At 34.9% G+C, this 57,671-nt stretch carries 49 protein-coding genes, 7 tRNA genes and 1 pseudogene (2 of these 57 running past the window's edge); 20 read left to right on the top strand and 37 right to left on the bottom strand.

The genetic code is table 11. The features are described from left to right. The 14 genes from PSA_RS09520 to dnaQ all read right to left on the bottom strand — a co-directional run. Nucleotides 1-433 carry the 5' end (the start) of a lipocalin-like domain-containing protein gene (locus tag PSA_RS09520; protein ID WP_042144821.1) on the bottom strand. 638 nt of this gene lie to the left of the window's left edge, so only the first 433 of its 1,071 coding nucleotides appear in the window; the start codon lies at nt 431-433; its stop codon lies beyond the left edge, outside the window. After that, the gene (locus PSA_RS09515) at nt 430-2,826 is read right to left on the bottom strand and encodes an FtsX-like permease family protein (RefSeq protein WP_042144819.1); all 2,397 of its coding nucleotides are present in this window, start codon (nt 2,824-2,826) and stop codon (nt 430-432) included. Before PSA_RS09515 ends, PSA_RS09520 begins: the two co-directional genes overlap by 4 nt. A gap of 4 nt (nt 2,827-2,830) precedes the next feature. After that, nucleotides 2,831-3,514, bottom strand: coding sequence for an ABC transporter ATP-binding protein (locus PSA_RS09510; RefSeq protein ID WP_042144817.1), 684 nt, complete (start codon nt 3,512-3,514; stop codon nt 2,831-2,833). Nucleotides 3,515-3,570: 56 nt separating this feature from the next. Beyond that, on the bottom strand, nt 3,571-3,783 hold the full coding sequence (locus tag PSA_RS09505) for a helix-turn-helix transcriptional regulator (protein WP_042144815.1): 213 nt from the start codon (nt 3,781-3,783) through the stop codon (nt 3,571-3,573). Nucleotides 3,784-3,856: 73 nt separating this feature from the next. After that, nucleotides 3,857-4,192 carry a hypothetical protein gene (locus PSA_RS09500; protein WP_042144813.1) on the bottom strand — a complete coding sequence of 112 codons (336 nt, stop codon included), beginning with the start codon at nt 4,190-4,192 and terminating at the stop codon, nt 3,857-3,859. A gap of 347 nt (nt 4,193-4,539) precedes the next feature. Then, nucleotides 4,540-4,616, bottom strand: a tRNA-Asp gene (locus tag PSA_RS09495). Nucleotides 4,617-4,649: 33 nt separating this feature from the next. Further along, nucleotides 4,650-4,726 (bottom strand) — tRNA-Asp (locus PSA_RS09490). 39 nt (nt 4,727-4,765) lie between these two features. Then, nucleotides 4,766-4,842, bottom strand: a tRNA-Asp gene (locus PSA_RS09485). A gap of 115 nt (nt 4,843-4,957) precedes the next feature. Then, nucleotides 4,958-5,034, bottom strand: a tRNA-Asp gene (locus PSA_RS09480). Nucleotides 5,035-5,072: 38 nt separating this feature from the next. Continuing rightward, nucleotides 5,073-5,149: transfer RNA gene (locus tag PSA_RS09475), tRNA-Asp, on the bottom strand. Between the two features lie 46 nt (nt 5,150-5,195). Beyond that, nucleotides 5,196-5,272 (bottom strand) — tRNA-Asp (locus tag PSA_RS09470). A 32-nt stretch (nt 5,273-5,304) separates the two neighbouring features. Further along, nucleotides 5,305-5,381: transfer RNA gene (locus PSA_RS09465), tRNA-Asp, on the bottom strand. A 99-nt stretch (nt 5,382-5,480) separates the two neighbouring features. Continuing rightward, nucleotides 5,481-6,866 carry a TIGR03503 family protein gene (locus PSA_RS09460; protein WP_082305689.1) on the bottom strand — a complete coding sequence of 462 codons (1,386 nt, stop codon included), beginning with the start codon at nt 6,864-6,866 and terminating at the stop codon, nt 5,481-5,483. A 119-nt stretch (nt 6,867-6,985) separates the two neighbouring features. Next, nucleotides 6,986-7,681 (bottom strand): DNA polymerase III subunit epsilon, encoded by a 696-nt coding sequence (gene dnaQ / locus PSA_RS09455; RefSeq protein ID WP_042144797.1) that lies wholly within the window; start codon nt 7,679-7,681, stop codon nt 6,986-6,988. Between the two features lie 124 nt (nt 7,682-7,805). Here dnaQ and rnhA point away from each other — a divergent pair, with 124 nt between their 5' ends. Together rnhA and PSA_RS09445 are read left to right on the top strand one after the other, a co-directional pair. Beyond that, nucleotides 7,806-8,273 (top strand): ribonuclease HI, encoded by a 468-nt coding sequence (gene rnhA, locus PSA_RS09450; RefSeq protein WP_042144795.1) that lies wholly within the window; start codon nt 7,806-7,808, stop codon nt 8,271-8,273. Nucleotides 8,274-8,396: 123 nt separating this feature from the next. Then, nucleotides 8,397-9,035 (top strand): MBL fold metallo-hydrolase, encoded by a 639-nt coding sequence (locus PSA_RS09445; RefSeq protein ID WP_231665240.1) that lies wholly within the window; start codon nt 8,397-8,399, stop codon nt 9,033-9,035. Here PSA_RS09445 and PSA_RS09440 read toward each other — a convergent pair. Both PSA_RS09440 and truC read right to left on the bottom strand, forming a co-directional pair. Next, nucleotides 9,032-9,475 (bottom strand): flavodoxin domain-containing protein, encoded by a 444-nt coding sequence (locus PSA_RS09440; protein ID WP_042144792.1) that lies wholly within the window; start codon nt 9,473-9,475, stop codon nt 9,032-9,034. The genes PSA_RS09445 and PSA_RS09440 overlap by 4 nt on opposite strands. Before the next feature lie 15 nt (nt 9,476-9,490). Beyond that, nucleotides 9,491-10,282, bottom strand: a complete 792-nt coding sequence (truC, locus tag PSA_RS09435) for a tRNA pseudouridine(65) synthase TruC (protein ID WP_042144790.1) — start codon at nt 10,280-10,282, stop codon at nt 9,491-9,493. A 115-nt stretch (nt 10,283-10,397) separates the two neighbouring features. Between truC and PSA_RS09430 the strand changes: the two genes are divergently transcribed. Together PSA_RS09430 and PSA_RS09425 are read left to right on the top strand one after the other, a co-directional pair. Then, a complete protein-coding gene (locus PSA_RS09430; RefSeq protein WP_042144788.1) occupies nt 10,398-11,426 on the top strand; it encodes a DUF3549 family protein in 1,029 nt (342 codons plus the stop codon). Between the two features lie 21 nt (nt 11,427-11,447). Then, nucleotides 11,448-11,747, top strand: a complete 300-nt coding sequence (locus PSA_RS09425) for a DUF3301 domain-containing protein (protein WP_042144785.1) — start codon at nt 11,448-11,450, stop codon at nt 11,745-11,747. Nucleotides 11,748-12,645: 898 nt separating this feature from the next. Here the strand turns inward: PSA_RS09425 and PSA_RS09420 are convergent. Further along, complete coding sequence (locus tag PSA_RS09420) at nt 12,646-13,296, bottom strand: GNAT family N-acetyltransferase (protein ID WP_042144784.1); 651 nt, start codon at nt 13,294-13,296, stop codon at nt 12,646-12,648. 136 nt (nt 13,297-13,432) lie between these two features. On the opposite strand from PSA_RS09420, the gene PSA_RS24505 reads away from it, so the two are divergent. Then, complete coding sequence (locus PSA_RS24505; RefSeq protein WP_371257853.1) at nt 13,433-13,594, top strand: DUF2789 family protein; 162 nt, start codon at nt 13,433-13,435, stop codon at nt 13,592-13,594. Nucleotides 13,595-13,651: 57 nt separating this feature from the next. On the opposite strand, the gene PSA_RS09415 is transcribed toward PSA_RS24505, so the two are convergent. Then, on the bottom strand, nt 13,652-14,020 hold the full coding sequence (locus tag PSA_RS09415) for a DUF3192 domain-containing protein (protein ID WP_042144781.1): 369 nt from the start codon (nt 14,018-14,020) through the stop codon (nt 13,652-13,654). A 177-nt stretch (nt 14,021-14,197) separates the two neighbouring features. Here PSA_RS09415 and PSA_RS09410 point away from each other — a divergent pair, with 177 nt between their 5' ends. Together PSA_RS09410 and PSA_RS09405 are read left to right on the top strand one after the other, a co-directional pair. Continuing rightward, nucleotides 14,198-14,485 (top strand): hypothetical protein, encoded by a 288-nt coding sequence (locus PSA_RS09410; RefSeq protein WP_042144778.1) that lies wholly within the window; start codon nt 14,198-14,200, stop codon nt 14,483-14,485. Beyond that, complete coding sequence (locus tag PSA_RS09405; protein ID WP_042144776.1) at nt 14,486-15,259, top strand: Zn-ribbon-containing protein; 774 nt, start codon at nt 14,486-14,488, stop codon at nt 15,257-15,259. It abuts the gene before it with no gap. Between the two features lie 49 nt (nt 15,260-15,308). Here PSA_RS09405 and PSA_RS09400 read toward each other — a convergent pair whose 3' ends face one another. After that, on the bottom strand, nt 15,309-15,650 hold the full coding sequence (locus PSA_RS09400; protein WP_042144774.1) for an Hpt domain-containing protein: 342 nt from the start codon (nt 15,648-15,650) through the stop codon (nt 15,309-15,311). 163 nt (nt 15,651-15,813) lie between these two features. On the opposite strand from PSA_RS09400, the gene PSA_RS09395 reads away from it, so the two are divergent. After that, the gene (locus PSA_RS09395; RefSeq protein ID WP_042144772.1) at nt 15,814-16,371 is read left to right on the top strand and encodes a tRNA-uridine aminocarboxypropyltransferase; all 558 of its coding nucleotides are present in this window, start codon (nt 15,814-15,816) and stop codon (nt 16,369-16,371) included. On the opposite strand, the gene PSA_RS09390 is transcribed toward PSA_RS09395, so the two are convergent. The 3 genes from PSA_RS09390 to apbC all read right to left on the bottom strand — a co-directional run bounded on the left by PSA_RS09390 (nt 16,361) and on the right by apbC (nt 20,387). Then, a complete protein-coding gene (locus PSA_RS09390) occupies nt 16,361-18,484 on the bottom strand; it encodes an EAL domain-containing protein (RefSeq protein WP_042144770.1) in 2,124 nt (707 codons plus the stop codon). The genes PSA_RS09395 and PSA_RS09390 overlap by 11 nt on opposite strands. 127 nt (nt 18,485-18,611) lie before the next feature. Next, a complete protein-coding gene (gene dcd, locus PSA_RS09385) occupies nt 18,612-19,199 on the bottom strand; it encodes a dCTP deaminase (RefSeq protein ID WP_042144768.1) in 588 nt (195 codons plus the stop codon). Nucleotides 19,200-19,256: 57 nt separating this feature from the next. Further along, on the bottom strand, nt 19,257-20,387 hold the full coding sequence (apbC, locus tag PSA_RS09380) for an iron-sulfur cluster carrier protein ApbC (protein WP_042144766.1): 1,131 nt from the start codon (nt 20,385-20,387) through the stop codon (nt 19,257-19,259). 143 nt (nt 20,388-20,530) lie between these two features. Between apbC and metG the strand changes: the two genes are divergently transcribed. Both metG and PSA_RS09370 read left to right on the top strand, forming a co-directional pair. Beyond that, the gene (gene metG / locus PSA_RS09375; RefSeq protein ID WP_042144764.1) at nt 20,531-22,558 is read left to right on the top strand and encodes a methionine--tRNA ligase; all 2,028 of its coding nucleotides are present in this window, start codon (nt 20,531-20,533) and stop codon (nt 22,556-22,558) included. A gap of 321 nt (nt 22,559-22,879) precedes the next feature. Beyond that, nucleotides 22,880-24,556: a hypothetical protein gene (locus tag PSA_RS09370; protein ID WP_042144762.1), complete on the top strand. Its 1,677-nt coding sequence runs from the start codon at nt 22,880-22,882 to the stop codon at nt 24,554-24,556. Here the strand turns inward: PSA_RS09370 and PSA_RS09365 are convergent. The 6 genes from PSA_RS09365 to PSA_RS09340 all read right to left on the bottom strand — a co-directional run bounded on the left by PSA_RS09365 (nt 24,553) and on the right by PSA_RS09340 (nt 30,769). After that, the gene (locus PSA_RS09365) at nt 24,553-25,071 is read right to left on the bottom strand and encodes a sugar O-acetyltransferase (protein ID WP_042144761.1); all 519 of its coding nucleotides are present in this window, start codon (nt 25,069-25,071) and stop codon (nt 24,553-24,555) included. The genes PSA_RS09370 and PSA_RS09365 overlap by 4 nt on opposite strands. A gap of 206 nt (nt 25,072-25,277) precedes the next feature. Then, the gene (locus PSA_RS09360; RefSeq protein WP_042144759.1) at nt 25,278-25,553 is read right to left on the bottom strand and encodes an HU family DNA-binding protein; all 276 of its coding nucleotides are present in this window, start codon (nt 25,551-25,553) and stop codon (nt 25,278-25,280) included. Nucleotides 25,554-25,705: 152 nt separating this feature from the next. After that, entirely contained in the window at nt 25,706-26,455 is a 750-nt protein-coding gene (locus PSA_RS09355) for a sugar-binding protein (protein WP_042144757.1), read from the bottom strand. Next, nucleotides 26,436-26,981, bottom strand: a complete 546-nt coding sequence (locus PSA_RS09350) for a gluconokinase (RefSeq protein ID WP_052379945.1) — start codon at nt 26,979-26,981, stop codon at nt 26,436-26,438. Before PSA_RS09350 ends, PSA_RS09355 begins: the two co-directional genes overlap by 20 nt. Beyond that, entirely contained in the window at nt 26,974-29,394 is a 2,421-nt protein-coding gene (locus PSA_RS09345) for a GH36-type glycosyl hydrolase domain-containing protein (RefSeq protein ID WP_197276818.1), read from the bottom strand. The genes PSA_RS09350 and PSA_RS09345 overlap by 8 nt, the downstream gene beginning before the upstream one ends. Further along, entirely contained in the window at nt 29,381-30,769 is a 1,389-nt protein-coding gene (locus PSA_RS09340; protein WP_042144755.1) for an MFS transporter, read from the bottom strand. Before PSA_RS09340 ends, PSA_RS09345 begins: the two co-directional genes overlap by 14 nt. Nucleotides 30,770-31,176: 407 nt before the next feature. Between PSA_RS09340 and PSA_RS09335 the strand changes: the two genes are divergently transcribed. The 4 genes from PSA_RS09335 (at nt 31,177) to PSA_RS09320 (ending at nt 39,623) form a co-directional block, all read left to right on the top strand. Then, nucleotides 31,177-34,167, top strand: coding sequence for a TonB-dependent receptor (locus PSA_RS09335; RefSeq protein WP_042144753.1), 2,991 nt, complete (start codon nt 31,177-31,179; stop codon nt 34,165-34,167). A gap of 87 nt (nt 34,168-34,254) precedes the next feature. After that, nucleotides 34,255-35,817 carry a tryptophan halogenase family protein gene (locus tag PSA_RS09330; protein ID WP_042144751.1) on the top strand — a complete coding sequence of 521 codons (1,563 nt, stop codon included), beginning with the start codon at nt 34,255-34,257 and terminating at the stop codon, nt 35,815-35,817. A gap of 42 nt (nt 35,818-35,859) precedes the next feature. Further along, nucleotides 35,860-37,359 carry a tryptophan halogenase family protein gene (locus tag PSA_RS09325; protein WP_042144749.1) on the top strand — a complete coding sequence of 500 codons (1,500 nt, stop codon included), beginning with the start codon at nt 35,860-35,862 and terminating at the stop codon, nt 37,357-37,359. Between the two features lie 158 nt (nt 37,360-37,517). Then, nucleotides 37,518-39,623, top strand: coding sequence for an alpha-amylase family glycosyl hydrolase (locus PSA_RS09320; RefSeq protein ID WP_042144746.1), 2,106 nt, complete (start codon nt 37,518-37,520; stop codon nt 39,621-39,623). Nucleotides 39,624-39,722: 99 nt separating this feature from the next. On the opposite strand, the pseudogene PSA_RS09315 reads toward PSA_RS09320, so the two are convergent. Further along, nucleotides 39,723-40,073, bottom strand: a pseudogene (locus PSA_RS09315) (nuclear transport factor 2 family protein); the annotation flags it as partial. A gap of 612 nt (nt 40,074-40,685) precedes the next feature. On the opposite strand from PSA_RS09315, the gene PSA_RS09310 reads away from it, so the two are divergent. Continuing rightward, nucleotides 40,686-41,099: a hypothetical protein gene (locus PSA_RS09310; RefSeq protein ID WP_082305687.1), complete on the top strand. Its 414-nt coding sequence runs from the start codon at nt 40,686-40,688 to the stop codon at nt 41,097-41,099. A gap of 108 nt (nt 41,100-41,207) precedes the next feature. Here PSA_RS09310 and PSA_RS09305 read toward each other — a convergent pair whose 3' ends face one another. The 5 genes from PSA_RS09305 to PSA_RS09285 form a co-directional block, all read right to left on the bottom strand. Further along, nucleotides 41,208-43,739 (bottom strand): glycoside hydrolase family 3 C-terminal domain-containing protein, encoded by a 2,532-nt coding sequence (locus PSA_RS09305; protein ID WP_082305686.1) that lies wholly within the window; start codon nt 43,737-43,739, stop codon nt 41,208-41,210. Nucleotides 43,740-43,767: 28 nt separating this feature from the next. Then, a complete protein-coding gene (locus PSA_RS09300; RefSeq protein WP_042144734.1) occupies nt 43,768-45,249 on the bottom strand; it encodes a methyl-accepting chemotaxis protein in 1,482 nt (493 codons plus the stop codon). Nucleotide 45,250: 1 nt separating this feature from the next. Next, nucleotides 45,251-46,102: a transporter substrate-binding domain-containing protein gene (locus tag PSA_RS09295; RefSeq protein ID WP_042144731.1), complete on the bottom strand. Its 852-nt coding sequence runs from the start codon at nt 46,100-46,102 to the stop codon at nt 45,251-45,253. Nucleotides 46,103-46,181: 79 nt separating this feature from the next. Continuing rightward, nucleotides 46,182-48,743, bottom strand: coding sequence for an exo 1,3/1,4-beta-D-glucan glucohydrolase (locus tag PSA_RS09290; RefSeq protein ID WP_052379944.1), 2,562 nt, complete (start codon nt 48,741-48,743; stop codon nt 46,182-46,184). After that, nucleotides 48,743-49,999 (bottom strand): sugar MFS transporter, encoded by a 1,257-nt coding sequence (locus tag PSA_RS09285; protein ID WP_042144729.1) that lies wholly within the window; start codon nt 49,997-49,999, stop codon nt 48,743-48,745. The genes PSA_RS09290 and PSA_RS09285 overlap by 1 nt, the downstream gene beginning before the upstream one ends. Nucleotides 50,000-50,313: 314 nt before the next feature. Here PSA_RS09285 and PSA_RS09280 point away from each other — a divergent pair, with 314 nt between their 5' ends. From PSA_RS09280 to PSA_RS25175, 5 genes are all read left to right on the top strand, one after another. Continuing rightward, nucleotides 50,314-51,645 carry a GH1 family beta-glucosidase gene (locus PSA_RS09280; protein ID WP_042144728.1) on the top strand — a complete coding sequence of 444 codons (1,332 nt, stop codon included), beginning with the start codon at nt 50,314-50,316 and terminating at the stop codon, nt 51,643-51,645. A 14-nt stretch (nt 51,646-51,659) separates the two neighbouring features. Further along, the gene (locus PSA_RS09275; protein WP_042144725.1) at nt 51,660-52,988 is read left to right on the top strand and encodes a glycoside-pentoside-hexuronide (GPH):cation symporter; all 1,329 of its coding nucleotides are present in this window, start codon (nt 51,660-51,662) and stop codon (nt 52,986-52,988) included. A 54-nt stretch (nt 52,989-53,042) separates the two neighbouring features. Next, nucleotides 53,043-54,074, top strand: a complete 1,032-nt coding sequence (locus PSA_RS09270; RefSeq protein ID WP_042144723.1) for a LacI family DNA-binding transcriptional regulator — start codon at nt 53,043-53,045, stop codon at nt 54,072-54,074. A 163-nt stretch (nt 54,075-54,237) separates the two neighbouring features. Then, nucleotides 54,238-54,567: a GNAT family N-acetyltransferase gene (locus PSA_RS09265; RefSeq protein ID WP_052379943.1), complete on the top strand. Its 330-nt coding sequence runs from the start codon at nt 54,238-54,240 to the stop codon at nt 54,565-54,567. After that, nucleotides 54,567-54,743 (top strand): hypothetical protein, encoded by a 177-nt coding sequence (locus PSA_RS25175; protein ID WP_157575761.1) that lies wholly within the window; start codon nt 54,567-54,569, stop codon nt 54,741-54,743. Before PSA_RS09265 ends, PSA_RS25175 begins: the two co-directional genes overlap by 1 nt. 219 nt (nt 54,744-54,962) lie before the next feature. Here PSA_RS25175 and PSA_RS09260 read toward each other — a convergent pair whose 3' ends face one another. The 3 genes from PSA_RS09260 to PSA_RS09250 form a co-directional block, all read right to left on the bottom strand. Further along, nucleotides 54,963-55,559 (bottom strand): GDSL-type esterase/lipase family protein, encoded by a 597-nt coding sequence (locus PSA_RS09260; protein ID WP_042144718.1) that lies wholly within the window; start codon nt 55,557-55,559, stop codon nt 54,963-54,965. 20 nt (nt 55,560-55,579) lie between these two features. Next, nucleotides 55,580-56,689 carry an endonuclease/exonuclease/phosphatase family protein gene (locus tag PSA_RS09255; RefSeq protein WP_231665238.1) on the bottom strand — a complete coding sequence of 370 codons (1,110 nt, stop codon included), beginning with the start codon at nt 56,687-56,689 and terminating at the stop codon, nt 55,580-55,582. A 75-nt stretch (nt 56,690-56,764) separates the two neighbouring features. Continuing rightward, nucleotides 56,765-57,671, bottom strand: partial view of a hypothetical protein gene (locus tag PSA_RS09250; protein WP_042144716.1) — the 3' portion only. The gene runs 536 nt beyond the window's last position; 907 of the gene's 1,443 nt are visible here — the last part of the coding sequence; its start codon lies off the right edge, out of view; it ends in the stop codon at nt 56,765-56,767.

The following is a 57,671-nucleotide window of genomic DNA, read 5'->3' as shown; positions in this document are numbered from 1 at the left end:
ACCAATCATCAATAGAAGCACTAAAGGGGTTATTAGTGATAGTAAGATTGCCTAGTTCCTCACGGGCATTCCTAAATGCAGATAAATGTTGTTTGTCACTGCCAAGTGCTGCGTGAGCAAAGTACCAATGTTTGCCCTTGATTGCAGTGCGAAACAAAGTCCATTGCATAGCAATGTCATCCCCATCATCAGTGACTAAATTCGCTGTAATGTACCACCATTCATGTCGATAATTCTTTTTAGGTGAATGCGCTTCTGGAAAATTAATTTTATTATCAATTGATGGTATTTGATAAGTTTGAGTGCTGTCTGCTAGGCGATGTAATGGACTAACATACTTTTTTTGCTCTGTGTTTTTCTCTAAATTTTTGTCTGAGATATCCTCCCCACACGCAAGAATCAACAAAGCTGCTATTAACACTATCAATCTCATAGTCGGCCTTTAAAGTTTACTTTTCTAAGCACTAAGCATAAAGCTGGCACTAAACACACTAACCCTATAATGCTGCTATTTATAAATGATGATATTTCCAATAACAAAGGCATTGACCAACCAAAAGAGCTAGGTAAAACCTTTGAGACTAAGACGTTAGCTAATATGCTCGCTATAGGCCAACTCAATAAAATACAGCCGCAAGCAAGTAATAACCATTGCACTAACATATGAACAAATAAAGCTGATTTACTAAACCCAAGGCTAATTAAAATATACAGTTGCGACTTTCTTGCCAGTTCAAGGTTATTTGCAGACAAAAACAAGCCAAAACAGGCGATAGATAATAAAATTACAGCAATGGCTTGGGTTAAAATAAAAGTTTGTTTAAACACTTTTAATGCCATTTTTTTAATTTGTGATGGCTGATATAGTTGGCTGTCATCTATATTTAATTGTTCAACTAAATCAGCAATAATAGTGTCATCAAATGATTTAAAATAGACACCAAAACCTATTTCTTTAAGCCCATTTAGATGTATTTTTGCAAGTTCTTTGCCTAAAGTTATTTCAAAGCTAGGATTACCATAATCATAATAAATACCCGTTACCGTACATATAAATGGGCTTCGCTTTGAAGTATTTTGCGAAATTTTAATTTTATCTGACAATAAAATATTGCGTTTTAGTGCAAGTTGTTCATTTATGAAACAGCCATTTTCTAGAACTTTATCTGGTGGTTGGGTGATCTGAGATTTAAATACAATTGAGCTGAATTGCCGTTTTGAATTAACCGTATTCACTGCAACAGTATCTTTGCCAACAAGTGCTTTAGCATCTATATATAAAATAAATTCATCTACATTGGTATTTTGATTTAACCACTGCTGTATTGTGTGTTTTTCTCCCACTTTAAACCTTATATATAAATCTTCATCTAAATGTTGGTCTAAATACTTAGTAAACGCGGACTCAAAGCTCGCAACCATTAATGCTGCAGCAATGCTTGTTGTTAAGGCAATATAAAATGCAGCTAAAGGCAAAAACCGAATTGAGATCTGATTTTTTAAATCTTGTAATAGATAGTTTGTTTTGTAACCTGTTATCAACTTATTTAAAAATAAAAAAATAAAGTATAAAAATAAGGGTAATATTGCTGTTGTAATGATTAATAAAACCCCGTATTTAAGCATAATAGAATGCCAACTGACTTCTGGGATCATAAAAAACACAATACTAGCCAATATGATGAAAAATAATAGTTTTTTAAAGAATTTATTGTCAGTTGAATTAACCTTACTTTGTTTAGAAAAGAGCGAGATTTTTTTGCTGTTGATTGACTTAAATTGCTTAATTAAAGCTAAAAAAACTGCCAGTGTCGATATCATCACAGACCAAAGTAAATACAACCAATCCCATGTAAAATGACCACTTGATTGCAATTGATATAATTGAGATAAAGTAAAACCTAATATGGGAAGTAAAAAACTTACCATTATAAAAGCAAGCATCACACCTACAATACTTGAGATTATTATTAAAAATGCAGCCTCAAATATTAGAGCAAGTTTAATTTCAAATCGAGAAATACCTAATAGTCTTAATTGTGACATGATTTCACATCGCTTATGCCAAGCTTGATTTGCCCCTTGAAAAGCAATAAAGCTACTCACTATAAAACCAAGTAATGCTAAAGCGGTTAAGTTTAAATGCAACGCATCGGCAAAGCCCGAACGCTCTTTAATATTAAAAGATTGTTGTAAAATGAGGTGTTCTGGTAGGGAATTGCTTAAACTTTTTACTCTATTAGATGTCATTTCACTCACGATTAAATAACTAAACCCAGTATATTCCGGGAATAACTGCCAAGCATAGGCAATATCTAATAACGCGACATTATACCATAACTTAGAATCAATTATTTTTACGGTTAATTTAGGTTGCTCTATTAATTGTAATTGCGATGAATGATCTAAGTTAAGTTTATTTACATATTCTTGGGATAATAATATTGAAGTAGGATCATAAATATCAGGTTGTGTGATGCTCAAAGGTAATAAATCTATTGCCTTAAAATATACTGTTTGATTATTTATCAACTTTTTTCGAAATGACAATACACCTTGCAGTTCATTAAATCCTTGCTGTCTTAACTTCGCAAAGTCCTTCGCCGACACTGTATTACCACGCTTTGGCACAATATACTGCGCGACTGGGCTTTCAAGTTGGCTATTTGCTTGTTGGTATTGCTGTTTACTTGCGTGATTTAAAATTAAAATACTTAACAGAGTACTTGTGGCTATTGCTAGGCTAAAAATAAAGCCAATATTGAGTAGTGCATTTTGCTTATATTCCGCAAATTGAACCTGAAATATGAGCGCCAGTTGCTTCATAAAATTAAGCCTTCTTTGCTTCTAAGGCATGTACCTGTGATAGTTTACCACTGACCAAGCAGTACATAACATCCATTTTTTGTGCGACTTGTTGGCTATGCGTTACGACTAATAGCGCAGTATTATAGGTTTTTGCCAAATTAACTAATAAATCCACCACAATGTTACTATTTTTAATATCGAGATTGCCTGTTGGTTCGTCCGCTAATAACAGTTTTGGTTTCGCAGCCAATGCACGGGCGATTGCCACTCTTTGGATTTCGCCACCAGATAAAGTTGCAGGGTATTTTTCTAGTAAGTGATCTATAGATAAAGACTCAGTTAATTTTGTAATATGTTGTTGATCAAATTTATTAGCTAACTTGGCACTAAAAGCAATATTATCTTTTACATTTAAGCCTGTTAGTAAATTAAATTGCTGAAAAATAATGCCTAATTCATTTTTACGGATCAAACTTAACTTTTTATCTGAAAGGTTTTTAATATTAGTATTAGATAAATAAATATCGCCCTGCTGAATTGGTTCTAAAGCACAAATTAAATTTAAAAGGCTCGTTTTACCACTACCGCTGTCACCCATTAATGCAAGAGACTGCCCTTGCGCTAACTTTAGATTAATATCAGACAATATTTCTCTTTCATTGGTACCGTCATTCACTGAGTGATTAAGGTTTTTGATATCTAACATCGTACTAATTCCTTTTATATCAGCTTTAATTTTAGTCTAATGCATATTGCTCTGTTTCAAGGTTCATAAATAAACATATCTTCTAAAGACACTTTAAATACAGCTGATATTTTAAAGGCGACTTCTAAAGATGGAGAATACTTAGCAGATTCAATTGCTATTACAGTTTGACGGCTGACACCTATGACATCAGCTAATGCCTGCTGTGTCATTTCATTATGATGAAACCTAAGTTGGCGTATATTATTTCTAATACATAACTTTGTCATCATTAAACTCCTTTACGAAATAGCCTAACTTGTATAAAACAGCTTATAAATTCTGGTAATAAAAACGCTAAAACTAAAAGATGAAGTGGCAAAAAAGGTATATTTGATGCAAACCTATTGCCCATGCATTTGACTCTAAAGCATACTGCGCAACGGCTATTACAACGCCAACCTTTAAAATCCAATTGCTATAATAACTGCTTTTTAACTCTATTAAGGCTTCTCGTTCATCAAGCGGTTTTTTTGCATCTTTGTAGTTGATAATTGTCAGTATCGCAAAAGAAACCGACATAAATATTACTGAGAACATAACCACTTTAAATAATAAACTAATGATCACTGTACTATCTGCTAGCTGAAAACGCGTAAAACCGAGAAGTTGTTCCAAGTAATAAGAAAAAATGAGCACAGTTGCAGTTAGCTCTAACTATAAGTTTTTCTCTTGAAAACTGCTATTCATAAGATTTATTACATTACCTATCAAATGTTAAATGTACCTAATTTGATGTTAATTTTACTTTACATGGAAATATATTCCTAGAGCTAATAAATATCAAATATTTTGACCATTTACATATTGATTAGGATTAGAATAAAAATTTTAATCATTTAAAATTGATAGAAATAATATAAAAGGAAGAATTTAGCTTAATATAGTTAAATTTTTTGATTAAGAAGATATAAATAGGTTTTTCAAGGTATTGATAAAATTAGTTTTAGATTTAAACGAGGAATTTTACTTTAACTTAAAATAAATGGCGGAGTGGACGGGACTCGAACCCGCGACCCCCGGCGTGACAGGCCGGTATTCTAACCAACTGAACTACCACTCCGCAGTGGTATCATATTCTAGTAATGTAAGTAAATGGCGGAGTGGACGGGACTCGAACCCGCGACCCCCGGCGTGACAGGCCGGTATTCTAACCAACTGAACTACCACTCCGCAAAATCTTACTTTACTTTTAAATTTAGTTATATCAAATGGCGGAGTGGACGGGACTCGAACCCGCGACCCCCGGCGTGACAGGCCGGTATTCTAACCAACTGAACTACCACTCCGCTGAGATATAAACAAATTTAATGTCTTTTAACATTTGATAAACCGAAGTTTATCACTCTACCAATTAACTAAGTAATTATCACGCTGTAGAGTAAAACTTAACATTGTAGATAATGGCGGAGTGGACGGGACTCGAACCCGCGACCCCCGGCGTGACAGGCCGGTATTCTAACCAACTGAACTACCACTCCGCAAAATCTTACGATGTCATTTTATTATTCTATCCTATTGGCGGAGTGGACGGGACTCGAACCCGCGACCCCCGGCGTGACAGGCCGGTATTCTAACCAACTGAACTACCACTCCTCAAAGGAATAAAATAAATGCCTTTCGGCGTTGTAACAATAAGTGTTGGCGGAGTGGACGGGACTCGAACCCGCGACCCCCGGCGTGACAGGCCGGTATTCTAACCAACTGAACTACCACTCCAGCTTATTCTTAATTTGTTACAGTGCAAATGTTGGCGGAGTGGACGGGACTCGAACCCGCGACCCCCGGCGTGACAGGCCGGTATTCTAACCAACTGAACTACCACTCCGCTATATTTGCTTTCCGACTTGGTATCCCTTGCCGGCGGCGTGAATAATACGAATGAGGCCCTTTAGAGTCAACACTTATTTTCAATTTTCTGCATTTTTTAGTCATCTGAGATAGAAAGGTTTAAAATTTCATCGCTATCGTTTGATTTACGACCATTTTTTGATTTTTCATTTGAATCATCAAAACTAAACTCTTCCTCTGCTGTGCTTTTTTTACTTTTAAATTTGAAGTTAAATTTAAATAATGGCTTCTTTTGTACCACTAATCTAAAAAATACCCCACCAAGTATTAAAATAACCACATTTCCTATTATGATTATTGAAATTAACTTACTGGTTTCTATTTCTGACGCTTGTTGCTGCTCAATTAATTCACTATTTATTTCATCAAGTTTCAAATCACTTTGGATTGGAGGGATTATTTCAGCTTTTTGTTCTTCTTCTTCAATTGGTCGCTCAATGCTAAAAGTATAGTTTTCTAGTGTTGTCATAAACTCTCGACCATTTATATTTGTACCAAAAGCCGACAGCTCTACCGAGTAATCCCCCCAATCATAATTAATTAATCTAATTTCTCTGTTAGCGGAATCATTTGCATCAATTGAAAAAGCCTGCTCTTCATTATTAGGGTAAAAGATTTTCCCTTGGAATAAGACAGTCTTTGGATCAACCTGAGTATTATCGATCTTTATTTTTAGTACATGTTCTGATTTTTGTTCTTTTGCGAGCTCAAGTTCATAGGTAAACGGTGCTTCCTCAACCATGACTGACTCATGCACTAAGCGTCTTTCGACTAAAGGTGTAATTAAATAAAATTCAGGGCGCCATTGGCCACTTGCAAAGTTTAGTTTGAACTCCCCAGTAAATACCGCATCTCCTGGGTACTCATCAAAGCCTTTACCATCATCTTTAAATTCCGCAACCCTAACGGTTTTAGCACCAAAGTTTTTATACTCACTATTATTAGTACTGACAAAATCAACATCAAGGGTAACAACGTCTCTAAAATGCCCTGAGGTGATAGGCGCACCGCCATTTGTTAGTTTGCCTGTTAGTTTTATCGTCTCGCCTTTAAACATCAGCTCGGGGAGGGGATCAACATGAAGTTCTATTTCACTTAATACAAAAATTTTACTTTCGGGAAGGATATCACCAACAGCTTGCCATGGCCCTGGCATAGGTTTTTCTATTTTAATAATGTCGTAGGTTAAATCATCATACCATTCAATTTCACCTGTCACGCCTTGAGTCGCATACATTTTACTGCCGTCAGGGCGAATTAAAATAACGGGTGAAGAGCCGCGTTTTCTAAAAAAGAGCAAAGTAATCTCATCAACTTTATGATCTATTCTAAAGCGGTTATTAAAGAGTTTAACCTCATTTTCACCGGCATCTCTTTGAATTACTTCTAAAGCCTCTTCGGGCTCAACAGCAAATACAAATGGGCTAATTAAACATATTAATAAACTCATTATCGCTTTCATATACATTTCCTTATAGGCGCCATAACAACTATTTGTTTTTTAATGCTATATGATATTTTTAATACTCATACCTTTATGACGCCAAATCTTTAATAATTTATTACACGGTTTTCTAAGTTTTATTGACGCCAAAGACAGGCATCACCTACTACATCTAATCTTGACTCATGCTCAATTAATTCTTCTGCTGAAGCTCTTATTATATTTAATGGTGCTCTATCAGCAGATAAACGAATGATTTCACCCTCTTTGCCTTTTTTAGCGCCATCCATACCATAGTTAATATTTACCTGACCACCTGTCATGGCTAAATATACATCGGTTAGAATTTCAGAATCCAGTAAAGCCCCATGCATGGTACGTTTTGAATTATTGATATCGTAACGACGACATAAGGCATCCAAGTTATTCTTTTGCCCTGGATGTAAATCACGTGCCATTTTCAGGGTATCAATTATTTTGCAATACTCTGCCGTTTTGGGGTAACGGGTATTGAGCATAGCAAATTCATGTTCCATAAATCCGATATCGAACGCTGCATTATGGATCACTAACTCCGAACCTTTTATATAATCAAAAAACTCCTGGGCGACTTGGTGATAGCGTGGTTTATCACGCAAAAATTCATTAGTAATACCATGTACATCTATAGCTTCATCTTCAATTGGGCGATCAGGATTAATATAAACGTGAAAGTTATTCCCCGTCATACGTCGATTGATAAGCTCTACACAACCAATTTCAATGATCCTATGACCTTGTTTTGGATCTATTCCTGTGGTTTCTGTATCAAGAACTATTTGTCTGTGGTCCATATCGCCTATTACTTCATTTATGTTATTTTACAACTTATAAGTATTCTATACCCAAACACGCTTAATATGCGAATTTCAGTATGGTTAAACTTAAATATAATCAAACAAAAATAATAGGTATTGTGTGCAAAAAAATGTAGAAATTTATACCGATGGCTCTTGCTTAGGCAATCCTGGGGCAGGCGGTTATGGTGCCATCCTGATTTATAAAGGCCATATTAAAGAATTAAGCCAAGGATATACCTTAACTACCAATAATAGAATGGAGCTATTAGCCGCGATTGTCGGACTTGAAGCTCTGACTAAACCTTGTGTTGTATCATTAACCACAGATAGTCAGTATGTAAAACAAGGTATAGAGTCTTGGATGCAAGGTTGGAAGAAACGTAATTGGCAAACTTCAAATAAAACGCCGGTAAAAAACATTGATTTATGGCAGAGATTAGATCAAGTTAATAGCCAGCACGATGTGTCATGGCATTGGGTTAAAGGTCATACTGGCCATGAACAAAATGAGCGTTGTGATGATTTAGCAAGAGATGCAGCTAATAGCAAAACATTATTAGTCGATTTAGGATACCAACCAAGTTAACATTTAAACCGAGTTACGGCTCACTATAAAGTAGAAAATTATGAGTATAAATATAGAAGCTTTTTTCATCAAGATACTGCAGCCCTTTCTTATGTGGTATTTGATACAAGATCACTAAAAGGCATGATCATTGATCTTGTGCTTGATTTTGATATTTATTCAGGTAGTTTGAGTTATATCACAGCCAACCTGATGCTTGATTATATTGATTCCCATCATCTTAATATAGACTGGGTAATAGAGACTCATACACATGCAGATCATGTAACATTTTCGCAGTTTTTTAAAAATAAACTAGGTGATATACCGGTTCGTATTTTAGCAACACCAGGACATACTCCCGATAGCATTTGTATATTAGTTGATGGCAATGTGTTTGTTGGCGATACTTTATTTATGCCAGATGGCGGTACTGCAAGGTGTGACTCCCCTGATGGCAATGCGAGTCAGCTTTATCACTCTATACAAAGAATATTTGAACTTGGCGACGATTTACAGTTGTGGATGTGCCACGACTACCAGCCTCATGGCCGTGAACTTGTATATAAAACCACAGTCTCAGAGCAAAAAAAATATAACGTACATTTAAAACATAATACTAGCCAGCACGACTATGTATCATTAAGAGAGCAAAGAGATAATACCCTAAGCGCCCCCATATTATTACTCAGCGCCATTCAAATCAATGTTAATGCAGGCATATTACCTGTGGATGAAAATAATAAGCTTAGCTTTATAAAAATCCCTTTAACAATTGCTTAAAGTGCTTTTATAAATGAATCAAACCACACTAGAGCTGGTTTTTCTGGCTCAAAATCTTCACACGCATCTATTTCTAAGTTTTCAATACATGCTTTAGCTTGCAACTCTTGCAACAAGATATCTATTTTTTTTCCTGCGCCACAAAAAGTATCGCCATAACTACTATCGCCTAATGTAATAATGCCATAAGGGATATCTGTTAATAACGGGAATTGATTCTTTAATTCTAAATATAAAACTTCTAATTCCGCAGGGATATCTCCCGCACCTGTAGTTGAAGTCACAAACAGTATATGGGAAGCATTTTTCATATCATTTATTGTGCCAGGTAAAAATACCTCAGCGTGATGCTTTGTAGACTTTAATGAATCAGCTAAAGTGAAAGCGAGCTCTTGCGCACCGCCATAAACTGAACCAACAAAAATACTAATTTGTGACATATCATTATCCTTTTTTTACTTTTGGCGATAATCGAGCTCTGAGTCAGACCAATTTAATTGTTTGAAAATTGATAATACCTCTTCCCCTAAGCTAGCTTCAATATTTATCTGAACATCTGTATAGGGATGTTTAAAACTTAAATTTTTAGAAAATAACATTAAACGTCTTAGTTCAAAGTGCTCTCTAAAAAAGTGGTTATGACGATTATCGCCATGATTTACATCCCCGATTATAGGATGCGTTAAGTGGTTTAAATGCCTTCTGATCTGATGTTTACGCCCTGTTTTAGGGTAACATTCAACCAGTGAATAACGAATACTTGGGTATTTGCCAAAAGGAATATCTAAACTCGCTTGTTTTAAGCATTTAAAATCAGTAATGGCGCTTTGTGCTGGTTTATCTTGGTTTGCATGTTTATCTGCTATTTTATCTAGTTGCTCTTTTAATGGCTTATCTAAGAGTCTATGTTCAGGCGCAAAACCTCTGACTAATGCTAAATAGCGCTTTTGTACTTGATGCGCGATAAAAATTTCATTCATCTTACGTGCTGACTCAGAACTTAAGGCAAATAAAAGTACACCTGAAGTGGGACGGTCTAATCTATGAACAGGATATACATGTTGCCCAATTTGATCGCGTAACATTTGCATAGCAAATTGTGTTTCATGTTTATCTAAAAAAGATCGGTGAACTAATAAACCCGCAGGTTTATCTATTGCTACAAAATATTCATCTTGATACAAAATAGTTAACTTTGGTATAACCACTTCTTCTTGTATCACTTCTTTATTTATCACTTCACTCATGTTTACTACTTTTATTTAATGACTAAGTATTATTTTTGCTGATTATAACAAGTTATTGGCACGATCAAACAAACTCATTATAATTGTAATCAGTTTATATTTTTAAGGTTAAGTAATGGATAGCAATATATCAACATTGGCAGATTTATTAGATGCAGCTGGTACACAATGGCGTGCGTATGACATTGGTCGCCGTATCACTAAAATTAATAAAGAAACTTTTTCAAAAATTGAAAATGCCCAGATCCCTTATCCTACTCCATTACAAAAACATGCATTAATCGCCATTCTATTTTGGGATAAAAAAGAAACTGAAGAACCCTATATTTGGTTTTTAAAACTGCCTTTGGATGAAGAAAGTAAATTAGTTCAAGCCAGCAGAGATCACTTTGCGAGCATGGTACTTGAGGCCTTAGGTACACAGTTGACCGGTCAACAAGATGGCCAACAACTCAATAATAATCCATATGTATTTACGCCAAATGCCAATAAACGTGCCGCATTTAATGCTTTAATGAAAGTAGAAACAAATAAACCTGCCTCTATTTATTATGAATCAGCACAGCTTTATTTTAGTGGTAAGTTAGGGTTTACAGACTGGGAATCACTTTCTCTTCAAGGTATTGCTGACTTTGCCTTTAGAATAGATAAAACAGAAAACCTAACAAGTCTCATTAATGCGTTTGCAGATTTACCTGTAGAGGTATGCTCTCCTCTTGCGTCTATGTTAGAAAATGTTGAAATTTCAACAGCGCTTACTGAAAAGTTGGTTGAACTGTCTCATATCGCAATCAAAAATAAAGATGTACCTGCATTAGTAAACTACCTAAGATGTTTATCTCATACTAAGGCACAAGCATTATTAAACGATTTAATTGATACCATTTTAAACTCAGAGTTAGCTACTAACCTTGATATCATTTTGACTATTACAGGTCGTACTTGGCAAAGTCTTAGCGAGCCAAAACGTTTGCATTTATTTATGGATGCAGTGGCACATATAACAGACTACCCAGAATTATTTTCAGGTATTTTTGCTGATTTAGTTGCTATTCCAACGGTTCGCCCTCAGTTATTAGCATTACTGAGAGTTGAAAATCGAAGTGATGCGTTAGCACATGCAATTGGTAAACTTTTTTCATAAGTTAAAAAAATAGGATTTTTTATGGCATCACTTTGGTTAATTATGACAGTATCAGCTGTTATTTATTTTTTTTGGTTAAATCGAAAAATAGCAGAGGCTGCTCAAGCTCATGCAAGAAATCAGGCTGAAAAACTGCAAGTTCAACTATTAGATGTCGCTTGTAAAAAGCAAAGATTAGGATTATTACGCACAGGAAAGCCAGGACTAAAAAGTATTTTTATTTTTGATTTTTCAAGTGATGGACAAAGCCGCTATCAAGCAGAATTAACAATGGAAGATATTAAGCTTGTTGATGTATTAGTACCACCTCATAAAATTTAAATCTTTTTAGAAGCGTAAATAATTTATTTTTCTACAAAAAGAACTAAGGCGTAGCTCAATGCTACGCCCCAATCTTATTTTTCCATCCATGTATAAGGTTTTCCACTCACCTTTTGCGATTGCCTTCCCTTTAGTATCCATAACAAAGGTTTTATCCATAAAACCTATCTAAGTCATCCAGACTCTATTCCTTGCCTCATCCTGAGGTGTCCTAACCTTCCATGCCTATCCTTGATATTTTGAGTCTTCCCAACTCATCCTAATTGCATCATGCAAATATCCATAACATCCTGTTAAGTGTTAAATCATTTAACACAAAGTACGTCCTTAAATCCCTTTCCTTTATATTCCTGTGACATCATCCTGATATCTGTCTTTAATCCTTTCCATGACATTGGCTAATCCAATTAACCGAGTATTAAATCATTTAATACTTTACCATCCTGGTATTCCCTATCCTTCTCCTTTGTTTCCCTGTGATATCATCCTGATATCTGTCTTTAATCCTTTCCATGACATTCGCTAATCCAATTAACAGAGTATTAAATCATTTAATACTTTACCATCCTGGTATTCCCTATCCTTCTCCTTTATTTCCCTGTGACATCATCTTGATATCTGTCTTAAATCCCTTACCTGACACTTCAGTCATTTCCTATGACCTGCTTGCTTCCTACAGGACTAATATTAAGTGAAATATGAAATAAAATTAGCTTTAAAAGCTAATTTTATTTTTGTCTTAACATTGTAATAAACAACAAAAACATAAATATCAGTAACTTAAGTTGAGATCATCAGTGAAATAAACGGGAACAAACGTCCTAACCTACATTAACGTAGGATATATCTCACACTGAAACTTCCTTTATGCCTTAAGCGTGAAATTATATTAAAGACGTTATTTTAGTTTGAATAACAAATCACCACTGACATTGCTGAACTCAAGCTGTTTAATTTGCTTAAAGCCATCCGTAATAAACAAAGCCTTTAAGTCATCACGAGTCACATAAACTGCCAGTCCTAAAGTATCCTCATCTGTTTTAATGAGATCATCTAGCGCGCGTAATAAAAAACTACCAAACCCTTGTTTTTGCATACCTGGTGCTACGGCTATAAAAGCAAGAAAATGATAACAATCATATTCATCGAGTGATTGTCTAATAACTTTTTCTTTCTTAATAAGCTGCTGAGTCGTTAAATAACCTGCGCTCAGCATCAATTTTAATCGCCAATGCCACACTCTTTGTGCTTTCATTTTACTTCCTGACTTAAAAACACAAGCTACCGCTTTTAAAGTATCTCCTTTAAATAAACCCACTAAAGGTTCATGGCCCTGCCAAAAGCTGTTGAGCTCTTCTCTGATCAATGCTCTTAATTTTTTTTCATATATTGCAGGCGTGCTTGTAGATGAGTTTAAAATCTCCATTAATAGCGGATCATCATGATATGCCTGATAAAGTAAACTCGCTGCTAGACTTAAGTCTTCAGCTGTAAGATAAATTGCTTTTAGAGATTCATTTGGTGTATGTATTGTTGCCAGTGTATCCATGATTGATTCCATTGTTATTATTATGTTCTATATTTATATAGAACATAATTAAAAATTGGGAAATAAAATGGATACAAATTTGCACAATTTAACAGATTTATTTTCGCAACTTGGTTTAGACAACTAAAAATCTGGTATTAATTCATTTATTGCAGAGCACCTACTGGCGAGTGCAACTCATATTAGTGAAGCGCCATTTTGGAATAACGGCCAAGCGAATTTTTTAGCGGAATCATTAGCTGAAGATGGAGATTGGAGTGAAATAATAGATCAGTTTGATACTTTGTTAAGAAATTAACAAAGCTGCAATATCAAGATAAATCGAATTGAAGTACCTTGATATTAAATACTTTATTTATAAATAATTTGAAATAGTCGAACCATCGCCAATAGCAACTAATTTATTATCTTTAAACTTTAAAAAGTGACATTCATCTTTTGTTGTTTTGCTATCTGAATCTGTTCTATGGGTACGATAGAATAATACTTGTGTATGTTCTGAGTTCTTATTATAAACTTCATAAAAATCAGGCACCCCTAGCTTCCCTTTAATTAAATCAATAGATTGGCCTAGTTCTAAATTACTGATCATCGATCTATTACTATCTTGCCTTACTTCCCAACTATCTTTTGAATAGTGATCCGCAGCACCATCAACAGCAATGACACAACCCGTTAATGCTAAAGGTGATACTAAAAGTAATGCGGTTAATATTTTTTTCATTATAAGTTATCCAATAAATAATTTGATTCAGGAAATAATTAAACAAAATCAGTGCCAACATTTAAAGCCTTGTTTCTTATACATAAAATTTAATAGTTTTAAAAACGACTAGTTATATCATTATGTTCACGCTAAAATTTAGCTAATTTGACCAATTTAACTTTTTAAGAGTCCCTTATGGAACAATTTGTTATTGAAGCAATAAAAAAAATACTCGTACAAAATAAAGTACCTTCTGTCGCTTTAATAAAGGGAAAATTAAGCCAAACTGTGCCTATGCCTATTATTATTTCTGTTTTAGGCCGATATAAAAACGACCCTGATAATTTTAAAATTGATGAGCAAGAACAAAAATCTCAAGAACCGAAAAAAAATGAATCACAAACTCAGTTAGATAGAATCGAAAGCAAGTTAGATCTGATTTTAACCTTACTTAAAGACTCAAAAAAAGCAGGTAATTCATAAATGTTTGTTGTTGATTTAACTTTTGATTGCTACCAAGATACAACTTTAGAAGCCGCTGAAAAAGCGATTATTCGCTTAGTTAATGCACTGCGCTTTAATGGTCAAATTATTGGAGAAGAATTCCCTACTGTATTAAAAGATGGTTATTTCCTTACGCGCGTTATGTGTCCTGAGCAAGATTCATTACACCCGCTTTACCATAGCCCGTTTGTAAAAAGTAGCTTAGAAAAATTAAACGATGTCGGTTTGTTACAGCCAAAAACTAAAGTTATAGGTCAAGATATTCATGCTAATGGCGCCGCACCGAGAGATGAATCAAGTAGTTATATTATTTATACCACTTATGTCCATACTTGCAGCCCAGTATATTGCGGCGATGACTTTATGCCAGTTCCTCTTTATAAACTTCCAGCCATTGCAAATGGCGATTATAAAGCCTTAATCAAATGGCAAGAAGACTGGCAAGCGTGTGATCAAATTCAAATCAATGGTGCGACACGATGTGAGTTCTCTGCAATTAAAGAATTAGCAGATATCGACAGTGATTTATACCGCCGAGGGCAAACATTAAGAAAACGGATCAGCGCATTAACTAAAAAGCCTGTTTATTATTATTTATATCGTGTGGGTGGTTTAAATAAAATTGCAGAGCAAACAAGAAAGTGTCCGAGCTGTGATGGTGATTGGCGTTTAGATGAACCTTGGTTTGAATTATTTGACTTTAAGTGCGATGATTGCGGCTTGGTTTCAAATATTTCATGGGATCACCAATAAAATCTTCTTTGTGATTTTTGCCTACATTAAATATTTGTAGGCAATGTCCCTATTTACCTTTCCATAGATTAATTTTATCTTTAGTTTGATCTATCAATGATTGCAATTGTGCTGCATATACTAGCGCATCATTTAAATTACCATCATTAAGGGAATGCTCTACTTTTTTAGCCATTTCAGCTAAAGTTAACGCACCAAACTGGGCTGCATTAGATTTTAAGCTATGGACATGTCTTATGGCACTTTCATTATCATTATGGATTGATTGTGCTAACTCTTGATTTAAACGATCGAATTCACAGTAGCAAAAATCTAAAGTGTCATTAAATTGCTCACCCAATAAAGACTTCATGCCTAAAAGTGCATCTTCATCAATAACCTGATCGCCCATAAATATTCCTTTTATTGTTAGGTGTATACGAAATGCAAAACAAAGTAACCTTAAATACAGTGTAAACATACTTGTATTAAAAACCAAATTAAAATCCATTGTTAGTTTCATTTTAGAAGTTTAAAATACCTTTACTTAGAATGAACTATAAATTTAAAATCCTATGTCTAGAGCCACTTGCGCACTTTGTCATTACCCATTAAAAACCTGCGTTTGTGAAGCGGTGTCTAACATAGATTGCCAAACAAAAATTTATGTTATGCAACATCCAAGCGAAGTAAAAGCGGCAAAAAACACAATTAGGCTAGCACAATTATGTTTACCTAATTTAACCGTTTTTGTTGGTGAAGAGCCTGATTCTTTTAAAGAAATACAAAGTTTACCTGCAGAAAATACCTTTTTATTATATCCAGATGACAATGCGGTTGAAGTTGAAAAATTAGACCTAGAAAATAGTCAGAAAATAAACTTAATTATTTTAGATGGCACATGGAAAAAAGCGTATAAATTAAAAATGAAAAACCCTTGGTTATTAAAATTTCAAACACTGAGCTTTGCTAATTTACCTGAGAATCAATATATAATAAGAAAAGCAAAAAGAGCGGACAGCCTGTCATCGCTAGAAGCAATCGCATATAGTATAGAAGTGCTTGAAAATGCAGATACTCAGCCTTTGTATAATGTACTAAATAAAATGATGGGCAGCTTTATTAAGCACTAACTGTTTGCTTATACCGCTGCAACCATTGAAAATAATCACTAAAAGGCATAGGTTTACCAAAATGATATCCTTGTGCTATTTCACAACCATATTGCTGTAATATATTTGCAATATTTTCATTTTCAACACCTTCAGCAACAACAAATGCGCCTAAACTTTTAGCCATTTCAATAGTTGTTTTACAAATTGTTTGGTCTCTTTTACTTTGATCTAATTCCATTACAAATTGTTTATCTATTTTAATTTCATTGAACCTAAGCTGACTTAAATATGCTAATGAAGAATAGCCTGTTCCGTAGTCATCTATTGCCATTTGAACACCTATTTTTTTAAAGTCATTTAAGACAATATTTGCATCTAATGAATCACTCACTGTCGCTGACTCAGTAAGCTCAATCACTAAGGTTGATGGATCTATCTCAAGCTCCGCTAATAAAGAGATAACCTGAACAGGTAAGTCTCTTTTTGTTAAATCTTGCCCTGAAATATTAATTGAAGTTTTATGATTAGGGAAAACTTCAAGTATACTTTTATGGTGTAGGAGCGCTTGCTCAACCACCCATTCAGTCACATCATTAATTAATCCCGCGGATTCTGCGATTGGAATAAACTCATCAGGTGGTATAAAGCCTATTTCGGGGTGTTGCCAACGCAGTAAAACCTCACAGCCATAAATGTTATTATTTTTTAATTCTATTTGCGGTTGAAAATAAAGTGATAATTCATCATTCATTAACGCTTTTCTTAAATCTGCCGCTAATTTAAGCTTCTTTTGCACAAATTGACTGCCATCATTTTGGTAAATATGCCAGTGCTCTGAACTTTTACCTGCAAAATCAACCGCTTGTAGAGCCCTTTGTTGTAACTCTTCAACATTAGATGCATGTAAAGGGAAGCTCGCAATGCCAATATCAACATTGCCCACTAAATATGTGCCTTCTAAATAGATGCCACCTTCTAATGCTGCATTAACTAAAAAAGCATATTGCTCAATTAAATCTGTCGTAATTTCATCGTATAAAATCACAGCTAAAGAATCATCATTAAACCGCGAAATATGGTTTACTTTATCTCCATTTTTATTATCTATACTTGCTAAATCTAAGCCTGATAATTGTATATTCAATTGTTTTGCAACTTCAGTTAAATAATCATTGGCATGCCTAATACCAAAACTTAAGCGTGCATCAGCATAAGTCGTTGGTTTGATGATAATTAAGGTATGCTTTTTTTTATCTTCTTGCAGCTGAGATAATTGTTTTTGTAAAACTAATCGATTGGGCAAACCTGTGACAGGATCATGGGTTGAAAAATAAAGTTGCTTTAATTCTTTATCTTTATAGCGTTTAGAAAAAGCAAAAGAAATTAATAGAATTTGAATAATAATTGCTAAAGGTTCTAATTGATAAATAATATTCTCATGCAGAATCACCCTATAATTACCAACTAAATTCATTAAATCCAACGTAATTATAGGTATCCAGCTCATTAAGAAAATACGATTATATCTATATTGAGCGTTATAATTTGTGACTAAAATAAATATTATTGATGTATAAATAATAGATTGCCCTAAGAAAAAGCCAATTTTAGGAACATAAAAGTTAATGAATAAAAGCCCCACTAAAATGCAATTGATTGTAACGCCTATTTTCCAAACTTTATAATTATGTTTATGCATCCTAAAAAAATTAACTGTAAATAAAATCGCACTAATACCATTCAAATAAAATAAAACAAGATTATTTTTAAGCAAGGCAATCAATTGAGGGGAATAGAAAAGCGCAGTTAATCCTTGCTCTGATAGCAATATAATGAGATTAAGTAAAAGGTAACAACTGTAATATATAAAAGTGCGGTCTTTAGTGCTGCGATAAAATACTAAATTATAAAAACACATTATGAGTAAAATCCCAATAAACCCGCCCCACAGTGTATGTTTAAAATATAATTCATCTGAAATTGTGCTTGTTGGGCTAATACTTAAATCATTATTTTGAATTGAGTCTATAGGGGGTATTGTAGGAATGAGCGCTTCAGCATGACCAGGCAGGCTAAAAGATAAGAAGATACTGACAAAAAATACTAAAAGCAACCGTCCTTGTAAGGCCATATTCGTACCGATAAAAACATCATTGATACAAGTATGGAAGCTTTATAAAAATGCGCCATGTTAAACATGAGAAAAAGTGAAACTTTTTGTGTTTTTTTATAAAGCTTATTATTAATGAATTATATGATTATGATTCGTCGTCACTAATTCGACTTGCAACAGCACCCGTTTGATCTCTATATTTTGCATCTTTACGCGCATTATAAGGCTTCTCTGCGGGACTAGACATAGTTTCAAAACTCAGCGCACCGATTTTCATTTTTGGTTTTAAAGCTAAAGGTAATTTACCTGAATTATAAAATTCTAAAACAATATTACCAGACCAACCAGGATCAATTCGGTGCGCAGTAACATGAACCATTAACCCTAAACGCGCTAAAGAAGAGCGGCCATCAAGCCAGCCTACAATATCAGAAGGCAATGTAACAGATTCAAATGTCATGGCTAATGCCAGTTCACCTGGATGTAAATAAAAAGCTTCATTATCTTCAATGATAATTTCATCACTCATGATTGCTTCCATCGATTTATTGACCTCATCTTTTGGTCCACTTAAATCAATGTAAGGCATAGCATGTTCTTTAAAAACTCTAAATTTATTACCAAGCCTTAAGTCAACCGTGATACCTGAAATCATCTCTTCTGTCGGTTGAGGTACTATTTTAATGTGCTCTGCTTGTAAACTTTCTTTAATGTGAAGATCTGATAATCTCATTACTACTTTTAACCTTTTTCTTTTAAAACAGCCTAACAGGCTATTAATTCTTAAAATTTAATCATCTGTAATAATGATTTCAACTGTATCTTTATTTATTTGCTGGTAATAAAGTTGGCTTGCCACTAGCCTTGCAGCTTTGCGGTAATGTTCACCTATATTAGATGACATATCTGCAGCAATCATTTTACCTTGCTCACCATATTCTCGAATATCTAATTGCAATGGAATTTCAGCTAATAAGGGAACACCATACCTATGTGCCATTTTTTTACCACCATCTTGACCAAATACGTAGCTTTCATTCCCGCAGTGACCACAAATAAAATGGCTCATATTTTCAATTAACCCTAAAATTGGCACTTTTACCTTTTCAAACATGGCAATGCCTTTTTGCGCATCAGCAAGCGCGAGATCCTGTGGTGTTGTAATAATAACGACACCACTTGCGGGGACTTTCTGCGACATTGTTAATTGAATATCACCAGTCCCTGGTGGCATATCTACAATAAGGTAATCCAGTTCACCCCAATCTGTTTCGTTTAATAATTGGCTCAAAGCGCCTGATGCCATAGGTCCACGCCAAACCGTCGCACTTTCTGCTGGTACTAAAAATCCAATTGATTGAGATTTAATGCCTTCTTTTGCAAAAGGCAGCATAGTTTTTTCATCTTTAGCTTGAGGTTTTTCACCCTCTAGGCCTAATAAGATTGGAATAGAAGGTCCATAAATATCAGCATCTAAAATGCCAACTTTTGCGCCTTCACATTTTAATGATGCCGCTAAGTTAACTGCTGTGGTTGACTTCCCAACACCCCCTTTCCCTGATGCAACAAGTACAACATGTTTTATTTGATGAATTTTTGCGGCTTCTTTTAATTTACAGGTAAGAGATAGCACAACTTTTAGCGATAATTTATCAGATAAATAATCTTCTATATGTGCTTTTTCACCTGATGCCGGAAAGTTTAATTCTAATGTTAATTTGATTGCTGTGATCACCAAGTCTTGTTTTTCTAGCTCCAATTCTAAAATTGAACTGCAATCAAGCAAGCCTATTGAGAATACATCACTACGATAATCTTCAAGAGATTTTTGTAATAAAACTTCAAAATCACATTCCTGTGCTGTTTTTTTATGCTGTTTTTGTGATTTTGAATGATTAAATAACTTATTTAAACTAAACATGATGAGAAATTCGAGTTTCGGTAATGAAAAATGCCGCTAAATTATGTAACATTCACGGTATTAAAACCAGTCTGTGCTTAAAATACTTATAAATTACATTTTTAAGTCTCAAAGCAAATTAAATAACATACGGTAAAAAATTTATGGCACCTAGAAAAATCCTCATCACAAGCGCGTTACCTTACGCGAATGGCCCTACTCACCTAGGCCATATGTTAGAATATATTCAGACTGATATCTGGTCTCGCTTCCAAAAGTTGAGAGGCCATGAAACATATTATGTATGTGCTGATGATGCCCACGGCACGCCAATTATGCTAAACGCTCAAAAACAAGGCATAACACCTGAAGAAATGGTTGCTGCTGTTAGTTTTGAAAGACAAAGAGATTTTGCAGATTTTAATATCAAATTTGATAATTATCACAGTACACACTCAGAAGAAAATAAAGAACTAAGCTCATTAATTTATACACGACTAAATGATGCTGGCTTCATCAAAAAGCGTACTATCGAGCAATTATTTGATCCAGAAAAATCTATTTTCTTACCAGATCGTTTTGTAACTGGTACTTGTCCAAGTTGTGATTCAATAGATCAAAACGGTGATAGCTGCGATTCATGTGGCGCAACTTATAGCCCAACCGAACTAAAAGACCCAAAATCAGTTATGTCTGGTGCTACGCCAGTACTAAAAGATTCAGAGCATTTCTTCTTTGACTTACCGGCATTTGAAGGCATGTTAAAAGAATGGCTACATTCAGGCTCTATCCAAGAAGAAATGGCAAACAAGCTGCAAGAATGGTTTACTGATGGCCTACAACAATGGGATATTAGCCGTGATGCACCTTATTTTGGTTTTGAGATCCCAGGTGAGCCAGGTAAATACTTTTACGTTTGGCTAGATGCACCAATCGGTTACATGGCAAGCTTTAAAAATTTATGTAATAAAACAGACCTTAATTTTGAAGAGTTTTGGGGCGAAGATTCAAAAGCTGAGCTATATCACTTCATTGGTAAAGATATTATCTATTTCCATAGCTTGTTTTGGCCTGCAATGCTTGATGGTGCTAAATTCCGTAAACCAACTAATGTATTTGCTCACGGTTTTGTAACAGTGAATGGCGCTAAGATGTCTAAATCTAAAGGCACATTTATCAAAGCCCGAACTTATTTAGATCATTTAAACCCTGAATACCTACGTTATTATTTTGCTGCAAAATTAAATTCTGGCATTACAGATTTTGACCTTAATTTAGAAGATTTTGCACAGCGTGTAAATTCAGACCTTGTTGGTAAAGTTGTCAATATCGCAAGTCGCTGTGCTGGCTTTATCACTAAGAAGTTTGATGGCAAGTTAAGTGATACCATTTTAGACCAAGCTTTATTGACTGAATTCCAAGACGCTTCTGAGTCAATCGCAAATAGCTACGAATCTCGTGAATTTGGCCGTGCCATTCGTGAAATCATGTCACTTGCTGACAAAGCAAATCAATTTATTGATACTAATGCACCTTGGGTATTAATTAAGAACGAAGAGACTCAAGAGCAAGCTCACCAAGTATGTTCTTTAGGTATTAACTTATTCCGTTTATTAATGGTTTACTTAAAACCTGTATTACCGCAAATGGCTCAAAACGTAGAAGCATTCTTAAATGAAGATTTAACTTGGGAAAGTGCTAAAACACAACTAACAGGTCATGAAATCACTAAGTTCAAAGCGCTGATGCAACGTGTTGAAATGGACAAAGTAAATACTATGTTAGAAGAGTCTAAAGAAAGCTTAGAAGCAAAACCACACACAGTACTAGAATCAAATGGCGAACTTGAAAAAGATCCTATTGCTGATGAAATTGAGTTTGATGATTTTGCAAAAATTGATTTACGTGTTGCTTTAATCGCTAAAGCAGAACATGTGACAGGAGCTGATAAGCTACTTAAATTAACACTTGATTTAGGCGGTGAAACACGCCAAGTTTTTGCTGGTATTAAATCAGCTTATCAACCTGAAGATATCGAAGGCAAACTTACGGTAATGGTTGCAAACCTTAAACCACGTAAAATGCGCTTTGGTATGTCAGAAGGTATGGTATTAGCGGCTGGACCTGGTGGCAAAGAAATACATATCCTTAATCCTGATGAAGGCTCTAAACCTGGTATGCGTATCATGTAATTGCTTATAATTTTATTTAAGCTTTTAAAGCACAGTTATAATCATTTGTAACTGTGCTTAATACCTTCGTATTAATACCATTTTATGATTTTACCCTCCTACCTTAAATAAGTTTCATTTTTATTAAATTTACTCTGTAAAATAAATTTAAATCAGATAGTATGACCATATAAAACTGTGACAAGCTTTCTTATCATAAGAATTAAAAATCACCGTAATTAATTCATGATTTTAGGTGTCCCAAACGATATTAGACCTTATACTCTATTTGGGTATACAATAAAGCTTGATTCAAAAGTATAATAAAAATATAGGACCTTCATGTCAGCTCATTACGCACAAATAAAAGAAATATGTGATGCTCTTTATGATACTAAAGAAGGTTTATCTTTAGATCGTATTTTTGAACAAACGCAATTACCAAAGTCTGAAGTCATAATTCACTATAAAACGTGGAGAAGTGAAGCTGCAAATGACTCTGCTCAAGTCAACCTTGATCCCAATGTTAATAAACAAACTTTTAGCAATGAATTTTTAGATGCATTAAAAGCTGAAGTATCAAATCAAGCTGAAGTTTTAAATACAGCAACAAAACAACAATTAGAGTTTTCTCTAGAAATTGAGAGAAATACGGCTTCTAGTCTACAAGAATCAGAAAATCGCGTTACTCAACTCACTAAACAAATATCTGAATTAGAAGCATCTATTACACAGCAAGAATCACAATATCAAGACACGATAGCTGATTTACAACAAACATTAGAAACAACTACAATTGAGCTGACAAATAATTACGAAAGTAAGATCACACAGTTAGATGAATCTAATAAAAGCAATATCAATGAACTGACTCAAAGTTTCGAAGCTAAGTTAAACACATTGACCCAAGAAAATGAATCCATCGCCTTAGCCTCTAAAGGCTTAGAAAACACAATAAATGAAATCAAAACGAGTTCACAGCAACAACTAAATGACAAAGAGCAAAGTTACGCGCTTGAATTAAAGAATGTAAAAACTCGCTTTGAAAATGAAATTGCTTCAAATCAACAAATACATGAACAACATACATCTGAATTAGAAGAAAGCTTTAGCAATCAAATTTCAGATCTGATATCAAAACATGAAGTGGTCTCAACATCTACAACTGAGCGTTATGAATCTAAGCTATTAGAGCTTAGCCAAACTTTTGAAACGCAAGCAAATAAATTAAGCGAACAACATAATCAATCAACACAGCAACTTACCCTTGATTATGAAGCAAAAATAACAGAACTAACACAAAATAAAGAATCACATATTGCACAAGCGAAAGAATCATATGCGGCTGAAATTTCTCAATTAAATATCCAAGCTTCCACTATGACTGAGGAACTAAATAAAACCAGCCAAACGTTAAGCGAAACACAAGTTGAGTTCGAAAATTTACAGTCTCAATTAACTGAATCTCAAAGTGATTTAAAATTAAAAACTGTCACTTTAGATGATGCACTCGAAGCCAAAACTCTTTTACAAACAACGCTCAAACAAACTGAAGCAAGAATTCACGATTTAAAAGAGCAAAATACAACAGCAAATGAGCATAACCAAAGTTTAAATGACACTTTAAAGGCCCAAAAAGAAACAGTAGAAAAAGCACAGCACCTTTCTGAGGCTGCTAAAACTGCTTTACAAAATATGAAGCAAGAAAATCAAAAATTAATAGAGCAAATGAGTTTCATTAGAAATAACTCGACATCTACTTTAGAAAGATTAACAAACAAGTCTGAGCAAGCGATTAGCAAAATTAAAACATTAGAAGAAAAGTTGACTAATGAACAAACAGCGAGCTATCACGCAAAATCAGAAAATGAGAGATTGATGGAGCAACTTGAATTTATCAAACAAAACTCAAGTACCACATTTGAAAGGCTTACTAAAAGTGCTGAGCAAGCTATGGCAAAGGTCAGAGTTTTAGAGAAAGAAAACTCCGACTTAAAAGAAAATTTAGCTGACTGCTAAAGTGACTTTATTTTAGTTGCAGGGTTACCCAGATAAAGGCTATCTGGGTCAACATTTTTACTAACAACACTGCCTGCACCTATTACGCTATTATCGCCAACGGTCACACCTGGTAAAATAATAACGCCTGCTGCTATCCAGACATTTTTTCCTATTGTAATATTTTGTGCATAGTTATATTTTTTTAATCGCGCTTGCGGATCAACATCATGAGATACCGTAAGCAACTGTACATTTGGCCCTATGAGTGAATCCTCACCTATACGAACCTCTCCACCATCTAATACGGTACAGTTAATATTAATATAAACCCGATCAGCTAAAAATATTTGATCTGCATAATCACAATGAAAACCTGATTCAATAAATACCTCGTCTCCACAACTGGCAAATATTGTTTTTAAACGTTTTAAATTTCCTTTACTAGGACTTTTACTAAATAATCGGCAAATTTCGTGAACTTGCTTTCTTTTTTGAAGACGCTCAGGAGATAAGCTATCAAAACGCATTTTCATTTATATATTCTCTGATCAAAGGGCCGTAATTTAATCATGGATCAATCCAAGCGTAAAATATTTTATCTTACTTTTTCCAAAGGTAACGAAAACATAACTCGCGTCATTACATTTTCTTCAGAATAAACCGTCACTATACAACTTAGAAAAACAAAAAAGCGAAGTTAAACTTCGCTTTTTTAATACAGTGTAAAAACTATTAAAATTTAACCGTTACATAACTCTTTTAATGCTTTACTCGGTTTAAAAACTGGCACATGCGAACCTGGAATTGTCATTGACTCCCCAGTTTGAGGATTACGACCCTGGCGCTCTGGACGATAATTAATTGAAAAATTACCAAAACCTGTCAATTGTACTATTTCACTTTCATATAGTTGCTTAGTGATAGTGGCAACAAAAGCATCATAAAACTGTTTTGCTTGTACTTTAGTGATATCTGCATCTTTAGCAATTTTTGCTATTAGTTGTGTTTTGTTCATTTATCTTATTTAAACTAAAAATTTTGCAGAATAATAACAGGTTTACTTTAATTGAAATGTTGTTTTTTTGTAGTATTTTAAAAGTGTATAAATCTTAAACTACTCACATAATTTTAAGTGCTCACTAAACATGCAGTAAGCACTTATCCAAGCTATTTAACTAGTATGAGTGAATCAAATACATCAGCAGTAATATAACCTAAGTTTTTATCACCATTTTTAGGTTTTATTTTAGTCGAACCCATAAAGTGTTCACGTTCTTTGCTGCCATCATTATCACAATAAGCCAACATAAAACCTAACTCTTTACCTAACTCAAGTTCAACTGGCTTTATGGCTGTGTTGTCACTGTATTTATCATTGTAAATATCAATTGCTAACTCCCAAGTCATTTTATGAGGTGCTACTTTGCCCCTTTGCCACTTACTTTTTATATGATCATTGAGTAATACAAAGTTTGTAGTGCCATCACGATGATTCTTTCCTATATCGACAACTTGGTTATCCAGAGCAATATGGTAGGCAAACGCATTGTAATTAAACTGATGATTTCCGCCTGATTTATCTTCATCTATAAATACTTCTAAACAATCATCATCCCAATAAAAGTGTTTAGGATCGCTATGTTGATCAAATAAAATATCATCTGTTATTTCAGCTAATAAAAATAATTTTTTATCATTCCACATCAGTTTAAATCGACCACTAAAATCATCTTTTGTGGGCAATTTTCCCAGTATATGTTGATTTAATGGATACCACTTAGCTTTATCCCAACTCGATTCATCAGCGATACCATTGATAGTTATCAGCTCTTTGGTATTTATTGCTTCTAATGCGATGGCCTGAAATGACACTATAAAACATATAAAAGTGTATTTTTTAAAAATTTGATACAGCATATTCTCCCTCCAATAACTTGACCTGAATTGTCTCTACAGTCTTTGCGATCGATAAATTAGCATCGATTAAAGTGACATCCGATTCATTAATTGTTGATTCTAATGCTGCATATTGACTTGCTAATAATTTACTACAAAAAAAATGGTTTTTGCGTTTATCTAATCTATGGTGAATATCTTTAAAAGGCGCGTATAAATGGAAGTAACAAATATCAAAATTCAGCATCCTAAACATATTACGGTGGTGTTTTTTTAATCCTGAGAATGCCAAAACGACACCATGATCATTTGAATGACTATCTGCTAAATATTTTTTTATTTTATTAATCCAAGGTACTCTCATGGCATCTGTTAAAGGCACCCCCTCAGACATAAGTGATTTAGCTTCACTTAAGTGAAAGTCGTCAGCATCTATAAATGACATACACAGATTCTGTGCGATTTCTTGCGCTATTGTTGATTTTCCACAACCACTGACACCCATCACTATGATTAGTTTTGGATGTATTCCCATTAACTTAGTCATCACTAGCATCCTTTTTATTCTGATTCTCATTAACAAGGTAAGGCGTTATGACTATTAATTTATGCTGTTTACCCTCAGCAATATTTGTAATTTTATTAGTCGCTAGCTCAATGCTATCTAAAACTAACTTAGTTTCTAGCACTGTATGCGATTGTATTATTTCAACATTAAACACAGCTCCCTGAAAATGACGTATCACCTTAATATTAGGCCAATGCTTAGGTAATTGAGGTTGTACAACTAAATCTCCTTTATCACCTTTTAATCCGCATAATCCTTCAATTAAACAGCGATAAAACCAAGCAACTGTGCCTGTATTAAATAATTGACTAGAGCGACCTGCCATTTGTGGAAGTTGATAATATGCACCACGGTAATAATTAGGAATAAAAATAGGCAACTGCCCGCGTTTAGTTTCATCAGTTTCACTTGGCAGCATTTTCATCAATACATCAAATGCTAAATCAGCTTGACCTTGTGAATACAAACTAAACGCATAAAAAATAGCGGCATGATTATATACCGAACCATTTTCTGCAACGCCAGGTGACTTTTGGGTAATGCGTCCAACATCATTACGCATTTTTGTATAACTAGGCGCTAACATCATGACACCATATGGCGTCATCAGCTGTTTATTAACTTGAGTTATTATCTTATTTATTTGTTCATCATCTGCGGTACCGCTTAGCATAGCCCAACTTTGAGGATTAATAAAAATACGCCCTTCTACGTCTGAATTAATACCAAAAGTTACGTTATCGTCGGTTATGCCTCTGGCAAACCACTGCCCATCCCAAAAATACTGATTAGTTGCGTTATTGATAGCTTTAGCTGCATATCTAAACTCATTTACCTGGCTTTGATTAACCTCTTTGAGATCTTCACAAATATCACACCAAGTATTTAATGCATAAGCAGTTGCCATAGATAACCAAGCCGATACGCCTTTACCTTTAAAGCCCACCATATTCATGGGATCGCACCAATCTCCTTGTGCTATAAAACTCAAACCCCGTTCATCTGTTTGATTTAATAAATACTGCATAGCCAAATCTATATGCACCTTAACTGTAAGTAACTCTTCACTATTAGCAAATCCAACTAGTTCATTCAATAAGTTATAATCATTTGTTTCATCTAAATAAGCTAATAAACAAATAGGTAGCCAAACACTATGATCAGCATGGGGGATTTGGTTGATATATTTAAGCTTGGCATCTGGATGCAGTAAAATACCATCTGGCATTTCGCCATTAATTGTTTGTTGTGATAAAGCAGTAATAAATGCCTTTCTCGTATAACTTGGGTCTATGTAACACATGCCCATTGCGTCTTGCAGGTAATTACGTGTTTGAGGATCTGTGCTTAATCTATTTACATCACCATGATAGAACATTTGCCTAGGCAGCCAATGGTTTATAAATTCATTAAAAGAACTATCTGGCGTTTCAATATCAATACAGCCTTTTGCTTGATTAATATAATCTAAATATAATTTTTTCTGTGTGTCAAATGAAGATGGTTGCTCAAAAACCTTGTGTTTTATTGCTGCGATTTCATCTTCATGTTCAGCTGGTCCAAATATAAATTTAAATGACTTTTCTCCCTGAGCATTTAACTCTATTGAATACTGTAAAGCTGCTAAGGGTGTTTCATATACTGCGTTTGAATTATCTAAGTTTACTTGTTGAATCGCATCTGGATTATGTAAGCCACCCTCACCTTCAAAGCTATTTTGATTAGCACACCAAGCTGTTGGTTTAATATCTGCAATTAAATAGGTTTTGTCTTTGAAATTTTGTTGTTTGAAATGATCTTCAACTTTTTGATATGGCGTAATACTTGATGCAATAATGCCATTGAGTTTTTCATTAAATACTGCTGATTGATTCATCCACGACATATAACCAATAGAAAAATAAGGATATATGCTAATATTTCTTTTTATATCTGTTAGGTTTTTAACTCTCAGTTGCCAAAGCTCTACGACATCATTTTTAGTTAAGCTCAACACCAAAGTAATTTCTAAACCATTTTGCTTAATTGTCCATAATACTTCACTGGCGGTTACAATGAAGCTGAATTGTTCTAACTTGCTTCTAACCGGTTCATAAGGCACAGAAAATAATTCATTGCTTGATTCATCTTTTATATAAAAAAATCTACCCGGATGATGTGTATAATAATGATGCTCGGGTTGCATAAATGTTTTGGCTTCATTATTTGGCCCATTTGAATATTTAGCAGGCTCAGGCTGCATAAACTGTGAAACAGCATAACCTCTGCAGTTCATCTGAATCATCATTTTACTATTCCACAAGAAACCGCCTGCATTAGGCATACTAAGTGGGGAGTCTAATTGCACTTTATATTGCGGTGACATTTTTAACTTTTGTTCAACAAACGACATCTTCACTCCTTAATTTAGTATTTAATGCATTTTGTACTGCTAACATTTGTTCATTTTTAAGTGGATATAAACGAATAATAAAAACTGCAATCAATGCAAAAACACCAGGGATCAAAGTCATTAATAAAACAATGCCCTGCATGGAATCTCCTGATTGTATTTGATTTGCCTCATAACCCATTGAGGCTAATAACCAGCCCATCAAACCTCCAGCGAGTGCGCCTCCTAGTTTTTGTGCAAATGCTGCGGCAGAAAAAATCATCGCTGTTGCACGACGACCTGTTTGCCATTGTGAATAATCAGCGGTATCTGCATACATAGAAAATACCAAAGGAGATTTTGGGCCTAATGCCAAACCAATTAATATCTGCAAGCTAAACATTAAAAATAAGTTATCTTTGGGCACAAAATAAAAAAAAATAGATAACAAACCAACAATCAGCATCAAATATTGTAACAACCTAGTTTTATCAAAATATCTTGTTAACAATGGTGTTGCGGCAGCCCCAAAAGCAAGAGACAACATATAAGCCATAGCGAAACTACCAATTAAATCTTCTCGCCCGGCATAATACTTAAAATAAAAAGTCCCCGCACTGCCACGTAATGTAATGGTTAGCATAATGATTAATGCCAGTGAAAATAAAACTAGCCAAGGCTTATTATTCAACAAGTCTTTAATATCTTGGACAATAGGTGTTTTTTGATCTTTAGGTGGGGAAATACGTTCTTTCGTTGTGAAAAATGTAATACTAAATAAAATAGCCGATATGAAACCATATAAACCCATAGTGCATTGCCAGCCAATAACCTCATTACCAGCACCAAATACTTCACTAAAATAACTAACCAATTCAGGCGTTAAATACGCCACTAAAGTACCGCCAGAAAAAGCACCAATAAACCTAAAACTGGTTAATGTGGTTCGCTCTTGCGTATTTGCTGTTACAACCCCTAATAAAGCACCATATGGCACATTTATAAATGTATAAGCCAACATCATAAAGATATAAGTACCATATGCCCAAAGTAGTTTCCCTGATTCATCAAAGTCAGGCACAGTAAAGGTCAATATACCCGCAGCACATATTGGTAAAATACCCCATAATAAATACGGTCTAAACTTGCCATATCGTGTATCTGTTCTATCAGCCATCGCACCCATTAATGGATCTGTAAAAGCATCAATTAATCGGGTCACTAGCATCATAGTGCCGACAGCTGCAGCAGATAAACCAAATATATCGGTGTAAAATATAAATAAAAACACATCAAAGATGCGCCAATAAAAATTTGATGCAACATCGCCAGCGGCGTATCCCATTTTCTCTTTTATCGACAGTGGTGTTTGCATGAGCGTTTTATTTTTAATCATTCTATTCATCCCTACCAAACTAAAAAAGGAAGTATTTACCATCGCAACCAAAAATGAAAGCGCTTACACAAAATAAAGTGGATTTTTTTATACTGACTCCATAAATATTAAATTATCAGAGCCTATTTCAGAACGATTTAACGGAAAATCAATAAAAGAACAAAAAATATACTCAAATATAAATCAAGAAATTAACAATCAAATACAACCATTTAAGATAAAAAAAGAGAAACACAAAGAAGCAAAATGTAACTAAATCGTAAATTTTTAATTGACGTAAGTAACAATTTAAATTAACTTTATGTAAGCGCTTACAAGTTACGTGCAGATTTAAACAACTACAAATGAAAGCGCTTACAATTAATTTTGCAATATGACCTATAATAAAATTAAATCAGGGGATTTATATGAAGCATCAAATTTTTAGTAAAACCAAGTTGGCAACCAGCTTATCACTTATTTTAAGCGCCGTATCGTTCACTCCGGCATATGCAGCAGACGAAAAATCAGTTGAAGATATTGAAGTCATCGCAGTAACGGGTATGCGCTCAAGTATTAAAGAGTCAACTAGACTTAAAAGAGATTCTGCGGGGGTTGTTGATGCGATTTCAGCTGAAGATATTGGTAAATTCCCTGATACTAACTTAGCTGAATCATTACAACGTATTACAGGTGTATCTATTAACCGTTCAAATGGTGAAGGTTCACAAGTCACAGTACGTGGTTTTGGTCCTAACTTTAATATGGTGACTTTAAATGGCCGCGCCATGCCAGCAGCTTCGTTACCTGGTGGTGGTGGTTCACCAAACTCTCGTGCTTTTGATTTTGCTAATCTTGCTTCAGATAGTATTAAATCTGTTGAAGTATATAAAACAGGCAAAGCAAATATCGCAACAGGTGGTATTGGTGCAACAATCAATATAAATACATCTAAACCACTTGATAACCCAGGTTTACAAGCCAGTTTTGGCGCTAAAGCACAATATGATACAACCAATCGTGTAGGCGATGATGTTACCCCTGAAGTGTCTGGTTTATTAAGCTGGACTGACGAAGAGGAAGTATTTGGCGTATCAGTTACAGCAAGCATGCAAAAACGTAGCAGTGGTACCGTAGGTGCGTACACTAACCAATGGCGTACATCTGAATTTGATGGCTCAATTGCACAACAACCCACAGAACCAGAATCTGGCGCTCCTGTTATCATAAATAATAGTCCTGCAATTGGCCAAATGTATTCTATGCCTTCAGATTTGCGTTATACAATTGCAGATAGAGAACGTACACGTACTAATGCCCAGTTTACTTTTCAATTTCGCCCAGCAGATTCTATAACAACAACGCTTGATTACACCTATTCAAAGCAAGATTTAAACGAGCAAAGGGCTGAGCAGTCTATCTGGATGGATACGTATAAAAGTTCACTCACTTTTGACGATAACACAGTTAAAACGCCTGTTTTGTATAATGAAGAGCGTCGTGAACAATTACCACGTGATTTAGGTTTAGCGGTTCAAGAACTCAATCAAGTTAATGAAAACAAATCAATTGGTTTTAACTTAGAGTATGAAGCATCTGATTATTTAACGATTGTATTTGATGCTCACGACTCATCTTCTGAAGCCGCTCCTGATGCAGGTTATGGCAGCTGGGTAAACTTTGGTATGGGCGCAAATATAGCCAAAGGTCAAGGCGTTGATTACACAACAAAACTACCGACTATGTATGTTGATTTTGATGATTGTGCGCGTACTAATCTAAATTGTAACAATACTTTAGATGCATCAGATGTCGGTAGTTCAATTTTAGATATGAACTATGCATCACAAAGAACTGATATCACGCAAGTACGTTTAGAAGCACAATATGACTTTGAAGATAGCAGCATTAATTTTGGTATTGAATCTCGTTCTATGGAAAGTCATTCATTACAATCATTAACGCGACATACTATGGGTAACTGGGGTGTTGAAAATCCTGGTGAGATCCCTGATGGTTACCTGACACCTGTTGATATGTTAGCTGAATTTGATGATTTTGATACCAAGGGCGGATTTAGCCAAGGCTTTACTGGTAGTGCATCTCAATTAGGTAAATGGGCAGCTGGCGAATATGGCTTTGATTTTGCTGCTGATGGCGCATATGCTACAAACCGTACGATAAAAGAAGATATCACGGCTGCTTTTGCACAATATAGTTATTCAGGTGATTTTAATGGTCACGCTTACAATATTATTGCAGGTTTACGCTATGAAAGCACCGACAGCACTTCTACAGCTAATATTGACTTACCTAACGCAGTTGCATGGGAAGGTAATAATGACTTTAATGTAAGATTTGGATCATCTAAAGAGAATTTCTCACTTGATAATAGCTATGATCACTTCCTACCAAATCTAGATTTTGATATTGAAGTTGTTGATGATGTTAAAGCTCGTTTTTCTTATAGTAAAACAATTGCTCGTCCAACTTATAACGATTTAAGTTCTGCAGCAACAGTGAGCGGTCCAGGTGCACCAACGCTTATTCCAGGAGCATCTCCTGCAACAGCAAGTACAGGTAACCCAAGCTTAATCCCACTTGAATCAGATAATATCGACCTGTCTTTAGAATGGTATTTTGATGATACAAGTTATGTATCTGCAGGTTACTACCAAAAGAATGTTGAAAACTTTATTGGTATTGAGCCGGTTACGCAAAACTTTTACGGATTAAGAGATGCGACTTCTGGTCCTCGCGCACAAGCGGCTATCGCTGAACTTGAATCTATGGGTTTACCTATCACTGATTCAAACTTATTCCAAATGGTAGCAGCTACTGAAAATGGTGTTGCATTTGACTCTATGAGTTATGAAGAATTTGAAGCAGCATACGATGTACTTCCAAACAGTGATGATCCATTAATGGATTTTGTTGGCCAAACACCTGTCAACAACAAAGAAGCTAAAATTGATGGTTTTGAATTAGCTGTTCAGCACTTCTTTGGTGAAACAGGTTTTGGCTTCCAAGCTAACTATACTACTGTTAATGGTGATATAGGTTTTGACGTCAATGCACCAACAAGTGTGACACAATTTGCATTAGTAGGCTTAAGCGATACTGCAAACTTAGTGTTAATGTATGAAAACGATGAATTCCAAGCGCGTATTGCTTACAACTGGCGAGATGACTTTTTAGCAAATGGTGCCCGTTACCAAAACGAACCTGAATTTATCGAGTCATATTCACAAATTGACTTTAACGTCTCTTATAACGTGAATGAAAAGCTATCAGTATTCTTTGAAGGTATTAATATTACAGAAGAAAACAGCAGAAGCCATGGCAGAACAACAGCCCAAATGTGGAACCTAGAACAATTAGGTGCACGTTATGCGCTAGGTGCTCGCTACTCATTTTAAGAATAAATAGCTAACAAACCCTAGCTAAGCCGCTGAATTAAACTCATTCAGCGGCTTTTTCGGTTAAATTTAATGAGAGTCAGTTATATGAATAAACCCATTAAAAATATTGTCATAGTTGGCGGTGGTTCCGCAGGTTGGATCACTGCAGGTTTACTTGCAGCTGAACATCATTTAAAAAGAGATAATGCCATTAATATCACTTTAATTGAATCTCCCGAAATAAAGTCCATAGGCGTAGGTGAAGGTACTTGGCCATCTATGCGCAATACATTAGACAAAATAGGCATTAAAGAGTCTGATTTTATAACGCAATGTAATGCATCTTTTAAACAAGGTTCTAAATTTGTGAACTGGCAAGGCACAAAGAAGTATGATGTGTATTACCACCCATTTATGACTCCAGAGGGTTACACTCAAGTTAATTTACAGCATGCATGGCAACAATTGGGTACAGATAAGCCTTTTGCAGATACTATCAATATGCAAAGCCATATTTGTCACCAAGGGTTAGCGCCAAAACAAGCTTCTACGCCAGAGTATGCTGGAGTGACTAATTATGGTTATCATCTAGATGCAGCTAAGTTTTCACACATGCTGCAAGCACATTGTATTAAGGTATTAGGTGTAAAACATGTTGTTGCTCATATTAATCAAATTAATAATGATGAAAATGAATACATAGCCAATATAGAAACTGCAACACAGGGAAAGATATCTGGAGATTTATTTATTGATTGTAGTGGGTTAAATGCCTTGCTGATTGATAAACACTATAAGATCCCTTTCATTGATAAAAAACATATCCTTTTTAATGATAGTGCTTTAGCAGTGCAAGTCCCCTACTTAAAGCTCGATGAAGATATTGCCTCTGCAACAGTTTCTACCGCACAAGCTGCAGGCTGGGTTTGGGATATCGGTTTATCAAATCGTAGAGGCATAGGTTATACCTATTCAAGCAAACATACATGCGATACTGAAGCAGAAAAAACACTTATAGCCTATTTGAGTGAAACAATAAGCAATGAACAAATCAAAAGCTTAAATATTCGTAAACTAGACTTTAAACCAGGTCACAGAGAAAAGTTTTGGCATAAAAACTGTGTTGCTATAGGTATGTCATCAGGGTTTTTAGAACCATTAGAGGCCTCTGCGCTTGCTTTAGTTGAATTATCAGCCAATATGATCAGTGAAGAGCTGCCAACAAACTTTGAACATATGAATATCGTAGCTAAACGCTTTAATGGAAGGTTTGAGTATCGTTGGCAACGGGTAATTGAGTTTTTAAAATTACATTATGTGATCAGTAAGCGAGCTGACTCACAATATTGGCTTGACAATAAAGCAACTGACAGTATTCCTGAGCGACTAAAAGAATTGTTGACTTTATGGCAATATCAGCCGCCAAGTATTAATGATTTTGTGCAAAACCAAGAAGTATTTCCATCTGCCAGTTATCAATATGTGCTGTATGGTATGGGATTTAAAACGACTGAATACCCAACAAATAAAACATTTAATAATATTGAATTGGCACAGCATTATTTTAACCATAATCAAGAAACTAAATTAAAATACCTGAATGCCCTGCCCTCTAATCGAGAACTCATAAACCATATTAAAAATAATAAATTACAGAGTGTTGGTTAAAAAGGTTAATGTTTACAAAGCCCCTAAAAATTGAGGTGAAAATTGAATACATCTAAAATACAAAAAGTTGTTATTGCTGGTGGCGGAACCGCTGGCTGGATGAGCGCAGCAGCTTTAAGCAAGCTATTAGGTAAAAACCTAGATATTACATTAGTGGAATCTGATGAGATCAGCACAGTTGGTGTAGGTGAAGCGACCATTCCCCCTATTAGAACTTTTCATAAACTACTAGGTATTGATGAACAAGAGCTTATGAAAGCCACCCAAGCTACATTTAAATTAGGTATAGGCTTTGAAAACTGGGGACAAAAAGACGATAGCTATATTCACTCATTTGGTATGACTGGCAAAGAGTGTTGGGCTGGCGAATTTCATCATTTTTGGTTACATGGCAAACAAAAAGGCATTGCCTCCGATTTTGGTGATTACTGTTTAGAGCTTCAAGCCGCAAAAGCAGGGAAATTCGCGCTATCTCAACACACACCATTAAATTTTGCGTACCACCTTGATGCGACTTTATATGCTAAATATTTAAGAGATTTTTGCGAAAAATCAGAAACAAATCCCGCAGGTGTAAATAGGATTGAAGGTAAGATTTCTCAAGTAAATAAACATGCTTGTTCAGGTAATATTTCAGAGTTAATACTTGAATCAGGACAAGTAATTGAAGGTGATTTATTTATAGATTGCACAGGTTTTATCGGTTTATTAATCGAAAAAGCCCTGCATACGGGGTACGAAGATTGGTCACATTGGTTACCATGCGACAGCGCTGTGGCAGTACAAACAAAATCTGTCAGCCCAGCTATTCCATATACGCGTTCCATTGCCCATGATTCTGGTTGGCAATGGCGCATTCCTTTACAACATCGCGTAGGTAACGGATTAGTTTTTTGTAGCCGCTATATATCAGATAATTCAGCCATAGATACCTTGCTTAGTAATATTGAAGGAGAAACGATTAATGAGCCTAGAGTGATAAAGTTTAAAACTGGCAGGCGCAGAAAAGGCTGGAATAAAAACTGTATCGCATTAGGTCTTGCAAGTGGTTTTATTGAGCCGTTAGAGTCAACCAGCATACATTTAATTATGACTGGCATTATCCGCTTAATGCGCTTATTTCCATTTAATGGCATTACGAAAACAGGCATAGATGAATATAACTCAAAACTAACCAGTGAGCTCAATAGTATTCGTGATTTCATAGTACTGCATTACAAAGTCACCGATAGAGAAGACTCTCAATTTTGGCAACATTGTAAAAACATGGAAATACCAGAATCATTGCAACATAAAATTGATTTATTCAAAGAAACTGGTCGAGTATTTTTAGATGATGGCGATATATTCAGAGTCGATTCTTGGACACAAGTCATGCTTGGTCAAGGCTTAATGCCCCAGCAATATCATCAAATAGCTCAAGTGATGGGCGATAACGAATTTAAGCAGTTTTTAGCATCATTAAAATCATCTGTCGATAATGCAGTAGCACAACTGCCTGATCACCAAGCGTTTATTGAGAAATATTGCCCTGCTAGCTAATACCAACTAAATTAACAGGTATGCAGCTTCTATGGCTGCATTGACCTTATTAAATCAAATTTCTTTATTGCATACGTTTGCATAGTACAGTCTTGTTTACTTAATTTGTTTATAGTGGTGTTAATTCACTGACATCTTAGGGTTAAAACGAGTCACTAATGAAACAATACATATATAAAAATAAAAAAATCCTCGCTTTAAGTTTATCAATTGCATTATTTGGTTGTACTGCTCAAGACACTTCTGAAAATAATTCCGCTACAGCTACTGTTCAAAAAAGTGAAACACAATACAATACAGATTATTTAACACGGGACGTACGTGACGACATATTTTATTTTGTAATGCCTGATAGATTTTATAATGGTGATACCCGTAACGATATGGGTGATATCACCAAGCCAGAGTCTTACGGTGGCTTTAATCCAGAACGTAAAGGGTTCTTTCATGGTGGAGATATAAAAGGCTTAGAAGATAAACTCGATTACCTTGAAAACTTGGGCATTACAGCCATTTGGATGACTCCAATATTACGAAACCAAGCTGTACAAGGTGATATGGCAGGTTATCACGGCTACTGGGTGTTGGATTTTACAGAAATTGATCCGCATTTAGGTAGCAATCAAGATTTAAAACACCTTATTGATGCCGCCCACAAACGCGGAATGAAAGTATTTTTTGATATTATAACCAACCATACAGCTGACGTGATTAAATTTAAAGAATGTCATGGTGAAGATGGCAGTAAATGGTCATTAGATTCTGGCTTATGTGAATATAAAAGCCAACAGCAAGTTAAAAATGGCGATAAATATACAGTGATAGTGCCTGAGCATTCTAAATCTATCAAAGTGCCGCAATGGTTAAATGATCCTAAGTTTTATCACAACCAAGGAGATTCTACTTGGCAAGGTGAAAGTGCTGTCTATGGTGACTTTTCTGGCTTAGATGATGTTGATACCGATAACCCAGAAGTTGTATCTGGCATGATAGATATCTTCAAAAACATTGTTACTGAATTCAAACCAGATGGTTTTAGAGTAGACACAGTAAAACATGTCAACACCGAGTTTTGGGCTGACTTTTCTCCCGCGATTATTGACCATGCTAAATCATTAAAGATACCAAACTTCCACATATTTGGTGAGGTTTATAGTGGCGATGTTAAGATATTAAGCCACTATACAACAAAAGGAAAAATGCCTGCCATTTTAGATTTTGGTTTTCAGGGTGCTACTTACGACGTATTTATCAATGAAACCGGCACAGATAAGTTAAAAACCTTATTTGATAATGACGACCATTATAATGATGGTGATAGTCGTGCAGATATGAACCCGACATTTATTGGCAATCATGATATGGGCCGATTTGCACATTTTTTATCAAAATCTAAAACGCCTTTAGACGAGCAGGCACAACTTGAAAAAGTAAAGCTTGCCCATGCACTGATGTATTTTTCTCGTGGTATTCCCGTTGTGTATTATGGCGATGAGCAAGGGTTTGTAGGCAAAGGCGGTGATATGGATTCTCGCCAAGATATGATGCCATCAAAAGTGAAAACCTATACAGAAGATAATTTATTAGGCACTCAACTGACAGCAGCAAATTCAAACTTTGATGAATCTCACCCTTTGTTTAATGAATTATCACAATTAGCTAAAACATTTAAATCTCATAAAGCGTTAAGACAAGGTGTACATCATAACCGAGCTGTTACAACTGATGGCCCAGGTTTATATGCATTTTCACGTGTAGAATTAACCAATCCTGTAGAATATTTAGTGTTATTTAATACATCAGATGAAGCAATTAAAGCTGAGCTAGATTCAACAAGTGCAATATATTCAGATACAGCAACTAATGAAGTTATAAAAGTAAACTCTCAAAATAAACTTGCTATAAACTTAGCACCTTTGAGTTATCGCATTCTAAAAGCTAAATCAGCAATAAAACCTACTCAATTAGGCCTGCTAAGTTTATTAAACTACAAAAATGAAGATAAAATTCAAGGTGATATTAATTTAAGCTATCAACTTGATAAAGTTAAAAGCGCTATTGTTCCAGTATTAGAAATGACAACTGAAATAAGTCTTGATGGCAGTGAATTTTTTAAAGTCTCTTTTGATAATACCTTGCCACTAACCGCACAATTTAATGTAAATGATTATGCTAATGGCAGTACTTTAAAAGTAAAATCTGTCGTGACTAACTTTACAGGTGAAACGTCACAACTGATTTCAAAATTTACCATTAGTAAATAATCTAAATTGCGGATTGGTAATATAACAGACGCAACAAAAAGCCCACTTTAATAATTAAAGTGGGCTTTTTTATATCAGTTTATTTATAACTTCTAACTTTTACTTTTTATTTGCTACAAATGTTTTATTAATTATCTTCCAGTTATCTTCACGTTTATACATCACTAAATAATCAATATAATGGGTTTTAGGTGTTTCAAAATTAAGTTTTACCATCGCCATTTGATTATCAACAATATCAACTGATAGCACTTTTGCTTTCCACGTATCTTTGGTTGCTTTTTTAAAAAATCCGGCAAACTCTTCAAGTCCAACAGTTTTTATTGTTTCTTTGCCTGTTTCCTTATTTTTATTAAGCATTTTTACATGACCAAACTCTAAATCAAACGCTTTAGATAACATGGCTTGGTCGCCATTTGCTGCGCCATTAAAGTAGTTATAAGCTGTTGCAACAACTGCTTCCTACTCAGAGCCCGTCACAGGTTTCGCACTACTTGCCATAGAGGTGAAGAATATTAAGCCTAGTGTATACCCAAGCTACTTCAAGATGCGAGTTTCAGGACTGCTGAGCAATTCGTGATCTAGGCGCATCTTTGTATTAATGGTTTTTCCCTTAAAAGAAGATGGAACAACGAGCATGATTTGCTCAGTAGTCCCCGCAGGGTTGGTTTAGAAGCGCTTTATGCTGCGTTATTGATTTTGACAAGGGAATAACCATTCTCTGCAATCAATGCCTTGCCTAAAGCGCTTCTAAATCCAACTGAATCCTGCATCTTGAAGTGGCTTGGGTATATATAAAGATATTTTTTTAATTATTGATTGCATTTTACTCTTTTCCTGTAAGCGATATTTCAATAGTTGTTTTGAATTTATTACTTATTTGATATGAGAAAGTTTAAAAAGTAAACGCCTAAAAATGTAATAAAATATGTGCTCAATAATAAATATTTATCGGTTACAATTTTATTGCAAACTGTGCTCGCACTTTTTATGTTCTCTTCTAAACTGAAAGTAAGCGCCTGTTCACTCAGTACATCATCCTATAAAAATAAGAGAGCGTGTATGCCAAATCCAATGCAACAAAGTCACATTACAACTTACATGTTCAATTTTGGTTATATTAGAATTGTTTCTAATAATATTGCTGAAATAACAGTTAACGACAATATTGAAATAGATTTAGAAATGCTTGAAGAGTTTGATAACTTTTTAATGGCACAGTTTAAGGAGGATTTTGGTTTAGTAATTAATAAAATCAATAGTTATACGTTTTCATATGAAGCGCAATTATGCATCTTATCTTTATGTAAACTAAAAGCCATTGCCTTAGTTTATTACTGTGACAGCAAAAAAAAATTAGCCCCTCATGTAGAAGCCCGTCGTGAAAGCGATAAACTCAATGTTAAAGCATTTTCTGGATTTGAAATGGGTCATCAACAAGCACAGTTATGGCTTAATGAAGAGCTAAATAAATAACTTTAATTAGAAGTTCATAAGGCAGAAGTCATTTGTAATATCACTACAATAATTATATTTTTTGCCATCATTAAAAATAATAATGGCAATTCATTATTCTATTACTACTTATTGGACATAACTAAAACGCTCAATCAATCGAATATCATCAACTGAAGCACCTAACATGACTTCAAACTCGCCAGATTCAGCTAACCAATCATTAGTTTTGATATCCCAAAATGATAAATCTCGCTTAGTTAATTTAATATTCACTGTTTCAGATTCACCCGGCTGTAAAAAGACTTTATCAAAGCCTTTAAGTTCTTTGATAGGTCTCTCTACACTAGCTTGTCTATCGTTTAAATAAAGCTGAACAATTTCTGCACCGGCTACTTTACTTGTATTGGTCACTTTTGCTGTGACTGTTAAACTCGCATCTCCACTTAGATTTTTTGAAGAGAGCTTCAAATCACTATAGCTAAATGTACTGTAAGATAATCCATGACCAAAACTAAACGTCGGTTTTATATTTTGCTTTTCAAACCAACGATAGCCTATGAATACACCTTCTTTATAAAGTGATTCAACTTCATTGTAATCATCAAGTGCAATTGGCGCGGTATCCTCTAAGCGTTCAGGTAGCGTAATAGGCATTTTACCATTTGGATTAATATCTCCCATTAATATATCGGCAAAAGCATTGCCAGCCTCCATGCCGCCGTACCAACCCCAAACAATACTATTTGCTTGTTTAGCCCATGGCATTTCAACCGCTGAACCTGCAATCATAAATACCACAGTTTTTGGATTAGCTTGTATCAGTTTTGTTATGATTTCATCTTGGCTATTGGGTAATTTCATATCAGGGCGATCGATTGACTCTCTATCATCACCATGGCTTAAACCACCAAAATAAATAACTGCATCTGCATTTTTAGCAGCAGCTAAATACTCCGCTTCTTCACTAAATAAACTCCCTGGTGCATCCCAACCTAAAGTGAATGATTGAGAACCATCGTAATTAATTTCAAATGCATAACTTTCGTTATCATTTAAATTAACTGATTTATTAAATACTCTGCCATTTTGACTTATGTGCTCAACCACCAGTTTGCCATTTATTTTCAGCTTAAAATCACCTTTTGATACTATTTTAAGTTCATGTTCACCTGTTTTAAGCGATTTTATATTGGCTTTCATAGTGATATATGACTCAGTTGTACTATTAATTGCTTGATATTTAGAATCAACTATCCATGATTCACTTTTTAATTTTGTACGTGCTTTATCATCATAATATGAAATATTCCAAGCCGGCGTACCTGTCCAGTGACGACTTGCCACATAATCACTGGCAATCGGTGCTAAAACACTACTTCTGGCGCGCATTACTTGTATATTTACATCTTTTCCAAGTTTATTTTTGAGCCCTTGCAACGGTGTAATTTCATATAAAGATTTAACTTCAGAAGAGCCTCCGCCTGTACCATGTTTTTTGTCAGCATTAGGACCTAATACAAGAATGTTTTTAATTGTATTTTTATCTAAAGGTAAAATGGCTTGATTATTTACTTTTTTATTTTTTAATAGCACCACGCCATCAGCGGCAATTTTACGTGCATCTAATTGATGTTGTTTGATATTACGCTCACCTAGTTTACGATTTTTATCCATCATGCCTATGGTATGTTGTACACGTAAAATACGTCGTACTTTGTCATCAAGTACAGCTTCTGGCACTTTGCCTGATTTAATCATTTTTAATAAAGGATCAGCCAAAAAGTAATCACTATAATTGGCAACATCTGTGCCCATTTCTAAATCTAAGCCATTAATGGCTGCATCATAGGTATTAATATCAACATTCCAATCCGTTAATAAAACACCTTTAAAACCCCACTCTCCTTTTAAAATATCCATGACTAAATGTTTACTTTGATTAGCATTGGTACCGTAATATTCGTTATAAGCCCCCATAATGCCAAGTACATCAGCTTCTTTAACTGCGGCTTCAAATGCGGGTAAGTAGACTTCTCTTAATGTTCTTTCATCGGGTTTTGCATTAACACCGGTTCGATTAAGCTCTTGCGTATTTAAAGCGTAATGTTTAATCGTCGCTGCCACATCATGTTTCTGAATGGCTTTAATTTGTGGAACTGCTAACTTTGCCGCAAGGATAGGATCTTCGCCCATATACTCAAAATTACGGCCATATAAAGGTAAACGCGCTAAGTTAACACCTGGGCCTAAAATAAAATCTTTTGCGCGATGGCGTGCCTCACTGCCTAAAACGTTGCCATGTAATATCGCAATTTCGGGATCCCAGCTTGCAGCCACAGATGTTAAATGCGGTAAATAAGTAGCGTGATCATCAGTCCAACCTGCCGAATCCCATGTATGACGCTCAATTTGATGGCGCACACCATGTGGACCATCTGATAACCACATTTCTGGAATACCAACACGTTCTATGGCATTTATATGAAACTTACCGCTGGCATGCACTAAAGACACTTTCTCTTTTAAGGTTAACTTTAAGAGCAAAGCTTCAACATCAGCTTCTATATTGTCTCTTTTTTGATGCACTTCTTGCCCAGCAATTGCAGATAAGCTGATCGCAGCTGCAATAAATAATGATAGTTTTGTTTTCTTATTCATTCTTTTATATCTCTTATGTAATACAGTTTTAATATGTAAAACGGGTAATTTGTCTAACTAATTTTTGTTGCACTTCACTTAGCTCTGCGGTGGCAGTATGTAATACATTTGCTTCATGGCTTAGCTGCTGTGCTCCCATATCTACTTTTTCCATGCCACCTTTTACACCTAAGGTTACGGATGATTGCTCCTCACATGCACTGGCAATTAAGGTATTCATTTCATTTACTTCCTCAATTTTGTCATTTATTTCGTTTAAAGAGCTATTGGCACTACGGGTTGATTCTATTGTATGGGTGACTAATTCTTTGCTTCTATGAGTGGCTTCAAAAGAGGTTTGTGCTTGTTTTTGTAATGAAATAATCATTTGCTCTATTTCATTGGTCGAGTCCTGAGTTTTACTTGCAAGCGCCCTTACTTCATCGGCCACTACAGAAAACCCACGACCAGACTCTCCAGCTCTTGCAGCTTCAATGGCTGCATTTAAGGCAAGTAAATTTGTTTGCTCAGCAATGCCTTTTATTACATCAAGGACCTGAGTAATGTTTTGAGTTTCACTTCTAAGTTGTGTCACAACTTTGGCTGTATTGTCTAGTTCTTCAACCAATTCATCTACTTTGGTTAAATTACTCTCCATCAGTACTTTGCCTTGTTGCGACAACTTTTGAACATTGTTGGTATTAATTGATGTTTGCTCTGCATTTTTAGCAATGTCTAATGTTGCTGTTTGTAATTGTGTTAAGTGTTCTAATGAATCTTTAGTTTGGCTCCGCTGCTCATGTAAATCTTTATTAGTTGTATCACTGACACTTTCAACTCTTGTGGCGACATTTTCTAGCTCTTTATTTGCGCCAGCTAAAGATGACACGATAGACTGCACCGTATTAATAAAATTATTAAAGTTAACTGCTAACCCGCCTATTTCATCATCATATTTTTTTGGGATCCTTTGTGTTAAATCACCACCACCTTGTGCAATATCGGCCAATACGCCAGATAGATTAAGTAAAGGCGCTATAATTATTTTTCTTAAAAAGTAAGTTAAAACTAAACTTAATAAAATCAGTGTGGTTATCAAAACAAGTGACTTTTCAACAATCGCTTGATTCAGTTTAGCCATAACCCCTTGTTGAGAATAGTCAATCTTAACCGAGCCTATTTGGCTTTTATCTTCCCAAATAAGCGGTAAAGTAACTGATTCATCAGTATCAGAATTTGCACTTTTAACTTCTCCTAATGCTTTATTTCTTTGATCAAATACAGATACACTGGCAACTGAAGTATCCTTTATTATCGCCTCTAAAATACTTTTTATCAGTGGTTTATCGTACGCGAACACTGGCTCTAATAAAATAACCTTAAGTTGTTCATTTAATACTTGTGTATTATCTTGCCAATAGTTAATTTCACTGTTTTTTTGCACCATATAGCTTGTCAAAGAAACCAAAACTAATACCAGCAATGTTGAACTAACCAAAGCCATTAGCATTTTTTGTGTAATTGAATTCATTCTATTGACCTCTTATTGGATCAAACCAAAGTTCTTTTCGGTTAAGTGGCGTAGCAGCTGATAAGTGTGGATTTTGAATATCAAAAATTTTCCTGTTTTTTATATTTGCTTTATTTAATGCACTTTGTACTTCTTTATCCGCAAAAAATAACTGTGAGAACTTCCCATATTCAATCATATAATCAAAAGCTTCTTTTAATTTTTTTGCTAATTTAGGATTGTTTTTTGCTACAAAAAAATAGTTCGGGGCGGTATAACGGATTAATACATTTTCCTCTACCGTTAAATTAAGCTCAGGTACGTTTAAAACTTCCTGCCAAGGCTCATGTAGCCCTCTTGGAAAATAATCAAACCTTCCACCTTCTAACATCGGAAACAAATTTTGATATTTCAAAGTTGTCACAACTTTCATACCATTTGATTTCATAATTTCAGTATCAGGCCAAAATGTGCCACTACCTGCTTTATAATTTGAAAGTTGTGTCAAAGAGTCGATGTTGTCAAATAGGTTTTTATTTTTTTGTGTAACGATTGGAATTCTCATACCTAATAGACCACGATAAATAGGGATATAGATTGGAATAAAATCTTTTTCCATTTCTTTAGAAGTCATACTCCAAAAAATATCAAGTTGACCATTATTAATGTCTTGCGCTATTCGTGTAAAAGAAATATCACCACTGTCACTTGCCTCATAAGGAAAGTTCGCCTCTAAATCAATATACTTTAAAGCTGCTTTAAGCATATTGATGGGTAGTTTATCTTCCGTTGGCTTTCCAGGAATTGATACTGTTTGTGCATTTAAAACACCAGACATTAATAATGAAAATAATAAACCACTAAGTAACCTCATAGTGATACCTCATAAAAAATTTGTACAAATAAAAATATGGAAGCCTTAATGAGCAGACGGCTTCCATATCGAGGGGTAATTACTGACAACTAATTGATGCTTTTTCAGCACCATAAGGATTTAATGCTATTTGGCCGAAACTTAACTTAGCTTTACCCTGTGAACTTAATGAAAAAGGGCTATATACCTTGCCTAAATCTAAGTTCTTATTTTCAAAGCATTTAAGGTCGATACTTATTTTATGCCATTCATTAATTACTACTTGATTAAGATTTTCAGTAATATCAAAATCGCTTTTACAACTATCAGAACAAGTCATGCCCAGTTTAATATCAGCTAAAATGTCGCTCCCACGCATAAACTCTACCGATAAAGTGCCATTTGTTTCACTGTATGCTCTTAAGTCTTTCGGAAAATCACTTTTAAGCATCACACTTCCAAGCCCTTTACCATTAAAAGTAATGGTACGGCTATCTTCTTGTATCAATCTATCTTGAGTTTGAATTGTGACAACTGCATTATTTTGTACACTTGAAATCACAGGCATAGAGCTTGTTTTATCTGATATGAGTAATTCCCAAGGTGCTTTTGGGGATCGCTCAAAGACCACTAAACTTTGTAGGCCTTGTTCTGAATAGTTAATTGATTCATTTAAATTATCAGCGAGTGTATCTACATCTTGATAAGTTAAGCCGTAACCATATGAGAATAACGGTTCATATTGACTATCATTTTTATTAACTGATGTTTGATCTGGCGCTATAGGCCATGAAAAAGAAAGTTTACCTTTAAAGTCTAGGTTTATTTCGCCATTAGTTTTTGTAAATAATACATCTGCAATTCCTTGACCTTCAGAGCCAGGTAGCCAAGCTGCAACAAAAGCATCAGAAGCATTAAGCTCTGCATTGACCCATAAAGGCCGACCACTTATAAATACAGACACAACTTTTATACCCTGACTTTTTAGCCGTTTAAGCAATGCTAAATCCGTTTTGTTGCCTCTTTGATAATCTAAATTATCAATATCACCATTGCCTTCTGCATAAGGTTCTTCACCAAATACCACAATAGCAACATCTGGTTTTTGTATGTATTGACCGTTTTCACTTAACTCAATTTTTCCAGCTCCCGCTTGCATCGCTGACTTAAAACCTTGATAGATAGAGGTCGCGCCAGGAAAATCTTTATTTTTATTACCAGTTCCTTGCCAAGTTATACTCCAGCCACCAGATTGCTTACCAATATTATGTGCGCCATTCCCGGTAACTAAAATGTTTTGATTAGGAGATAAAGGCAGAATGCTTTCTTTATTTTTTAGTAAAACTAATGACTCACTCACAGCTTGGCGTGCTATTTTTCTATGAGCTTTAGCACCTATTAAGCTTGTTTTACCCGACAACAAACGTTTTTTAGGACTTGGTTTATTGAATAATCCAGCGCGCATTTTTACACGCAAAATACGCGTAACAGCATCATCAATACGAGACATTGCTATCTCACCACTTTTAACCTGTGTTATGGTATTGTGATAAAGCGGTTTCCACGCATCTGTTGGTACCATAAATATATCTAATCCTGCATTCACCGTTTGGCTACAGCTTTCATTAGTACACCCAGGGATCTGGCCATGACCATTCCAATCACCTACAACTAAACCATCAAAGCCCATTTGTGTTTTCAATACATCCGTAAGCAAGTATTTGTTACCATGATTTTTTTCACCATGCCAACTGTTAAATGATGCCATAACAGTTTGTGCGCCAGCAGTTAACCCACCAACATATCCTTGACCATGAATATCAAACAAGGTTTGTTCTGTATCTATATTATTGCCTTGATCATCGCCATCTTGTGTACCGCCATCCCCTAAAAAGTGTTTAACAGTGCCTATTACACGATGTTCAGCTAAAAAGTCCTCATCAACAGTACCTTGTAGACCTTTAACTATTGAAGATGCATAAGCTTTTACAATATCAGGATCTTCTGAGTATCCCTCATAAGTACGGCCCCATCTATCATCTCTCACAACAGCGACAGTTGGTGCAAACACCCAATCTATACCTGTGACCATGACTTCGGTTGCTGTAATAGTCGCTATTTTTTCAATTAATTCAGGGTTATTCGCAGCACCTAATCCAATATTATGAGGAAATAAAGTCGCGCCAATGACATTGTTGTGACCATGAACCGCATCCGTGCCCCACATAGTTGGGATATTTATGCCATCTAATGAATCATCAATAGAAGCTTGATACATATCTTCTGCTAATTTAATCCAATCAGCGGGGGTTGCATGTTTATTATTATCCGGAAATGCTCCGCCACCGTTGAGATATGAGCCAAAACCATATTTTCGCATATCTTCAACTGTAATATCTCGAATTTCAGGTTGGATCATTTGTGCAACTTTTTGCTCTAACGTCATCTTATTAAGCAAAGCTGTGATCTTAGATTCCATCTTGAGATCTTTTTGTACTGCAATATTGAGCTTTGGCCATATGTGAGAGGTTTTATTTTTTAACTGATTTTTAGCCATATCCTGCAAAGCATCAGTTTCATTACCACTACATGCCAATAGCCCAAAACATAAAGTGGTTGCTAAACCCGTTGAGTACACTAATTTATTTTTTAAGTATTGCATTAAGATTTACTCCCTTTTAAACCGTAATAAGCAATGAAAACAAAACACAATAAAGGCAATATAAAAGAAATTTGTACGCCAGCTACATCAGCTAAAAATCCTTGTAATAAAGGAATAATGGCACCACCAACTATGGCTAAACATAAAATGCCTGAGCCTTGGCTAGTATGTTGTTTTAACCCTCTTAGGGCTAAACTGAATATCGTAGGGAACATAATTGAGTTACATAAACCAATTAACAAAACAGCCCACATCGCTAAACTACCTGATGCCAGGATGGCTATAAGCAATAATAAAATGGCACAACACGCATTAAAAAACAGAACGAAACCCGCATCTATTTTTTGCATTACAGCAGCACCTATAAAACGTCCTACCATAGCACCACCCCAAAAATAAGTAAGATAATGTGCCGCTTCTGACTCATCTAAACCCGCAATCGCGTCCATAGCCATAAAGTTAATTAAAAAACTGCCAATGCCCACTTCTGCACCGACATATACAAATATGCCAATTGCACCTAAAACCAAATGTTTATATTGCCAAGCTGAACCCTCATTTATTTGCTCTCTTGTATCAGGTTCTGAGATTTGTGGTAATTTCATAAAGGCAAAAATAGCCGACAAAACAAGTAAAGATGACGCCAATAATAAATATGGCATCTGCACAGCTTGCGCTTGCATCAATTTTTGCTGTTCAATAGATTCAAATGAGCCAGATGCAATGCCTAAAATAAGTAACCCACCAAAAAAAGGCGCGATTGTTGTACCTAACGAGTTGAAAGCTTGCGTCAGTGTTAAGCGAGAAGAAGCGGTTTTTTCATCGCCTAAAATACTCACATATGGATTCGCTGATACCTGTAATACGGTGATCCCTGAGGCTAATACAAATAATGCAGCTAAAAATACTGGGTAACTATGTAAGGATGCTGCGGGATAAAATAAGCCACAGCCAATACTGGCAATCAATAACCCAAGTACAATACCTTTTTGATAACCTATTTTTTTAACAACCACACCTGCAGGCATAGAAACTAAAAAATAAGCACCAAAAAAGCAAAATTGAATTAACATTGCTTGAGAATAAGATAAATCAAAAACATTTTTTAAATGCGGTATCAAAATATCATTTAGACAGGTAATAAAACCCCACATAAAAAATAAAGATGTCAGCGAAATTAGCGCAAAGTTATAATTTAGCGATGAATTTTCACCTGCCTGATTTTGTGTATTTGTTACTCCAGCTGGACTAACCATAAGTTTCCCCTCGTTCACTTTTTTATAACACCTTAAAACGTGAGCCTTTTTTAATTATTTTCTATTAAAAACTCAGCTTTATTGGCTTACTAACGTATTAAAAAAACATAATGTTAAAAGTATTGACCTTTATTTAATAAACCTCTAACCTTTATGTAAGCGCTTTCATTTATATCACAGATAAGATTAAGCGCAATATATTTTACAAAAAATGTAAGCGCTCTCATTTTTAGTTGTAGTATCTGACGACGTAATCATTATGTGTGTAAAAGTGAATTTAAACTGGAACTCAAAAAATAAGAATTTGGCTTAATATGAAAATATCGTTACCGAATAATTCAAAAATGAACTCTAAAGAATTTACGTTTGGCGTTGCTACTGCGTCGTTTCAAATAGAAGGTGGTGTTAATGATCGCCTACCTTGTATTTGGGATACCTTTTGCGCAACAGATGGAAAAATAATAGATCAATCTAATGGTGATACTGCTTGTGATCATTTCAATAAATGGCATCAAGATGTTGACCTGATTGAATCTTTAGGGGTAGATGCTTATCGTTTATCAATTTCTTGGCCTCGTGTTATAAAACTAGATGGTTCTCTAAACCAAGCTGGTGTTGATTTTTACACCAAATTATTAGATGAATTGAAAGCGCGTAATATTAAAACTTTTGTCACTTTATATCATTGGGACTTGCCACAACATTTAGAAAATAAAGGCGGTTGGTTAAATAGAAATACCGCTTATGCTTTTGAACAATATGTTGATTTTATAACTAAAGCCCTTGGCAATCGCGTTGATTCTTATGCAACCCTAAATGAACCATTCTGCAGTGCTTATTTAGGTTATGAAGCAGGAATACATGCACCAGGTATAAAAGGTAAAAAGTTTGGTAAAAAAGCAGCACACCATTTATTACTTGCTCATGGCTTGGCAATGCAAGTATTAGCTAAAAACAGTCCAAATACACAAAATGGCATTGTTTTAAACTTTACACCAGCTTATGCAAAAACTGATTCGCAAGCCGATAGTATCGCAGCACAAAAAGCCGATGATTATTTTAATCAGTGGTATATCAAACCAATCATGGATGGTGCTTACCCTGATTTATTAAATGAATTACCACCAGAAAATCATCCCGATATCCATGAAGGTGATTTTGACATTATCTCAACACCACTGGATTTTTTAGGGATAAATTATTATACCCGTGCTGTATATGAAGCAGATAAATCAGAGTTATTTAGAGAAGTACCGCCTAAAGATGTCGCTATAACAGATATCGGCTGGGAAATTTATCCTAAGGGTTTTAGTAACTTATTAGTGTCATTAAATGAAACTTATTCTTTACCGCCAATTTATATCACTGAAAATGGTGCAGCTATGGCTGATAAACTGATAGATAATGAAGTGAATGATATTGACCGAATAGCATATTATCAAAGCCATTTAAATGCTGTTAATGATGCGATAGAACAAGGCGTTAATATTCAAGGTTATTTTGCATGGAGTTTAATGGATAACTTTGAATGGGCTGAAGGTTATACTAAGCGTTTTGGCATTGTTTATGTTGATTATCAAAGTCAAATACGTACCATCAAAGCAAGTGGTTATGCATATAAAAACTTTATTAACCAAAGAACTTAATCGCTGAGGTAAATATGCTTACAATTAAAGAAAAAGTAGCCTACGGATTAGGCGATACCGCAAGTAATATCATTTTCCAAACAGTAATGATGTTCCTCCTTATTTTTTATACCGACGTTGTAGGCTTATCTCCTGCAGTTGTAGGAACTATGTTTTTGGTTGTTCGTATTTTTGATGCGATAACAGATCCATTAATGGGGGCACTTGCAGACAGAACTAAAACAAAGTGGGGGCAATTTCGCCCTTACCTTTTATGGTTAGCAGTGCCATTTGGTATTTTAAGTGTGCTCGCTTTTACCACACCTGATTTATCCGATACAAATAAAATCATATACGCTTTTATTACATACACCTTATTAATGATGGTTTACACTGCTATTAATATTCCTTATTGCTCACTAGGTGGCGTATTAACAGCTGCTCCTAAAGAGCGCGTATCAGTGCAAACCTACCGTTTTATTTTTGCCATGTTAAGTGGCGTATTAGTTGCCGCATGTACTATGCCGATGGTTGAATACTTTGGCCATGGTGATTCTGCTAAAGGCTATCAAATGACAATGATAATAATGAGTGTTTTTGGCGTTGTATTATTTTTATTATGTTTTGCAGGTACTAAAGAAAGAATAGCAGCACCGATGAATCAAAAAGTTTCATTTAAAGACTCTATGAAACAGCTATGGCTCAATGACCAAGCCAGATTATTATGCCTTGCTGGTGTATTTTTATTAACCGGCCAAGTATTACGCTTCACTTTAGCTGTGTATTACGTAAAGTATTTTCTTGGACGTGAAGACTTGATCACCACTTTTATGACAATTGGCATGGTAGGGAGTTTATTAGGCTGCGCAGTTGCACAACCTCTAGCTAAACGTTTTTGTAAAATAAAATCATATATTAGCTTGCAAATCATTGCTGCTATTATTTGTATTTCAAGCTTTTTCATTGCCAGTGACCAAGTAATATTAGCCTGTGTCTCTTTCTTCTTTTGGAAATTCTTTTTAGATATGGCGACCCCGCTACTTTGGGCCAAAATGGCTGATGCGATTGATTATGGTCATTGGAAAACCGGCGTTCGCATTACTGGTATGGTTTATTCAACCATTATCTTTTTTATTAAGTTAGGTGTTGCATTTGGTGGCGCACTTGCTGGTTGGGCGCTTGCTTATTATGGTTATCAAGCGGATGTTGAACAAACAGTTCAAACAACCCAAGGCATCTTATTATCATTTACTTTATACCCAGCATTGGGCTCACTTATTGCGGCTGCAACAATGCGTTGGTATATTCTAGATAATAAAAAAGTTGAGCAAATACACAAAGAGCTCAATGCCGTAACAAGTTAGTTTTTATGATAAAGTAGCCCCAGTAACAGGGTTACTTTTGGTTTAAGGAAAGAAATGGCAACAATTTATGAAGTGTCTGAATTAGCAGGTGTCTCTTTAGCAACAGTCTCTCGTGTGATGAACAATAATGCGCGAGTGAGTGATAAAACCAAAGAGAAGGTTTTAGCTGCGATGAAACAGCTAGATTACCGCCCTAACTCTATTGCACAGTCTTTGGCATCAAACTGCTCAAACAGTGTCGGTATTTTAGTATCTGAGTTAAGTGGTTACTTCTATGGTGCGATGCTCAGCGGTATTGAATCAGAGTTAAGAGCGGCACATAAACACGTTATTATTGCTGCGGGCCATGCTGAAGAAGCAACTGAAATAGAGAGCATTGAGTTTTTAATTGGTCGTAATTGTGATGCTTTGATCTTACATGTTGAAGCCGTATCAGATGAATATTTAATAAAACTAAGTCAAGGTTCAATTCCTATTGTACTCATAAATAGATATATAGAAGAAATTGCAGATCGTTGCATTAGCCTAAATAACGAACAAGGTGGGTATTTAGCAACCAAAGCATTATTAGATCAAGGCCATACCGATTTAGCGGTAATTTCGGGTCCTCTTTGGAAAGAAGATGCAAAAAACCGTTTGAATGGTCATAAAAAAGCACTTGAGGAATTTAATCTTTCGTTTAACCATTCTTTACTGGTAGAAGGTGACTATAAAGAAAGTGGTGGTTCAAATGGTATGCAGCGACTCCTTGATAAAAAAATAGGTTTTACTGCTGTTGTTTGTGCAAATGATGAAACTGCGTCAGGTGCTATGACAGTCGCGAGAGAGCATAACTTACAATTACCTGCTGATATATCCATCATAGGTTTTGATAATACAATTTTTGCGCGTCACTTATATCCTAAGCTTTCAACTGTTGACTATCCTGTAAATCAAATGGGTAAGATGGCTGCTACTTGGGTGCTTAAGTACGTTTATAAAAATGATAACCTGTTCATTGATAATTTATTCAAACCTGAACTAATTATGAGGGATTCAATCTTTACTTTAGACAATACTTTAAATCCTGCACTAAAAACATCTTAATCTTCAAGGTGCCAAAAGCACCTTGAACCCACATTTTAAAAACTGAGCTTAAACCTAGCCTTACACCATTCTGTATTGCATTTTATTTATTAAATCTGTATCTGTTTTGCTTTTTAATTCACTTTATACTCATACCTGTTACATAAATTCCAGGATAAAAATAATGACAATTTTAATAGAAACACCCCGTTTAAAAATAAGAGAGTTCACGCTAGATGACTTAGATGCTGTATATGCTTTTTCAATAAATAAAGATGTGACTAAATATACTGGCGACTTAGGTATGGTGAAAACGAAACAAGATGCAATTAATGTGATCACCAACGTGTGGCAAGCCGAATACAAAAAATACGGTTATGCACGTTATGCTTTATTGTGTAAAGAGACAGATGAAGTAATCGGATTTTGTGGCATTAAATGCCTACCAGAAGAGCAGCAAACAGATATCGGCTACCGCATGTTGCCTAAGTATTGGGGCAAAGGTTTAGGCTAATGCTTAATGAGGTTCAATCTCAGGATGATAAAGATGTATTTGAAATACTGTCAGATGAAGAAGTTGTAAAGTTCTATGATTTAGATTCCTTTAGCCATTTAAGTCAAGTGAGTGAACTTATACCCAAGCTACTTCAAGATGCGAGTTTCAGGACTGCTGAGCAATTCGTGATCTAGGCGCATCTTTGTATTAATGGTTTTTCCCTTAAAAGAAGATGGAACAACGAGCATGATTTGCTCAGAAGTCCCCGCAGGGTTGGTTTAGAAGCGCTTTATGCTGCGTTATTGATTTTGACAAGGGAATAACCATTCTCTGCAATCAATGCCTTGCCTAAAGCGCTTCTAAATCCAACTGAATCCTGCATCTTGAAGTGGCTTGGGTATATAATAGATGATTTATAGCGCACCTTCATCGATTAATATTTGGTGAATGTGCTGAGCCAATTTTTGATAACCTAATTGATTAAAGTGAATCTGATCTGATTTATATTTATTATTTTTTAATAGATCAGTGACGATATCTTCTATTAATACAACATCATATTTCTTAGCTAAGTCTTGATAAAAATCAGCAGGACTTAAAAATAAGCTTTTAGTGGGTACCGCTAATAATATCAACTGAATATTATAGCTTTGAGCTATTTCAATCATTTTAGCTAAATTTGACTGTGTTAGAGCCAGTGACTTATTACGTAAAAAATCATTTCCTCCTTCAAGTAATATGATTAAATCAGGCTGATGTTCTATTAAGGTATTTTCAAACCTTTTTAAGCCTTGTGCTGTGGTTTCTCCAGAAATACCCCCATTAATAACCGTTAAACCGCTCAAGTTAGCTAATACACTTGGGTAATTATGTTGTTTTGCCACGCCTTTACCTGACGTTAAACTATCACCAAAGGCTAATATTTTACTGTCTGATGTAAGCTGATTTAAGGGTACTTCTGAGCACCCTATTAATATAAAAATTAAAAGACCCGTTATTACTTTAATCATTATTTTTCTCCAACTAAATGTTAATCTCTAATTTTTATACTTGCGATCACAGGCGCGTGATCTGTACTGTGACTATCAATATCGTATTCAGGGTTTATTAAATGCTTATCATAAGTAATATAAGAAGACACTTCGGCTAAACTTGTACTATTATCTGTATTAAATTCATTAGACAATAAAATATAATCGAGTACAGAGCCTTTAGTACAAAAATAATGAGAGGGCGATCTTACTTGGCTGGTAGACGTTTTATTTTGTGATTTGATATATAACGCATACGCATCACACAATTGGTAATAGCTAAATGATTTATCAATTGCATAATCGGGTAAACGAGACAAATCAGTCATTTTGATATCTGCATTATGAATATCACTGCGCTGTACATTAAGGGCATTCAAGATTGCTGAATCTAAAGTATCGTTAAAATCTCCCATAAGCATCATAGCATTATTGGTATTATCACGCCTTTGCAGTATGGCATGAAATAACAAAGACACTTCACTGCCCCTTTGCATATCTGATTGCCAACGACCTAATGCTTGCTTAGCAAGTAATGCAGCACTGGTAGATAAGCCTGCTAAGTAGCCCTGCTCACATGTTAAATCTGCACGTTTAGATTTTAAGTGCACAACATAGCAATCACATAAACCTATTGTAGGTAGCTCAATCGTCGCTCTAAGCACTTTTCGGCTAAAATCAAAGTTTTGCAACCCCATAGTCACTGCTAACTCATTAGAGACTGTCACGGATTGAGTATTCATAATTGGAAATTTAGAGGCTATAGCAACAACGGGACTTGAATAAATAAAGTCATTTTCAATATTAGGTTCATCAATAACAGCAAAATATTTATAACCTAAACTTTCACATAAAAGCTTTAAATCATTGATACTGAATACTTCTTGAAAACCAACAATATCTGGTTGCTGCTCTTTTAATAACTCACCGAACCAAAGTTGCTTTTTCTGCCATTGTTCTTGGCTATAAATATTCTCAAAATCATAATAAGCATTTGGAGGGCTCAAGTAATTGAAAAGATTAATACTTGCTACTTTAAATTGAATTGTTTGTTCACTCACTGGATCAGTATCTGGTTTAATTAAGCTAACTGTATTATCACTTTTCACTAAAAATGTTCTCAAAAATAAAACACTTAACAGAATAACTTTTATTTATAAAGCTATCAAAATAAAACGTATCATTTATCGATTTTTATTCCACAAATTTTGATTTTTAATATAAGAAAAATATTCATGTGGTTCCCAACAATGGGGAATAAACTCAGCCTCGTTTGTTCTATTTTCAAAGTTTGACCAAAGTTTTTTAAGAATTTCATTTAATCTTTCATTACTGACTTTTTCTAATTTTTTACGGCAATTAGCATAAAATAAGTTGTTTTCTGGATTCAAAATTAAATCATGCCCTGATGAAGTAAAGGTTAAATTTTTAGTAGCCGCTCTAAGTATCGGTGCGTGAGGGTTTTGTGGGTATATACCATTTACTATCGCATATTCAAATCTATCTAAATCAATACCATCCATATTTTTAGGAATATAAGTGACTCCAAACCCTGGCGGAAAAATTCCGAGTATTTTTAAAAGGCTATTTACTACAACTTGGCTATGACTGCCTTTTTCAGCACCTTTATTTAATAACATAAATACTCTAGGCAAAGATCTATAATCAAAGTTTTTTCGCGTGCTTAAAACAACCGATACATATATTTGAGGGATTTTAATGACATTCCCGATCCCTTTTTTAGGATCTACGGAGCGCTTTAATAGCGCTAAGATAAACGACAGTTTATTATTTTCATGTTCATAAAATAGGGCTCTTTCTGATTTTTTATTCCCAATATAAGTAGCAACCCCAAGACCATATTCTAAATAATTAATTGTTTGTTTATATTTTATTTTTAGTAAAGCAAGGCGTTCTTCATTATTAAGTGTTCTAAATTCATCTAAATTACCATCCTCACCTTTTAATATTTTGATAGCATCGGGGTGGTGATTACCGATATCAAGTAATAACGCCGTCATTAATATCGGAATTAGAACTTCATTTTGATATATCTCTTCGTCGGCTTCATCTAACGCTTTGTTTTGCACA

It is taken from the genome of Pseudoalteromonas sp. '520P1 No. 423' (genome assembly GCF_001269985.1).
In the GTDB taxonomy this organism is placed as follows: Bacteria; Pseudomonadota; Gammaproteobacteria; order Enterobacterales; family Alteromonadaceae; genus Pseudoalteromonas.
The sequence above is the reverse complement of the archived record's forward strand: the minus strand, read 5'-3'. Positions and strand labels throughout refer to the sequence as shown.

Bases quoted from the DNA above. Each gene is read 5' to 3' on its own strand.
- PSA_RS09415 (WP_042144781.1), bottom strand. From the start codon at position 14,020: ATGAAAAAAATATTAACCGCATTACTTTTAGTATCACCTTTAGCATTA.
- truC (WP_042144790.1), bottom strand. From the start codon at position 10,282: ATGAGTGAAGTGATAAATAAAGAAGTGATACAAGAAGAAGTGGTTATA.
- PSA_RS09460 (WP_082305689.1), bottom strand. From the start codon at position 6,866: ATGAAAGCGATAATGAGTTTATTAATATGTTTAATTAGCCCATTTGTA.
- PSA_RS09440 (WP_042144792.1), bottom strand. From the start codon at position 9,475: ATGTCACAAATTAGTATTTTTGTTGGTTCAGTTTATGGCGGTGCGCAA.
- PSA_RS09310 (WP_082305687.1), top strand. From the start codon at position 40,686: ATGCCAAATCCAATGCAACAAAGTCACATTACAACTTACATGTTCAAT.
- dcd (WP_042144768.1), bottom strand. From the start codon at position 19,199: ATGAGATTATCAGATCTTCACATTAAAGAAAGTTTACAAGCAGAGCAC.
- PSA_RS09510 (WP_042144817.1), bottom strand. From the start codon at position 3,514: ATGTTAGATATCAAAAACCTTAATCACTCAGTGAATGACGGTACCAAT.
- PSA_RS09355 (WP_042144757.1), bottom strand. From the start codon at position 26,455: ATGCTGTATCAAATTTTTAAAAAATACACTTTTATATGTTTTATAGTG.
- PSA_RS09515 (WP_042144819.1), bottom strand. From the start codon at position 2,826: ATGAAGCAACTGGCGCTCATATTTCAGGTTCAATTTGCGGAATATAAG.
- PSA_RS09340 (WP_042144755.1), bottom strand. From the start codon at position 30,769: ATGATTAAAAATAAAACGCTCATGCAAACACCACTGTCGATAAAAGAG.
- PSA_RS09305 (WP_082305686.1), bottom strand. From the start codon at position 43,739: ATGAATAAGAAAACAAAACTATCATTATTTATTGCAGCTGCGATCAGC.
- PSA_RS09420 (WP_042144784.1), bottom strand. From the start codon at position 13,296: ATGGATACACTGGCAACAATACATACACCAAATGAATCTCTAAAAGCA.
- PSA_RS09320 (WP_042144746.1), top strand. From the start codon at position 37,518: ATGAAACAATACATATATAAAAATAAAAAAATCCTCGCTTTAAGTTTA.
- PSA_RS09260 (WP_042144718.1), bottom strand. From the start codon at position 55,559: ATGATTAAAGTAATAACGGGTCTTTTAATTTTTATATTAATAGGGTGC.
- PSA_RS09400 (WP_042144774.1), bottom strand. From the start codon at position 15,650: ATGGGCGATCAGGTTATTGATGAAGATGCACTTTTAGGCATGAAGTCT.
- PSA_RS09290 (WP_052379944.1), bottom strand. From the start codon at position 48,743: ATGCAATACTTAAAAAATAAATTAGTGTACTCAACGGGTTTAGCAACC.
- PSA_RS09370 (WP_042144762.1), top strand. From the start codon at position 22,880: ATGTCAGCTCATTACGCACAAATAAAAGAAATATGTGATGCTCTTTAT.
- PSA_RS09365 (WP_042144761.1), bottom strand. From the start codon at position 25,071: ATGAAAATGCGTTTTGATAGCTTATCTCCTGAGCGTCTTCAAAAAAGA.
- apbC (WP_042144766.1), bottom strand. From the start codon at position 20,387: ATGTTTAGTTTAAATAAGTTATTTAATCATTCAAAATCACAAAAACAG.
- dnaQ (WP_042144797.1), bottom strand. From the start codon at position 7,681: ATGGACCACAGACAAATAGTTCTTGATACAGAAACCACAGGAATAGAT.
- PSA_RS09430 (WP_042144788.1), top strand. From the start codon at position 10,398: ATGGATAGCAATATATCAACATTGGCAGATTTATTAGATGCAGCTGGT.
- PSA_RS09410 (WP_042144778.1), top strand. From the start codon at position 14,198: ATGGAACAATTTGTTATTGAAGCAATAAAAAAAATACTCGTACAAAAT.
- PSA_RS09265 (WP_052379943.1), top strand. From the start codon at position 54,238: ATGACAATTTTAATAGAAACACCCCGTTTAAAAATAAGAGAGTTCACG.
- PSA_RS09345 (WP_197276818.1), bottom strand. From the start codon at position 29,394: ATGTCGTTTGTTGAACAAAAGTTAAAAATGTCACCGCAATATAAAGTG.
- PSA_RS09360 (WP_042144759.1), bottom strand. From the start codon at position 25,553: ATGAACAAAACACAACTAATAGCAAAAATTGCTAAAGATGCAGATATC.
- PSA_RS09270 (WP_042144723.1), top strand. From the start codon at position 53,043: ATGGCAACAATTTATGAAGTGTCTGAATTAGCAGGTGTCTCTTTAGCA.
- PSA_RS09300 (WP_042144734.1), bottom strand. From the start codon at position 45,249: ATGAATTCAATTACACAAAAAATGCTAATGGCTTTGGTTAGTTCAACA.
- PSA_RS09335 (WP_042144753.1), top strand. From the start codon at position 31,177: ATGAAGCATCAAATTTTTAGTAAAACCAAGTTGGCAACCAGCTTATCA.
- PSA_RS25175 (WP_157575761.1), top strand. From the start codon at position 54,567: ATGCTTAATGAGGTTCAATCTCAGGATGATAAAGATGTATTTGAAATA.
- PSA_RS09295 (WP_042144731.1), bottom strand. From the start codon at position 46,102: ATGAGGTTACTTAGTGGTTTATTATTTTCATTATTAATGTCTGGTGTT.
- PSA_RS09330 (WP_042144751.1), top strand. From the start codon at position 34,255: ATGAATAAACCCATTAAAAATATTGTCATAGTTGGCGGTGGTTCCGCA.
- PSA_RS09275 (WP_042144725.1), top strand. From the start codon at position 51,660: ATGCTTACAATTAAAGAAAAAGTAGCCTACGGATTAGGCGATACCGCA.
- metG (WP_042144764.1), top strand. From the start codon at position 20,531: ATGGCACCTAGAAAAATCCTCATCACAAGCGCGTTACCTTACGCGAAT.
- PSA_RS09505 (WP_042144815.1), bottom strand. From the start codon at position 3,783: ATGACAAAGTTATGTATTAGAAATAATATACGCCAACTTAGGTTTCAT.
- PSA_RS09285 (WP_042144729.1), bottom strand. From the start codon at position 49,999: ATGGTTAGTCCAGCTGGAGTAACAAATACACAAAATCAGGCAGGTGAA.
- PSA_RS09350 (WP_052379945.1), bottom strand. From the start codon at position 26,981: ATGACTAAGTTAATGGGAATACATCCAAAACTAATCATAGTGATGGGT.
- PSA_RS09425 (WP_042144785.1), top strand. From the start codon at position 11,448: ATGGCATCACTTTGGTTAATTATGACAGTATCAGCTGTTATTTATTTT.
- PSA_RS09280 (WP_042144728.1), top strand. From the start codon at position 50,314: ATGAAAATATCGTTACCGAATAATTCAAAAATGAACTCTAAAGAATTT.
- PSA_RS09405 (WP_042144776.1), top strand. From the start codon at position 14,486: ATGTTTGTTGTTGATTTAACTTTTGATTGCTACCAAGATACAACTTTA.
- PSA_RS09445 (WP_231665240.1), top strand. From the start codon at position 8,397: ATGATCATTGATCTTGTGCTTGATTTTGATATTTATTCAGGTAGTTTG.
- PSA_RS09390 (WP_042144770.1), bottom strand. From the start codon at position 18,484: ATGGCCTTACAAGGACGGTTGCTTTTAGTATTTTTTGTCAGTATCTTC.
- PSA_RS09395 (WP_042144772.1), top strand. From the start codon at position 15,814: ATGTCTAGAGCCACTTGCGCACTTTGTCATTACCCATTAAAAACCTGC.